Origin of the sequence: Streptomyces sp. NBC_01214 (assembly GCF_026340975.1) — a bacterium.
Taxonomy (GTDB): domain Bacteria; phylum Actinomycetota; class Actinomycetes; order Streptomycetales; family Streptomycetaceae; genus Streptomyces.
Genome location: NZ_JAPEOS010000001.1, coordinates 1,780,059 through 1,834,896, shown reverse-complemented (window position 1 = coordinate 1,834,896; position 54,838 = coordinate 1,780,059). Strand labels below are relative to the sequence as shown.

At 72.2% G+C, this 54,838-nt stretch carries 58 protein-coding genes (2 of these 58 only partly in view); 30 read left to right on the top strand and 28 right to left on the bottom strand.

The window, feature by feature from the left end; translation table 11 throughout:
- Together OG594_RS08615 and OG594_RS08610 are read left to right on the top strand one after the other, a co-directional pair.
- A protein-coding gene (locus OG594_RS08615; RefSeq protein WP_266602728.1) for a DUF4383 domain-containing protein crosses the window boundary here: on the top strand, positions 1–47 show its 3' portion. Its footprint begins 520 nt before the window's first position; the window shows 47 of its 567 coding nt (coding positions 521–567); the start codon falls outside the window, past its left edge; it ends in the stop codon at positions 45–47.
- 48 nt (positions 48–95) lie between these two features.
- Positions 96–308 (top strand): zinc ribbon domain-containing protein, encoded by a 213-nt coding sequence (locus OG594_RS08610; RefSeq protein WP_094744670.1) that lies wholly within the window; start codon positions 96–98, stop codon positions 306–308.
- Between the two features lie 22 nt (positions 309–330).
- Here OG594_RS08610 and OG594_RS08605 read toward each other — a convergent pair whose 3' ends face one another.
- The 4 genes from OG594_RS08605 to OG594_RS08590 form a co-directional block, all read right to left on the bottom strand.
- Entirely contained in the window at positions 331–990 is a 660-nt protein-coding gene (locus tag OG594_RS08605) for an O-methyltransferase (protein ID WP_266596813.1), read from the bottom strand.
- A complete protein-coding gene (locus OG594_RS08600) occupies positions 987–1,817 on the bottom strand; it encodes an HAD family hydrolase (RefSeq protein WP_266596812.1) in 831 nt (276 codons plus the stop codon). The genes OG594_RS08605 and OG594_RS08600 overlap by 4 nt, the downstream gene beginning before the upstream one ends.
- Positions 1,814–4,372 carry a phosphoribosyltransferase gene (locus OG594_RS08595; RefSeq protein WP_266596810.1) on the bottom strand — a complete coding sequence of 853 codons (2,559 nt, stop codon included), beginning with the start codon at positions 4,370–4,372 and terminating at the stop codon, positions 1,814–1,816. Before OG594_RS08595 ends, OG594_RS08600 begins: the two co-directional genes overlap by 4 nt.
- Before the next feature lie 101 nt (positions 4,373–4,473).
- Positions 4,474–5,640 (bottom strand): HpcH/HpaI aldolase/citrate lyase family protein, encoded by a 1,167-nt coding sequence (locus OG594_RS08590; RefSeq protein ID WP_266596808.1) that lies wholly within the window; start codon positions 5,638–5,640, stop codon positions 4,474–4,476.
- Positions 5,641–5,835: 195 nt separating this feature from the next.
- On the opposite strand from OG594_RS08590, the gene OG594_RS08585 reads away from it, so the two are divergent.
- Positions 5,836–6,618 carry a TerD family protein gene (locus OG594_RS08585; protein ID WP_266596806.1) on the top strand — a complete coding sequence of 261 codons (783 nt, stop codon included), beginning with the start codon at positions 5,836–5,838 and terminating at the stop codon, positions 6,616–6,618.
- A gap of 132 nt (positions 6,619–6,750) precedes the next feature.
- On the opposite strand, the gene OG594_RS08580 is transcribed toward OG594_RS08585, so the two are convergent.
- The 6 genes from OG594_RS08580 to OG594_RS08555 form a co-directional block, all read right to left on the bottom strand.
- Positions 6,751–7,491, bottom strand: coding sequence for a Tellurium resistance (locus tag OG594_RS08580; protein ID WP_266596804.1), 741 nt, complete (start codon positions 7,489–7,491; stop codon positions 6,751–6,753).
- Positions 7,492–7,612: 121 nt separating this feature from the next.
- Positions 7,613–8,728 carry a DUF475 domain-containing protein gene (locus tag OG594_RS08575; protein ID WP_266596802.1) on the bottom strand — a complete coding sequence of 372 codons (1,116 nt, stop codon included), beginning with the start codon at positions 8,726–8,728 and terminating at the stop codon, positions 7,613–7,615.
- 25 nt (positions 8,729–8,753) lie between these two features.
- Positions 8,754–9,329, bottom strand: coding sequence for a TerD family protein (locus tag OG594_RS08570; protein WP_266596800.1), 576 nt, complete (start codon positions 9,327–9,329; stop codon positions 8,754–8,756).
- A 236-nt stretch (positions 9,330–9,565) separates the two neighbouring features.
- Positions 9,566–10,141 carry a TerD family protein gene (locus OG594_RS08565; RefSeq protein WP_030009302.1) on the bottom strand — a complete coding sequence of 192 codons (576 nt, stop codon included), beginning with the start codon at positions 10,139–10,141 and terminating at the stop codon, positions 9,566–9,568.
- Positions 10,142–10,306: 165 nt separating this feature from the next.
- Positions 10,307–10,765, bottom strand: a complete 459-nt coding sequence (locus tag OG594_RS08560; protein WP_266596797.1) for a peroxiredoxin — start codon at positions 10,763–10,765, stop codon at positions 10,307–10,309.
- A 161-nt stretch (positions 10,766–10,926) separates the two neighbouring features.
- The gene (locus OG594_RS08555) at positions 10,927–11,355 is read right to left on the bottom strand and encodes a DUF3052 domain-containing protein (RefSeq protein ID WP_266596795.1); all 429 of its coding nucleotides are present in this window, start codon (positions 11,353–11,355) and stop codon (positions 10,927–10,929) included.
- 480 nt (positions 11,356–11,835) lie between these two features.
- Between OG594_RS08555 and aceE the strand changes: the two genes are divergently transcribed.
- Positions 11,836–14,568 carry a pyruvate dehydrogenase (acetyl-transferring), homodimeric type gene (aceE, locus tag OG594_RS08550; RefSeq protein WP_266596793.1) on the top strand — a complete coding sequence of 911 codons (2,733 nt, stop codon included), beginning with the start codon at positions 11,836–11,838 and terminating at the stop codon, positions 14,566–14,568.
- 111 nt (positions 14,569–14,679) lie between these two features.
- Entirely contained in the window at positions 14,680–15,474 is a 795-nt protein-coding gene (locus tag OG594_RS08545) for a potassium channel family protein (RefSeq protein ID WP_266596791.1), read from the top strand.
- Here the strand turns inward: OG594_RS08545 and OG594_RS08540 are convergent.
- On the bottom strand, positions 15,455–15,856 hold the full coding sequence (locus tag OG594_RS08540; RefSeq protein ID WP_266596789.1) for a peptidase inhibitor family I36 protein: 402 nt from the start codon (positions 15,854–15,856) through the stop codon (positions 15,455–15,457). The genes OG594_RS08545 and OG594_RS08540 overlap by 20 nt on opposite strands.
- 386 nt (positions 15,857–16,242) lie before the next feature.
- Between OG594_RS08540 and OG594_RS08535 the strand changes: the two genes are divergently transcribed.
- The 3 genes from OG594_RS08535 (at position 16,243) to OG594_RS08525 (ending at position 19,203) form a co-directional block, all read left to right on the top strand.
- Entirely contained in the window at positions 16,243–16,905 is a 663-nt protein-coding gene (locus OG594_RS08535; protein WP_266596787.1) for a TetR/AcrR family transcriptional regulator, read from the top strand.
- A 231-nt stretch (positions 16,906–17,136) separates the two neighbouring features.
- The gene (locus tag OG594_RS08530) at positions 17,137–18,276 is read left to right on the top strand and encodes an alpha/beta hydrolase (protein ID WP_266602726.1); all 1,140 of its coding nucleotides are present in this window, start codon (positions 17,137–17,139) and stop codon (positions 18,274–18,276) included.
- Between the two features lie 66 nt (positions 18,277–18,342).
- Positions 18,343–19,203, top strand: a complete 861-nt coding sequence (locus OG594_RS08525) for a DUF4429 domain-containing protein (protein WP_266596785.1) — start codon at positions 18,343–18,345, stop codon at positions 19,201–19,203.
- Positions 19,204–19,268: 65 nt separating this feature from the next.
- On the opposite strand, the gene OG594_RS08520 is transcribed toward OG594_RS08525, so the two are convergent.
- Together OG594_RS08520 and OG594_RS08515 are read right to left on the bottom strand one after the other, a co-directional pair.
- Entirely contained in the window at positions 19,269–20,291 is a 1,023-nt protein-coding gene (locus OG594_RS08520; protein WP_266596783.1) for an aldo/keto reductase, read from the bottom strand.
- Positions 20,288–20,686: a MerR family transcriptional regulator gene (locus tag OG594_RS08515; RefSeq protein WP_266596781.1), complete on the bottom strand. Its 399-nt coding sequence runs from the start codon at positions 20,684–20,686 to the stop codon at positions 20,288–20,290. The genes OG594_RS08520 and OG594_RS08515 overlap by 4 nt, the downstream gene beginning before the upstream one ends.
- Positions 20,687–20,764: 78 nt before the next feature.
- On the opposite strand from OG594_RS08515, the gene OG594_RS08510 reads away from it, so the two are divergent.
- The gene (locus tag OG594_RS08510; protein WP_266602724.1) at positions 20,765–21,583 is read left to right on the top strand and encodes a serine hydrolase; all 819 of its coding nucleotides are present in this window, start codon (positions 20,765–20,767) and stop codon (positions 21,581–21,583) included.
- Here OG594_RS08510 and OG594_RS08505 read toward each other — a convergent pair.
- Entirely contained in the window at positions 21,580–22,260 is a 681-nt protein-coding gene (locus tag OG594_RS08505) for a pirin family protein (protein ID WP_266596779.1), read from the bottom strand. The genes OG594_RS08510 and OG594_RS08505 overlap by 4 nt on opposite strands.
- Positions 22,261–22,352: 92 nt before the next feature.
- Between OG594_RS08505 and OG594_RS08500 the strand changes: the two genes are divergently transcribed.
- The 5 genes from OG594_RS08500 to OG594_RS08480 all read left to right on the top strand — a co-directional run bounded on the left by OG594_RS08500 (position 22,353) and on the right by OG594_RS08480 (position 27,264).
- The gene (locus tag OG594_RS08500; RefSeq protein ID WP_266596777.1) at positions 22,353–23,570 is read left to right on the top strand and encodes a CdaR family transcriptional regulator; all 1,218 of its coding nucleotides are present in this window, start codon (positions 22,353–22,355) and stop codon (positions 23,568–23,570) included.
- Positions 23,571–23,653: 83 nt separating this feature from the next.
- Positions 23,654–24,577, top strand: coding sequence for an ACP S-malonyltransferase (locus tag OG594_RS08495; protein WP_323185177.1), 924 nt, complete (start codon positions 23,654–23,656; stop codon positions 24,575–24,577).
- A 19-nt stretch (positions 24,578–24,596) separates the two neighbouring features.
- A complete protein-coding gene (locus OG594_RS08490) occupies positions 24,597–25,601 on the top strand; it encodes a ketoacyl-ACP synthase III (protein WP_030009996.1) in 1,005 nt (334 codons plus the stop codon).
- Between the two features lie 57 nt (positions 25,602–25,658).
- Positions 25,659–25,907 (top strand): acyl carrier protein, encoded by a 249-nt coding sequence (locus OG594_RS08485; protein WP_030009997.1) that lies wholly within the window; start codon positions 25,659–25,661, stop codon positions 25,905–25,907.
- 79 nt (positions 25,908–25,986) lie between these two features.
- Positions 25,987–27,264, top strand: a complete 1,278-nt coding sequence (locus tag OG594_RS08480; protein WP_266596772.1) for a beta-ketoacyl synthase — start codon at positions 25,987–25,989, stop codon at positions 27,262–27,264.
- A 159-nt stretch (positions 27,265–27,423) separates the two neighbouring features.
- Here OG594_RS08480 and OG594_RS08475 read toward each other — a convergent pair whose 3' ends face one another.
- Entirely contained in the window at positions 27,424–27,918 is a 495-nt protein-coding gene (locus tag OG594_RS08475) for a DUF3145 domain-containing protein (protein WP_266596770.1), read from the bottom strand.
- A gap of 249 nt (positions 27,919–28,167) precedes the next feature.
- Between OG594_RS08475 and OG594_RS08470 the strand changes: the two genes are divergently transcribed.
- On the top strand, positions 28,168–29,067 hold the full coding sequence (locus OG594_RS08470; protein ID WP_266596768.1) for an SGNH/GDSL hydrolase family protein: 900 nt from the start codon (positions 28,168–28,170) through the stop codon (positions 29,065–29,067).
- Between the two features lie 87 nt (positions 29,068–29,154).
- On the opposite strand, the gene OG594_RS08465 is transcribed toward OG594_RS08470, so the two are convergent.
- Positions 29,155–31,599: a beta-glucosidase gene (locus OG594_RS08465; RefSeq protein ID WP_266602722.1), complete on the bottom strand. Its 2,445-nt coding sequence runs from the start codon at positions 31,597–31,599 to the stop codon at positions 29,155–29,157.
- A gap of 214 nt (positions 31,600–31,813) precedes the next feature.
- Here OG594_RS08465 and OG594_RS08460 point away from each other — a divergent pair, with 214 nt between their 5' ends.
- Positions 31,814–32,389: a TetR/AcrR family transcriptional regulator gene (locus tag OG594_RS08460; RefSeq protein ID WP_266596766.1), complete on the top strand. Its 576-nt coding sequence runs from the start codon at positions 31,814–31,816 to the stop codon at positions 32,387–32,389.
- 13 nt (positions 32,390–32,402) lie between these two features.
- Here OG594_RS08460 and OG594_RS08455 read toward each other — a convergent pair whose 3' ends face one another.
- Positions 32,403–32,726 (bottom strand): putative quinol monooxygenase, encoded by a 324-nt coding sequence (locus tag OG594_RS08455; protein WP_266596764.1) that lies wholly within the window; start codon positions 32,724–32,726, stop codon positions 32,403–32,405.
- Positions 32,727–32,786: 60 nt separating this feature from the next.
- Positions 32,787–33,587, bottom strand: coding sequence for an NAD(P)-dependent oxidoreductase (locus OG594_RS08450; RefSeq protein WP_266596762.1), 801 nt, complete (start codon positions 33,585–33,587; stop codon positions 32,787–32,789).
- A gap of 58 nt (positions 33,588–33,645) precedes the next feature.
- On the opposite strand from OG594_RS08450, the gene OG594_RS08445 reads away from it, so the two are divergent.
- Genes OG594_RS08445 through OG594_RS08435 form a run of 3 tightly spaced genes read left to right on the top strand, consistent with a single transcriptional unit; the run spans position 33,646 to position 36,005 of the window.
- Positions 33,646–34,545 (top strand): LysR substrate-binding domain-containing protein, encoded by a 900-nt coding sequence (locus tag OG594_RS08445; RefSeq protein WP_323185176.1) that lies wholly within the window; start codon positions 33,646–33,648, stop codon positions 34,543–34,545.
- 4 nt (positions 34,546–34,549) lie between these two features.
- A complete protein-coding gene (locus OG594_RS08440; protein WP_266596758.1) occupies positions 34,550–35,269 on the top strand; it encodes a carbon-nitrogen hydrolase family protein in 720 nt (239 codons plus the stop codon).
- 13 nt (positions 35,270–35,282) lie between these two features.
- Positions 35,283–36,005, top strand: coding sequence for a PaaI family thioesterase (locus tag OG594_RS08435; RefSeq protein WP_266596756.1), 723 nt, complete (start codon positions 35,283–35,285; stop codon positions 36,003–36,005).
- Positions 36,006–36,008: 3 nt separating this feature from the next.
- Here the strand turns inward: OG594_RS08435 and OG594_RS08430 are convergent, their stop codons facing one another.
- Positions 36,009–36,344, bottom strand: coding sequence for a helix-turn-helix domain-containing protein (locus tag OG594_RS08430; RefSeq protein ID WP_266596754.1), 336 nt, complete (start codon positions 36,342–36,344; stop codon positions 36,009–36,011).
- 96 nt (positions 36,345–36,440) lie between these two features.
- Between OG594_RS08430 and OG594_RS08425 the strand changes: the two genes are divergently transcribed.
- Positions 36,441–37,334 carry an NAD(P)-dependent oxidoreductase gene (locus OG594_RS08425; RefSeq protein WP_266596753.1) on the top strand — a complete coding sequence of 298 codons (894 nt, stop codon included), beginning with the start codon at positions 36,441–36,443 and terminating at the stop codon, positions 37,332–37,334.
- A gap of 18 nt (positions 37,335–37,352) precedes the next feature.
- Here the strand turns inward: OG594_RS08425 and OG594_RS08420 are convergent, their stop codons facing one another.
- From OG594_RS08420 to OG594_RS08410, 3 genes are all read right to left on the bottom strand, one after another.
- Complete coding sequence (locus tag OG594_RS08420; RefSeq protein ID WP_266596751.1) at positions 37,353–38,153, bottom strand: EI24 domain-containing protein; 801 nt, start codon at positions 38,151–38,153, stop codon at positions 37,353–37,355.
- 62 nt (positions 38,154–38,215) lie between these two features.
- Positions 38,216–38,638, bottom strand: a complete 423-nt coding sequence (locus tag OG594_RS08415) for an organic hydroperoxide resistance protein (RefSeq protein WP_030011104.1) — start codon at positions 38,636–38,638, stop codon at positions 38,216–38,218.
- Between the two features lie 64 nt (positions 38,639–38,702).
- Positions 38,703–39,725 (bottom strand): NADP-dependent oxidoreductase, encoded by a 1,023-nt coding sequence (locus tag OG594_RS08410; RefSeq protein WP_266596748.1) that lies wholly within the window; start codon positions 39,723–39,725, stop codon positions 38,703–38,705.
- A gap of 94 nt (positions 39,726–39,819) precedes the next feature.
- Between OG594_RS08410 and OG594_RS08405 the strand changes: the two genes are divergently transcribed.
- The gene (locus OG594_RS08405) at positions 39,820–40,242 is read left to right on the top strand and encodes a MarR family winged helix-turn-helix transcriptional regulator (RefSeq protein ID WP_266596746.1); all 423 of its coding nucleotides are present in this window, start codon (positions 39,820–39,822) and stop codon (positions 40,240–40,242) included.
- A gap of 309 nt (positions 40,243–40,551) precedes the next feature.
- Here the strand turns inward: OG594_RS08405 and OG594_RS08400 are convergent, their stop codons facing one another.
- Positions 40,552–41,280 (bottom strand): hypothetical protein, encoded by a 729-nt coding sequence (locus OG594_RS08400; RefSeq protein WP_266596744.1) that lies wholly within the window; start codon positions 41,278–41,280, stop codon positions 40,552–40,554.
- 78 nt (positions 41,281–41,358) lie between these two features.
- On the opposite strand from OG594_RS08400, the gene OG594_RS08395 reads away from it, so the two are divergent.
- Positions 41,359–41,928 (top strand): hypothetical protein, encoded by a 570-nt coding sequence (locus OG594_RS08395; protein ID WP_266596742.1) that lies wholly within the window; start codon positions 41,359–41,361, stop codon positions 41,926–41,928.
- A 9-nt stretch (positions 41,929–41,937) separates the two neighbouring features.
- Here OG594_RS08395 and OG594_RS08390 read toward each other — a convergent pair whose 3' ends face one another.
- A complete protein-coding gene (locus OG594_RS08390) occupies positions 41,938–42,648 on the bottom strand; it encodes a triacylglycerol lipase (RefSeq protein ID WP_266596740.1) in 711 nt (236 codons plus the stop codon).
- A gap of 211 nt (positions 42,649–42,859) precedes the next feature.
- Here OG594_RS08390 and OG594_RS08385 point away from each other — a divergent pair, with 211 nt between their 5' ends.
- From OG594_RS08385 to OG594_RS08375, 3 genes are read left to right on the top strand one after another with little or no spacing between them, the layout of a single operon-like run.
- Positions 42,860–43,897, top strand: a complete 1,038-nt coding sequence (locus tag OG594_RS08385) for a rod shape-determining protein (protein ID WP_030757608.1) — start codon at positions 42,860–42,862, stop codon at positions 43,895–43,897.
- The gene (locus OG594_RS08380; protein WP_266596738.1) at positions 43,894–45,543 is read left to right on the top strand and encodes a GAF domain-containing protein; all 1,650 of its coding nucleotides are present in this window, start codon (positions 43,894–43,896) and stop codon (positions 45,541–45,543) included. Before OG594_RS08385 ends, OG594_RS08380 begins: the two co-directional genes overlap by 4 nt.
- A gap of 47 nt (positions 45,544–45,590) precedes the next feature.
- Complete coding sequence (locus OG594_RS08375; RefSeq protein WP_266596732.1) at positions 45,591–46,133, top strand: GNAT family N-acetyltransferase; 543 nt, start codon at positions 45,591–45,593, stop codon at positions 46,131–46,133.
- A gap of 403 nt (positions 46,134–46,536) precedes the next feature.
- Here OG594_RS08375 and OG594_RS08370 read toward each other — a convergent pair whose 3' ends face one another.
- Positions 46,537–46,977 (bottom strand): Lrp/AsnC family transcriptional regulator, encoded by a 441-nt coding sequence (locus tag OG594_RS08370; protein WP_030012642.1) that lies wholly within the window; start codon positions 46,975–46,977, stop codon positions 46,537–46,539.
- A 69-nt stretch (positions 46,978–47,046) separates the two neighbouring features.
- Here OG594_RS08370 and OG594_RS08365 point away from each other — a divergent pair, with 69 nt between their 5' ends.
- From OG594_RS08365 to OG594_RS08355, 3 genes are all read left to right on the top strand, one after another.
- A complete protein-coding gene (locus tag OG594_RS08365; RefSeq protein ID WP_266596729.1) occupies positions 47,047–47,727 on the top strand; it encodes a LysE family transporter in 681 nt (226 codons plus the stop codon).
- 165 nt (positions 47,728–47,892) lie between these two features.
- A complete protein-coding gene (locus OG594_RS08360; protein WP_266596727.1) occupies positions 47,893–48,441 on the top strand; it encodes a hypothetical protein in 549 nt (182 codons plus the stop codon).
- A 4-nt stretch (positions 48,442–48,445) separates the two neighbouring features.
- Positions 48,446–49,801 carry a carboxyl transferase domain-containing protein gene (locus OG594_RS08355; RefSeq protein ID WP_266596725.1) on the top strand — a complete coding sequence of 452 codons (1,356 nt, stop codon included), beginning with the start codon at positions 48,446–48,448 and terminating at the stop codon, positions 49,799–49,801.
- On the opposite strand, the gene OG594_RS08350 is transcribed toward OG594_RS08355, so the two are convergent.
- Together OG594_RS08350 and OG594_RS08345 are read right to left on the bottom strand one after the other, a co-directional pair.
- Positions 49,798–50,871, bottom strand: a complete 1,074-nt coding sequence (locus tag OG594_RS08350) for an esterase-like activity of phytase family protein (protein WP_266596723.1) — start codon at positions 50,869–50,871, stop codon at positions 49,798–49,800. The genes OG594_RS08355 and OG594_RS08350 overlap by 4 nt on opposite strands.
- Positions 50,872–51,016: 145 nt before the next feature.
- Positions 51,017–51,844 carry an AraC family transcriptional regulator gene (locus OG594_RS08345; protein WP_266596721.1) on the bottom strand — a complete coding sequence of 276 codons (828 nt, stop codon included), beginning with the start codon at positions 51,842–51,844 and terminating at the stop codon, positions 51,017–51,019.
- Positions 51,845–51,892: 48 nt separating this feature from the next.
- Between OG594_RS08345 and OG594_RS08340 the strand changes: the two genes are divergently transcribed.
- On the top strand, positions 51,893–52,255 hold the full coding sequence (locus tag OG594_RS08340; RefSeq protein WP_266596719.1) for a cupin domain-containing protein: 363 nt from the start codon (positions 51,893–51,895) through the stop codon (positions 52,253–52,255).
- A 134-nt stretch (positions 52,256–52,389) separates the two neighbouring features.
- Here the strand turns inward: OG594_RS08340 and OG594_RS08335 are convergent, their stop codons facing one another.
- A complete protein-coding gene (locus tag OG594_RS08335) occupies positions 52,390–53,652 on the bottom strand; it encodes an MFS transporter (RefSeq protein ID WP_266596717.1) in 1,263 nt (420 codons plus the stop codon).
- A 214-nt stretch (positions 53,653–53,866) separates the two neighbouring features.
- Between OG594_RS08335 and OG594_RS08330 the strand changes: the two genes are divergently transcribed.
- Positions 53,867–54,838 carry the 5' portion of a glutamate--cysteine ligase gene (locus tag OG594_RS08330; RefSeq protein ID WP_266596715.1) on the top strand. It continues 186 nt past the right edge of the window, so the window shows 972 of its 1,158 coding nt (coding positions 1–972); it begins with the start codon at positions 53,867–53,869; its stop codon lies beyond the right edge, outside the window.

Below are 54,838 nucleotides of genomic sequence, written 5' to 3'. Positions count from 1 at the left end.
AGGGGCGGGCCCCCGTGACCCCCGTCATGCACGGCCGCTGCCCGTAGCCGCGGCGTACGTAGCGCCCGGGCGCCGGGCGCGCTTAGCCTGTGCGCATGCCTCGATACGATTACCGCTGCCGGACCTGCGACGACACCTTTGAGGTCAGCCGGCCCATGGCCGAGTCCTCCGCGCCCGCCGACTGCCCGGCAGGGCACTCCGACACCGTGAAGCTGTTGTCCGCCGTCGCCGTTGGCGGTACGAGCAGCGCCCCCGCGCCCGCGATGGGCGGCGGGGGCGGCTGCTGCGGTGGCGGCGGCTGCGGCTGATCCCGGGTCCCGGGCAGGAGTCTCAGCGCTTGCGGGACAGGGTCAGGCCGTCCGAGATCGCGAGCAGGACGGATTCCATGCGCGGGTCCGCCGACACGTGGTCGTTGAAGGCGCGGACGCCGGCCGCCGCGCCGGTGGCCGACTCGTCGAGGACCGTGCCGTGGAACAGCGTGTTGTCGGTGACGATCAGGCCGCCCGGACGCAGTCGCGGCACGAGTTCCTCCCAGTAGGAGATCTGGCTCTGCTTGTCCGCGTCCACGTAGGCCATGTCGATGTGCGGTTCGGTCGGCATCGCGCGCAGGGTCTCCAGGGCCGGTGCGATGCGCAGCTCGATGCGGTCCGCGACGCCCGCCTCCTCCCAGGCCTGCCGGCCGTACCGCGTCCACTCCTCGGAGACGTCGCAGGCGATGAGGCGGCCGTCGGCGGGCAGTGCCTGGGCCATCGACAGGGCCGAGAAGCCGGTGAAGGTGCCGACCTCCACGATGTGGCGGGCGCCCGTCAGCCGCACCAGGAAGGCCAGCAGCGGCCCCTGCTCCTCCGCCGACTGCATCCCGGCCACGTCGGGGAACTTGGTGTACGTCGTCGCCACGAGCCCCCGCTGGACCCGGTCCAGCGGGGGGTTGTGGTCGAGCATGTACCGGTAGAGCTCATCCGTGATCTTGGTGCTGTTGCCCTTGGTCATGCGTCCAGTCTGCCCAGTCGGGCCGCCTCCTGGGCGAATGCGCGCACGATTTCCTCGCCCGCGAGGACGCCCGCCGTGGCGAGCGCGGTCACCGTCGGCGCCGTCCAGGCCGCGTCGGCCAGTTCGCCGTGGCCCGGGCGCCAGGCCGCGTCCACCGCCAGCAGCAGGTCCGCGTCGAGCAGCGAGTCGCCGGCGGCGAGGGTGGCGGAGGCTCCGGTCCGGCGGGCGACCTCGTGCATCGCCGCGCTCTTGGTGAGCGGGCGCGGGACCGCGTAGATCTTCCGGCCCTGGAGGGAGACCGTCCAGCCGCGGTCCTCGGCCCACCGGGTCAGGGACTTGAGCCATTCGTCCGGGACCAGGGCCCGCTCGACGACGAGGTACGCGAAGAGGTCCTCCGCCAGGCGCGCCTTGCGCAGCCACGCCGGGTCGGCCGTGGCCAGCAGGTGCTGGTGCACCTCCTCCAGGGGGGCGCACTCCTCGGCCAGGCGCGCCGCGACCTGCCGCCGCCAGTCCCGGTCCGGTACCCCGTCGACGAGTAGCTGCCCGCCGTTGGCGCAGATGGCGTACCGGGCCGGGCGGCCGGGGAAGCGGATGCGCTGGTACTGCTTGCGGGTCCGGGTGGTGGTGGGGACGAAGACCACCGAAGGATCGGCCGTCAGCTCCGCCAGCAGTCCCGCCGCCGTCTCCGTCATGTAGGACAGCGGCTTGCTCTCGTGGACCTCGACGCACAGCAGCCGCGGGGCCACCGGGTCGGGCATGGTCAGGCCGAGGGCGGCCGCCGAGTAGATGAGCGTACGGTCGAGATCACTGGCTACGAGGACAGTCACTTCGAGGCCACAGCCTTTCCGTCGGCGCCGGTGGCGCCGCGCGTGAATCGGGGGTGGATGAGTCCTACGCACGTGTAGGGCAGGCCGTCGACCTCTTCCACCGGGACGCCGCGCTGCTCGGCGAGCAGCCGTACGTGGTCCAGGTCGGCCCCGGCGCCGCGCTGCGCCAGGATCTTCCACGGCACCCGCCGCAGCAGGACGCGGGTGGTCTCGCCGACGCCGGGCTTGACGAGGTTCACGTCGTGGATGCCGTACTCCTCGCTGATCCGCTCGACCGCCGCCCAGCCCTCCCAGGTGGGGGTGCGGTCGGCCGCGAGCAGCTCCTTGACCTCCTCGTCGACGGCGTCGGCCACCGCGTCGAAGTGGGCGGCGACGGTGTCGACGAACGCGACGGAGACATCGGCTCCGGCGAGCTCGCGGTAGAACTTCGCGCCGTGGAAGTCGGCGGGACCGACGAGGTCGGACCTCAGCACCGTACGCGAGATCAGACCGGAGACGGTGGAATTGAGGCAGGCGGAGGGGATCAGGAAGTCCTCCCGGGTGCCGTACGTCGGCACGCAGGAGCCGGGGTCGGCGAGGACGACGATCTCCGGGTTGAAGCCCTCGAACTCGGCGAGGGCTTCGCGCAGCTCGCGGGTGATGGCGCCCTTGCCGGTCCAGCCGTCGACGAAGACGACGTCGGCCGGATCGTGGTGGGCGGCCAGCCAGCGCAGGGCGTTGGCGTCGATGCCGCGGCCGCGCACGATGGAGACGGCGTAGTGCGGCAGGTCCAGGCCGTGGCGGGCGCGGGCCCAGCGGCGCATCAGTACGCCGACGGGGGTGCCGGCGCGGGCCAGGGAGACCAGGACCGGGGACGGGGAGCGCTCGGCGAGGACGGTCTCGGTGACCGTGCCGACGGCCCGGGCGACGCGGACGGCGGAGGCGGCCAGCGCGCTCTGGTACAGCTCCTGGTACTGGGGGGACGGCTGGTACTCGACGGGCAGGGACTCGGCGTAGTGCGCGCCGCCCGCCTGTATCGCCTCCTCGCGCTCCTCCGTCGGCGCCTCCAGCTCGACGTCGGAAAGGTCCTGGAGCAGCCAGCCGACGTCCTCGGGGGCGTACGAGGAGAAGGCCGGTCCGCGCAGGGGCTCGCGCAGGGTCGGGTCGGTCAGCTCGGTCAGCTCGGTCGGGTCGGTGAGCTCGGTCGGGTCGGTCAGCTCGGTCGAGTCAGTCATGATCGGCTTCGGCTCCCGCCGGTCGGGTGTGTAGGACGGGACGACGGCCAGGACGACGTGGCCGGTGTGCGGGGCGAGGGCCGCCAGCAGTCCCGTGTGCAGCTCGGGGGTGTCCCCGGCCGAGTCCACGACGGCGACGACGGCGTCGAAACCGGCACCGTCCGTGCTGTGGACGTTGTAGGCGTAGCGGTCGCCGGGGCCGTCGGCCGGGGCGTCGTGGGCCGGGAAGACCAGCCGGGTGCGGATCGCGTATCCGGGGTCGTCGACGGCGAGCACGGGTGAGCGGGTGGTGGTCGAGAAGCGGACCTCGCGGGCCGCGCCCGCGTCCTCCAGGGCTTTGGCGAGGCGCAGCGGCGCGTACATCAGCTCCTCGTTGCCGAGTACGAGGACCCGCCCGGGGTTCTCGCCCAGCGCGGCGGCGAGCCGGCCCGCGAGCTCGGGCAGGGCCGCCTCCAGGCGGGTGCGGTGGGCCGCGGTGAAGCCGTGGCGGCCGCCGTCGGGGACGCCCGCCGGCCAGTCCAGGTCCACGCGGGTGACCGGCCGCGGGGCGTCCGCCGCGTCGGCGGGGCCGCCCCGGTCCCGCTCGGGCGGGGCGGTCCGCGCCTCGTACTCCTCGACCAGCGCCTGGCCCTTGGCCAGGACGCCGTCCGGGAGGGAGACGGTGCCCGAGGCGAGGGCGATCAGGTCCACGCGCGCGCCCAGCTCGGCGGCGAAGGCGGTGAGCCGGTCGCGGTCGGCCGCCGAACGCATGTCGACGAGGGCGACGACGACGTAGTGCGAGCGGGGGTGGCGGGCGTGCAGGTCGCGGATGGTGTTCAGGACCGTGTTGCCGGTGGAGAACTCGTCGTCGACGAGGACCAGGGGCCCGCTGCCGGCGAGCAGCTGCGGGTCCTCGGGCAGCAAAAGGTGCGAGGTGGCGTGCGAGTGCGCCTCCTCGAAGCCGCCGGCCGCCCGCACGCCCGGCACGGGCCGACGGGTGGAGTGCAGGTAGGGGGCCGGGCCGAGGCCGTCGGCCACGCAGTGGCCGAGGCCGGTGGCGGTCTCGGCGTAGCCGAGGACCACGGCGGCCGCGGCGCCGTCCTCGCCGAGCAGCGCCCGTACGCGTGTGCCGAGGCCGAAACCGGCGGCGTGGACGACGGTCGGGGACTGCGGGACGTGCTTGCCGAGGACCTGCGAGACCAGCAGGTGGGCGCGCTTGGGGTTGCGCCGCAGGGCCAGTCCGAGCAGGTCCGTCAGCCGCGCACCGTCACCGGAGTCCTCCAGGCCCACGCCCAGCCGGTCCGCGACCCAGGTACCCGACCACACCTCTTCGATCGTCTTGCCTTTCCTCGTCATCGTCATTGCCTGTGCCTGTGCCCGGGACTGTGCCTGGGCCTGGGCCTGTGCATGGGCCTGGGCCTGGGCCTGGGCCTGGGCCTGGGCCGGCGTTCGCGCGGGCGCGTTCACACCTGGAGCCCGGCCGTGAGGAGGTCGACGAAGCCGACCTCCTCCTTCGCCACCCCGAAGACCTCGGCGCGCAGCATGGTGCGCTCGGCCCAGGCCCGGTGGGGCTTCACCTCGTTCATCTTGTTCGTGTAGGAGGAACGCATCACGCCACCGCCGCCGCGCTCGGGCCGCAGGATGTCCTGCGCATCGCAGAACTCCTCGTGCGAGACCACTGACAGTGCGTGCACGGGCGTGACGTGGGCGGGGTGGATGCAGGTCTTGCCGAGCAGCCCGTTGGCCCGGTCCAGCTCGATCTCGCGCAGCAGGCCGTCCAGGTCGTGCTCGATCAGGGCGGTGCGCAGTTCCTCCACGCCCTCCTCCAGGAAGGGGCTGCGGCGCAGCTGGGGCTTGAAGAGGCGCTGCTGGCTGCGGAAGTACTCCCAGACGGGCCCGGTCACCGTGAAGCCGGTGCCGTCGGCCCGACTGAGGACGTTGACGACGTCCGCGATGACGCCCGCCACGATCTGGACGTCGTAGGCGGTCATGTCGGGCGTGCGCCGCAGGCCGTAGGCCGAGCAGAAGTCGGTCACGCCGAGCCGCAGCGCCAGGACGCGCTCGCGGTGGCTGTTGACCGTGCGGGAGATGCCGGCGAGGGCCTCGACGCGGGTTTCGAGGTGGAGGAGGCCGGGGGTTTCCAGGACCGGCATGGCGTACAGGCGGGGCAGTCCGCTGACCGCCTCCGCCTCGGCGACGGCTTCGAGGAAGGCGACCCCGCGGTTCTCGTCGAACTTCGGGAGTACGAATCCGGCCAGTCGCCGCACGGAGCCGCCCAGCCGGCGCACCAGGTCGGGTATCTGCTCGGGCGTGCGGACGCGGATGAAGAGCAGCGGGAGCTCCGCGCCGTCGACGTCGAGCTCGCAGAAGTGCCGGACGAGGTTCTCCTCGGCTCCGGCGACATCGCCGTCGCTGATGGAATCCTCCAGGCAGAGGACCATCGAGACGACCCCGCGGCCGGCCTGCTTGCGGATGTCGGCTGCGAGCGTGGGCCGGGTGGCCGGGCTGTAGAGCGTGGCTCCCAGCGCCGCCGCGAGAACGCGGGCGGGCGAGGCTCCGGTGAATTCCGCCGGTTCCTGGTGGAAGAGGTCCTTACGGACGGTGGGCGATATGTGCCCAAAATGACGCATGTGCTATCCCCCGTACTGCCTCGGCGGCCCAACTGGCATGGCCGGTAATAGTACGTACGAACGTGAGTCAAGAGTTCCTCAAGCACATGAAGTTCAGGTAACCCTCTTGCACCATGCCCAGGTCTCGCGTTCGAGACAAGGCCCTACGGGGGGCCGCATTGTCCCTGTCCACCCCGGGAGGGCAGGATGACGTGCATGACGCACGCGATGCAGAAGGGCTCGAACATCCCGGTGACCCCCGTGGCGGTCCGGGCGGTGCTGCGCTGGACCGCCGGCCCCGAGGTGCCGGACGTGGACGCCTCGGCACTGCTCGTCGGCCCGGACGGCCGGGTGCGTTCGGACGAGGACTTCGTCTTCTACAACCAGCCCCGGCACCCCTCGGGCGCCGTCTGGCGACTCGGCAAGAAGCAGATCGGTGACGCGATCACCGACGCCGTGCAGGCGGACCTGCGCACGGTGACGCCGACGGTGGACCGGATCCTGGTGGTCGCCTCCGCCGAGGACGTCCCGTTCCAGCGGGTCCACGACCTGCGGATCCTCCTCTACGACGCCACCGCGACCGGCGGCTCCGAACCGCTGGCCTACTTCGACGTACGGCCCGAGACCGGCGCCGAGACGGCGCTGATCTGCGGGGAGCTGTACCGGCGGGGCGAGGGGTGGAAGTTCCGGGCGCTCGGCGAGGGCTACTCGGACGGACTGGTGGGGCTCGCGACCGACCACGGGATCTCGGTCGACGAGAACGCCGCCGAGTCCGAGGCGGCTCCCGCGGCCGGCCCCGCGACCGGCCCCGCCTCCGAGCCCACCTCCGGGCCCGCCTCCGAGCAGACGGCGATGATGGCCCCGCCCACGCAGGCCCCGCCGCCCGTCCAGCCCGCCTACGGGTACCCGCAGCCGGTGTCCCCGGCCCCGGTGCCGGGTCCGGGCGGCGATCCGTCGTTCCGGCTGCCGGTCCAGGGCCCGCAGTTCATCCGCCGCTGACGCAGCCGACTCCGCCGACACCGCCGACGCCGGGCCCATCCACCCGCCGGCCCGGCAGGCCCGGCACAGGCCCGGCACAGGCCCGGCTCGCACCGAGGGCCCCGAGGACGTTCACCCGTCCCGGGGCCCCGGTCAGTTCTTGGCACTCTTGTAGCCCCGCCCCCACTGGAGCCCCCAGCCGTACAGCCGGTCCAGCTCGGCCTGGAACCCGTACACGAACTTCACCTCGCGCCGCACCACGAGCTCGCCCTTGACCTTCTCCAGGGAGACGACCGCGCAGGACCGGGCCTGCGGGTGCCGCTCGTCCAGCGGGATCTCGATCCGCGGCCCCGTGACGGGGTAGAGGGTCACCATGGCGTGCGTCCGGTCAAAGGCCGGCGTCTGGTCGTAGATGTAGACGAAGACCAGCAGGCGCTTGATCTCGTCGGCGTGGTCGAGGTTGACGTAGAGGGTCTCCCCCGACGCCGAGCCGAACCGGTCGTCCCCGCTGAGCTTGACGTACGGCGGATCGTTGAGGTCGCCCAGCAGGTTTCCCAGCGGCTGCACGGCCCCGCGGGTGCCGTCCGTCAGCTCGTACAGGCAGCCCATGTCGAGGTCGACGTTGACCATGCCCTGGGTGTGCGCCTGCACCATGTCCGGCTTGAACAGCTTGAACGGGTGCCGGAAGAGCTGGCCGCTCTGGCCGGAGCGGCCGCCGATGTCCGAGGTCCGCATGCGCCAGGACAGGTTCACGCGCAGGTTGCCGTGCACGGCCCCCTGTTTGGTAAGCGACACCGTCGCATGTCGTTTGGTCAGCTCGATCGCGTTCGACGAGGCACTGCCCGACTGAAACTGCACGGCCCGGCTGCCCATGATGCCGTCGAAGAAGCCCATCCCCTACCCCCTGATCCCCTGATCCCCTGATCGGCCCGAGCCTACGGAAGCGGGGCGGCCCGCCGGGTCCGTGGACCTGGTGGACCGCCCCGCAATGGAGCGTTCCGCATTACCGCCGCGGTCATGCCTCGGCGGCGGAACCCTCCAGTTCCAGGCGCTTGTTGCGGCGCACCGAGGACCAGAAGGACCATCCGATGAGCAGCACGCCAACGAGACCGGTGATGATCTCGTTGATCTCGTACTGGATGGTGACGAGCAGGATCACGGCGAGCGCGCCGATGGCGTAGTGCGCGCCGTGCTCCAGGTACACGTAGTCGTCGAGGGTGCCCTGGCGGACCAGGTAGACCGTCAGCGAACGCACGTACATGGCACCGATGCCGAGGCCGAGGGCCATCAGCACGATGTCGTTGGTGATGGCGAAGGCGCCGATGACCCCGTCGAAGGAGAAGGAGGCGTCGAGGACCTCGAGGTAGAGGAACATGAAGAAGGCGGCCTTGCCGGCCATGGCGACGGCCGAGACGGGCTTGCCGGACCGCTTGGCCTCTTCCTCGGCCTCGTGCTCGGCTTCCTCCTCTTCCTCCAGCTTGTTCTCGAAGTAGCCGGAGAGACCGCCGACGACCATGTAGGTGATCAGGCCGAGGACGCCGGAGATCAGGACGGTCTGTGCCTTGTCCACGTGGACGCCACCGTGCTGGTGGGCGTTGGCCCCGACCGTCATCGAGGCGATGACCAGGACGATCAGCGCGATGCAGGCGGACAGCATGTCGATCTTGCCGAGCTTGGCGAGCGGGCGCTCCAGCCACGCGAGCCACTTGATGTCACGGTCCTCGAAGATGAAGTCGAGGAAGATCATCAGCAGGAACATGCCACCGAAGGCGGCGATGGACGGGTGGGCGTCCGTCACCAGCTGCTCGTACATCTCCTTGTCGGAGAGGGCGAGGTCGACGGCCTCAATGGGGCCGATCTTGGCGCTGATCGCGACGATCACAACGGGGAAGACCAGGCGCATGCCGAAGACCGCGATGAGGACGCCGATGGTGAGGAAGATCTTCTGCCAGAAGGCGTTCATCTTCTTCAGGATTCCGGCGTTGACCACCGCGTTGTCGAAGGACAGCGAGATCTCGAGGACCGACAGGATCGCGACGATACCGAAGGCCTGCCACCCCCCGTAGAACACCGCTGCGACTAGACCGAGCGCAGTGATTGCGAACGACCAGCCGAAGGTTTTCAGAACCACAGGCACCCCATCGTCTTGTGCGGCTTTACGAAACGTTGACCCCGAAGTCTAGAGCGATGCCTCGGAGCCCCGACGCGTACCCCTGCCCCACCGCACGGAACTTCCATTCGCCCCCGTACCGGTAGACCTCGCCGAAGATCATCGCGGTTTCGCTGGAGGCGTCCTCGGACAGGTCGTAGCGGGCCAGTTCCTGTCCGTCGGCCTGGTTCACGACGCGGATGAAGGCGTTGCTGACCTGGCCGAAGCTCTGCCGGCGGGAGTCCGCGTCGTGGATCGAGACCGGGAAGACGATCTTGTCCACGGCCGCCGGCACCTTGCTGAGGTCGATGATGATCGACTCGTCGTCGCCTTCACCCTCGCCGGTGAGGTTGTCCCCGGTGTGTTCGACGGAGCCGTCGGGGCTCTTCAGGTTGTTGTAGAAGACGAAGTACTCGTCCCCCAGCACCCGGCCGCTGTTGCACAGCAGTGCGCTGGCGTCGAGGTCGAAGTCGGCTCCCGTGGTCGAGCGCGCGTCCCATCCGAGACCGATCAGAACCCTGGTGAGGTTCGGTGCGGCCTTGGAGAGGGAGACATTGCCCCCCTTGGCGAGTGTGACGCCCATGTTGTGGTCCTCCCCGGACGACGGTGTGGCGGTACGGCGATGTGCCGGTGCAGCGGGTGGTGCGGCGTGCGTTGTGGCGGTGCAGCAGGTAGTGCGTCGTGTGTTGTGCCGGTGTAGCTGGTGTAGCCGGTGTAGCCGGTGGTGCGGTGTGACGCCTGCGGGGGTGTCCGCAGGTAAAGCCGGTCCGGCGCCGTACACACAGTGCACGGCGCCGGACGGACGGACTGCTCTCGGGCTCAGACGTTGACGCCGAAGTCCTGCGCGATGCCGCGCAGGCCCGATGCGTAACCCTGGCCGATGGCACGGAACTTCCACTCCGCACCGTTGCGGTACAGCTCGCCGAAGACCATGGCGGTCTCGGTCGAGGCGTCCTCGGAGAGGTCGTAACGCGCGAGCTCGGTGTTGTCGGCCTGGTTCACCACGCGGATGTACGCGTTGCGGACCTGGCCGAAGCTCTGCTGGCGGCTCTCGGCCTCGTAGATCGAGACCGGGAAGACGATCTTGGCGACGTCGGCGGGGACGCCGGCCAGGTTGACCTTGATCGCCTCGTCGTCGCCCTCGCCCTCACCGGTGGTGTTGTCACCGGTGTGCTCCACCGAGCCGTCGGGGCTCTTGAGGTTGTTGAAGAAGACGAAGTTCGCGTCGCTGGTGACCTTGCCCTGGTCGCTGGTCAGGATCGCGCTGGCGTCGAGGTCGAAGTCGACACCGGTGGTGGTGCGAGCATCCCAGCCCAGACCGACGATGACCGCCGTCAGGTTAGGCGCGGCCTTGGTCAGCGAGACGTTGCCGCCCTTGCTGAGGCTGACTCCCACGGGTCCTCCATTGGGTTCTGTGTGTGGGGCGGTGCCCCGTCGTGCAGGGGCCCTCCCGGCCGTGACCGGGGGAGCTACCGGATCAACGTTTCGATCCTAGTGACGGGTTCCCGCCTGTAAGCGGTTTTCGCAGGGAAAATGCGTGTACGGCCCGCTCGGGTGCGCTCAGAGACTGTCGAGTGCCTTGATGTACTCGTTCAGGTCACGCGCGTCGGGCAGTCCGTTGACGACACTCCAGCGCACGACGCCGTCCGTGTCGATGATGAAGGTGCCGCGGACCGCACATCCCTTGTCCTCGTCGAAGACGCCGTAGGCGCGCGAGGTCTGCCCGTGCGGCCAGAAGTCCGACAGCAGCGGGTACTCCAGGCCCTCCTGCTCACCGAAGACCCGCAGGGTGGGCACGGAGTCGTTGGAGACGGCGAGGAGCTGCACGTCGTCGTTCTGGAAGCGCGGGAGCTGGTCGCGCAGCTCGCACAGCTCGCCGGTGCAGACACCGGTGAAGGCGAACGGGTAGAAGAGCAGCACCACTGCCTTCTCGCCCCGGAAGTCGGAGAGCCGCACGGTGGCGCCGTGGTTGTCCTTGAGCTCGAAGTCCGGGGCCTTGTCGCCGACCTCGATCGCCATCTCTCGCATCCCTTCGTTCCCGCATCCCCGCGTTGGGCTGTTCGGGTGAGTCACAGACTAGGTCCTGATCGCGGCAGGGGCACGGAACGCACGCACCCCGCCGACCGGGGTCACCTGGTCGGCGGGGTGCGGTTGCGTGTCCGCTCGGCTGCGGTTGCGGCTCAGCGCTTGGTCTTGGCCGCGGTCTTGGGCGTCACCAGCTTGGTGGCGGCCCACTCCTTGCCGACGCTGACGCTCCTGGTCTGCGACAGGCCGGCCGTTTCGGCGGCCTCGCTGATGTCACTGGCCTCGACGTAGCCGTCACGGCCCGTCTTGGGGGTCAGCAGCAGGATCAGGGCGGCGTCCTCGACCAGCTCGGTGGCATCGACCAGCGCGTCCGTCAGGTCGCCGTCGTCCTCCCGGAACCACAGCAGGACCGCGTCAGCGACGTCGTCGTACTCCTCGTCGACGAGTTCGCCGACGAGTTCCTCGACGAGGTCACGGAATTCCTGATCGACGTCGTCGTCGTAGCCGATCTCCTGGACCACCTGTTCGGACTGGAAGCCCAGCCGGGTGGCCAGGCTCTCCGCGTGGTCCGCGGTCGCGCTCACGGGGTGCCTCCTGCTCATGTTCGGTGAATGTCTTCGGCGGCGCGCGTACGCGCAGCATTGGGCGTAGTCCACACGGGCGCGGCGGATCGCGCAAGTACCCGGCCGTCGAGACCGTCGAAACGGTGACGATTGCGGCCGTCTCGCCGCAACTTTCAGCCTTCCCGTGTGCACCTCTCGTGATTCATCCCACACCATTCCAGCTCATTCGGCATCATCGTCGACGCTTGAGGACTTTCCTACCTGTTTGAGGGACGAACGGTCGTACGAAGCGAGTGCCCGACTTGGGAGCAAGATTGCGGTTTGACCCGACTCGCTACGGATCCCCGCCGGCCCTTCCCTCACCGGTTCCACCTGGTTCCCTGCGGTTTCCAGGGATTACCCGGTGGTAAAGATGAAGATTTCGGCCCAGCGTAAGAGCATGGGAGGCGGCGCCCCCCAGTTACAGCTTCAGCACGACTCCCCCGACAGTGAAGGAACAGCGTGGCTTCCGCACCCGATCGCAATCCGATCATCATTGGCGGCCTCCCGAGTCAGGTCCCGGACTTCGATCCGGAGGAGACGCAGGAGTGGCTCGACTCCCTCGACGCCGCAGTCGACGAGCGGGGCCGCGAACGCGCCCGCTACCTGATGCTGCGGCTGATCGAGCGGGCCCGCGAGAAGCGCGTGGCCGTGCCGGAGATGCGCAGCACGGACTACGTCAACACGATCGCCACCCGGGACGAGCCGTTCTTCCCGGGCAACGAGGAGATCGAGCGCAAGGTCCTCAACGCCACCCGGTGGAACGCGGCCGTCATGGTCTCGCGCGCCCAGCGTCCCGGGATCGGCGTCGGCGGCCACATCGCCACGTTCGCCTCCTCCGCCTCCCTCTACGACGTGGGCTTCAACCACTTCTTCCGGGGCAAGGACGAGGGCGACGGCGGCGACCAGATCTTCTTCCAGGGGCACGCCTCCCCCGGCATCTACGCCCGCGCCTACCTCCTGGACCGGCTCACCGAGCAGCAGCTCGACTCCTTCCGCCAGGAGAAGTCGAAGGCCCCGTACGGCCTTTCGAGCTACCCGCACCCGCGGCTGATGCCGGACTTCTGGGAGTTCCCGACCGTCTCGATGGGCCTGGGTCCGCTCGGTGCGATCTACCAGGCGCGGATGAACCGGTACATGGAGGCGCGCGGCATCGCCGACACCTCCAAGTCCCACGTTTGGGCGTATCTCGGCGACGGCGAGATGGACGAGCCGGAGTCGCTGGGCCAGCTGTCGATCGCGGCCCGTGAGGGTCTGGACAACCTGACCTTCGTCGTCAACTGCAACCTGCAGCGCCTCGACGGCCCGGTGCGCGGCAACGGCAAGATCATCCAGGAGCTGGAGTCGATCTTCCGGGGCGCCGGCTGGAACGTCATCAAGCTGATCTGGGACCGCTCCTGGGACCCGCTGCTGGCCCAGGACCGCGACGGCATCCTCGTCAACAAGATGAACTCCACCCCCGACGGGCAGTTCCAGACGTACGCGACCGAGTCGGGCGCGTACATCCGCGAGCACTTCTTCGGCGGCGACCAGCGGCTGCGGTCGATGGTCGAGAACATGTCCGACCAGCAGATCCAGCACCTGGGCCGCGGCGGTCACGACCACAAGAAGGTCTACGCGGCGTACGCGGCGGCCAAGGCCCACAAGGGCCAGCCGACGGTGATCTTGGCCCAGACGGTCAAGGGCTGGACGCTCGGCCCGAACTTCGAGGGCCGCAACGCGACGCACCAGATGAAGAAGCTGACGGTCGACGACCTCAAGCGCTTCCGCGACCGCCTGCACATCCCGATCACGGACGCGCAGCTGGAGGGCGGGGCCCCGCCGTACTACCACCCGGGCCCGAAGTCCCCCGAGATCCAGTACATGCACGACCAGCGCAGTGCGCTGGGCGGGTACGTGCCGACCCGCGTGGTGCGCGCGAAGCCGTTGCAGCTGCCGGACGACAAGACCTACGCGGCCGCCAAGAAGGGCTCCGGGCAGCAGTCGATCGCCACGACCATGGCCTTCGTCCGCATCCTGAAGGACCTGATGCGGGACAAGGAGATCGGCAAGCGCTTCGTGCTGATCGCGCCCGACGAGTACCGCACCTTCGGCATGGACGCCTTCTTCCCGAGCGCCAAGATCTACAACCCGCTGGGCCAGCAGTACGAGGCGGTCGACCGCGACCTGCTGCTCGCTTACAAGGAGTCCCCGACCGGCCAGATGCTGCACGACGGCATCTCGGAGGCGGGCTGCACGGCCTCGCTGATCGCCGCGGGTTCGGCGTACGCGACGCACGGCGAGCCGCTGATCCCGGTCTACGTCTTCTACTCGATGTTCGGGTTCCAGCGCACGGGTGACCAGTTCTGGCAGATGGCCGACCAGCTCGCGCGCGGTTTCGTGCTCGGCGCGACCGCCGGACGGACCACCCTCACGGGTGAGGGCCTCCAGCACGCCGACGGCCATTCGCAGCTGCTGGCCTCGACGAACCCGGGCTGCGTGGCGTACGACCCGGCCTACGGCTACGAGATCGCGCACATCGTCAAGGACGGTCTGCGGCGGATGTACGGGCCGGAGGCGGAGGACGTCTTCTACTACCTGACCGTCTACAACGAGCCGATCCAGCACCCGGCCGAGCCGGCGGACGTCGACGTGGACGGCATCCTGGGGGGCATCCACCGGGTGTCGCAGGGCACCGAGGGCACGATCGGGGCGCAGCTGATGGCCTCGGGCGTGGCGGTGCCCTGGGCGCTGGAGGCGCAGCGGATCCTGGCGGCCGACTGGGGCGTCCGGGCGGACGTCTGGTCGGCGACCTCTTGGAACGAGCTGCGGCGCGAGGCGGTCGAGGTCGAGGAGCACAACCTGCTCCACCCGGAGGAGGAGCAGCGCGTCCCGTACGTGACGCGGAAGCTGTCGGGTGCGGAGGGGCCGTTCGTGGCGGTCTCGGACTGGATGCGGGCGGTTCCGGACCAGATCTCGCGGTGGGTGCCGGGTGCGTACACCTCGCTGGGCGCGGACGGCTTCGGCTTCGCGGACACCCGTGGTGCCGCGCGGCGCTTCTTCCACATCGACGCGCAGTCGGTGGTCCTGGCGACGCTCACCGAGCTGGCCCGGGCGGGGAAGGTCGACCGCTCGGTGCTGAAGCAGGCGGTGGACCGGTACCAGCTGCTGGACGTGACGGCGGCGGACCCGGGCGCGGCGGGCGGCGACGCGTAGTCGCGGCGCGGTAGCTGCGCGGTAGGCGTGGTGGGCGTGGTGGGCGTGGTGGGCGGGTCCCGGCTCCGGCCGGGACCCGCCCACCTTTACGGGTTCCTTACGATGCTCGGCATGAAGGAACCCTCCCGCCAGCTGGTGTGGGAGCGGCGGAGCCAGACCCCGCTGCTCCTGCTCGCCGTGGCGTTCGCCGTGGCGTACGCCGTGCCCATCGTCGCCCCCGACGCGAGCGCGGAGGTGCACCGGGCCTGCACCCACGTCGAATGGGTGGTGTGGGGCGCCTTCGCCGTCGACTACCTGGTCCGCCTCGCCCTCGCGGCGGACCGCAATCACTTCGTCCGGACCCACTGGCTGGACCTGGCCGCCGTGGTGCTGCCGCTCGTACAGCCGCTGCGCCTGTTGCGGCTGGTCGCCACCTTGCTGCTGGTGGGCCGGCGGGCCCGGATGGCCCCGCAGATCCAGCTGACGACGTACGTGGCCGGCGCCGTCGTGGGGCTGCTCATGTTCGGCTCGCTGGCGGTGCTCAGCGTGGAGCGGGACGCCCCCGACGGGAACATCAAGAACCTGGGCGACGCCGTGTGGTGGTCCTTCACCACGATGACGACGGTCGGCTACGGGGACCATTCGCCGACCACCGGCCTCGGCCGGTTCCTGGCCGTCGGTCTGATGCTGTCCGGGATCGCCCTGCTCGGTGTGGTGACCGCCAACATCGCCGCGTGGTTCATCTCCCGCTTCGAACGCGACGACCGGGCGGACATGCTCCAGCTGGCGGCCATCCGGGAGTTGCAGGACGAGGTGCGGGCGCTGCGCGGCGAGGTCGCCCGGCTGGGCGGCGCGACGGCCGAGGTGGCCGCGGCCGACCCGCCGAACGCCCCGGCGCAGCGGGAAGCTACCTCTCCCACACCTTGAACGCCCGCACCTGGTAGGGCGACTGGGGCAGCCAGACCCCGTCGCCCGGATAGGTCTGGAACTCGCCCGTCTCCGCGCATTCGGCCGACTGGTAGGTGGTCACCGGGCGCCCGGTGCGGTTGGTGAGCGATTGGGCGCTGGTCCCGGCCGGCAGCGCGGTGCAGCTGTTGACGTCCAGGTTGCTGAGCTCGTGGGTCTGGCGCGCTCCCTTGAACTCCGGTTTCGCCCACAGGCACAGCTGTCCGGTCGCGCAGGCCCCGAGGGTCGGCGGGCCCGCGGCGTGCGCCGTGGTGGCCGTACTCGGGAGGAGGGCGGTGAGGACCAGGACGGTCGCGGCGAGGGTGGTCGTGATGGTGGCGCGATTGCTTCGACACGTACGCATGACGGGTCAACTCCTTGTGGACGGCGGGCGCCCGGACCGTTTCCGAAAGCTCCGCCGACACCACGCTGACCTGCGGCGACGGGCGGGCGGAAGAGGTCCGGGGCGGGTCCACCCGGATAGGCGACAGCCGCGGCGGAACCCGTCGGCATGGCCTTCGTACGTACGGAGTTGACGCTTCCAAGAGTCGCGGGGCCGGACCCGCGGCCGCCCGGCCGGGGTGCCGGCCCGGCCGGACCCGCACCCGAACGTGTCGTGCGCGGGCGCTCCCGCGGGCCGGCCGAAGACCGCGGACGGCACGTCGCAAACGGCTTAACGCGGCGGTCGCCACCCCGTCGGTCACCGGTACGCTGACCGCCCACTCGGCGTCAGAAGGGAGCCCCGCGGTGATGACCGACGAGCGGTCGGCGACGGCCGCGCCGGTGACCGGACTGCGCGAACGCAAGAAACGGCGCACCCGGAACGCGCTGATGCGCGCCGCCCTCGTGCTGTTCCTCTCCCAGGGGTACGAGCGCACCACCGTCGACGAGATCACCGACGCCGTGAACGTGTCCCAGCGCACCTTCTTCCGCTACTTCGCCAACAAGGAGGAGGTCGTCTTCGCCCTCCAGGAGCTGGTCGAGTCGCGGTTCGTCGCCGAACTGCACGCCCGGCCGGCCGCCGAGGGCCCCTTCGAGGCCCTGCGGGGAGCGGCGCTCGCCGCCTGGGACACCGTGGAGGTGGCCCTGTCCGAGGTGGTCCCGGTCGACCTCTACATGCGCAGTTACCGACTGATCGAGTCCACCCCGGCCCTGCTCGCCGTGCACCTGCGGCGCTCCACGGAGCTGGAGGAGAGGATCTCCCGACTGATCGGCGCCCGCGAGGGGCTGGACGTGGACGCCGATCCGAGGCCGCGGGTCGCCGTCGCCGCGTTCTGCGGCGTGATGCGCGTCACGGGGCGGCTCTGGGGGCGGGGCGAGGACACCAGTGTGGAATCGATCCGAGAGCTGACGGAGAGCTACCTCGACCGGATCGGCCCCGCGCTGACCTCCAGTTGGCGCGGGTCCGCGTAGCCCGACGGCCCGCTCCGTCCGGTCGGCCGACGCGCCGGCGGGTCCTCCGCCCGGGCCTCACGGGGTCCCACGGTCGGCCGTGAGTCCCGTCACCCGGCACGCCTGCGGCGTAAGACGTCTCATAGGCTGGTCACAGTGAACGTGCCCGGCCTTGCCCACCCCACCGCCCTCGGCGCCGACCCGCGCCCTGCCGCCCTGCGCGCCCTGCTCGCGCTGGCGGTGGTCTTCATCATGCTGGCGACCACCGGCTGGACGGCCGTGCACCGGCCCGAGGAGGTCTCTCCACTGCGGGTCGCCGCCCTCGGCGCCTGGTCCAAGGCACGGATCGACGGTCGCCCGGTGCCCCCGGCGGACGCCCCGGCACGGATGGTGGCCCGTTTCTTCGCCGGCCTCGACGGTGCCCAGCGCGCCCGGCTCGCCGACGGCTACCCGCTCGTCGTGGGCAACCTCGACGGGACGCCCGCGGCCGTCCGGTACCGGGCCAACCTCCAGGGCCTGGAGCAGGCCCGCCGGGTCGAGGAGGCCCGCAGCCGCGACGTCGCGTTGACGCCGGCCGACCGGTCCACGGCCACCCGGCGCTCCCACCGCTTCGCCTCGCTCGCCCTGCCGGGCCGGCAGATCTTCGCCTTCGACCCGACCGGCAACGGCCGCGTGGCCGAGGTCTTCGGTGACCTCGCCGGGGCCGAGCGGGTCTCGGTGATCGTCCCCGGTGTCGACACCGACGTGCTCACCTTCGAGCGCACCCAGCGCCGCCTGACCTCCCCGGTCGGCATGGCCGAGTCCCTGTACAGGGCCCAGCGGGCGGCCGATCCGGACAGCCGGACGGCGGTCATCGCATGGGCCGGCTACACCGCCCCCACCGGCATCGGCGTGGACGCCGCCACGGGCCGCATGGCCGTCGACGGCGCCGTCCTGCTGAAGTCCCTGACCGCGGCCCTGCCCGGGGACGCGAGCGTGGCGCTGTTCTGCCACAGCTACGGATCGGTGGTCTGCGGGGTCGCGGCGCACGAGCTGCCGCGCCGGGTGACCGACGTGGTGGTGGCGGGCAGCCCCGGGATGCGCGCGGAGAACGTCGCCGGGCTGCACACCTCGGCACGGGTCTGGGCGACGCGCGACGAGGGCGACTGGATCGCGGACGTACCGCACCTGGAGGTCGGCGGCCTCGGTCACGGCGCCGATCCGGTCTCTCCGGCGTTCGGCGCGCGGCTGCTGTCCTCGGCCCGGGCCAAGAGCCACACCGGCTATTTCGCGCCAGGTACGGACTCGATGGAGAACTTCGCCAAGATCGGAACCGGCGCGTTCGCTTCCGTTGTCTGCGCGACCGGGAACGATGCGTGCCGACGCGGGATTTCCGGGACAGAGCAGGACTGACGCGCGTAGAGGCGCGGAAATCGGTCCCCGCAACCGGGGGGACGCGCGGGGGCGCCGCCGTTTACGATGTGCCACATGGGTGACGTACTGGCCGGAAACCATGCCGTCTGGGAGTTCGAATCGGACTCGGTGCTCATCCGCTTCGCACGGGGGATCAGAACGCCGAGGCTGCCACGACTCTGGCATGCCCTGGGATCGCGCCGGATCCCCCTCGAAGCGGTGTCCGCCGTGACAGTGACCGTGACCGGCGGCAAGCGGGACACGGTGATCTTGCGTGTCGTCCCGCGGCCGGGCGCCGATCCGCTGATGGAAGCCGCCGCCGGGCAGCTCAAGGAGGCCTGCGACCCCTACCGACTGGTGCTGCCGGGTGACCGGGCGCCGGCCGCCATCGCGTTCGCCGACGCGCTGCGCTCCCGGCTCGGGCCCGATGCCGCCGAGCCGTCCGCGCGCTTCCTCGTCGACGTGCCGCAGCCGCCGGTGAACCTGAAGGCGTACGACGCCCGGGTGGGCTTCGACGGCTCGGCGATCACCTTCCAGTGGTCCCGTACGGGCGCCTCCAGCACCAAGTGGAAGGCGGGCGACCAGCGCTTCCCGCTGGCCGCGCTCACCGGCGTCGAGTGGTGCTCCCCGGAGGGCCCCGGCGGCCACCTGCGGCTGCTGCTGCGGGACGCCACCGGTGACCCCCGCCCGGACCACGACCTGGCGGCGGCCGTCTTCGGCACGGGCTACGGGGCGGTGCACGAGTCCCTGCCGTTCGCCGCGGCCGTCCTGGCCGCCCTGCGCGCCCGGACCCCGGTCGCCTCCGTGCCGCGGGCCCGCTCCGGCGACGACCGGCTGCGCCACCTGAGCGAGCTGCACGCGGCGGGGCTGCTCACGGACGCGGAGTACGCGGCGCTGCGGGACCGGTTCGCCGCCGAGTCGCTCTGAGCGGGGCCGCTGGACGGGCATCTGGACGGGGCATCTGATCGGGCCCCTGATCGGGGCCCGACGGCTCAGACCTCCCGCGCCGCCGAGGTGGAGCTCATGTCCGGGTAGCGGTCCCCGGCGACCTTTGCGGCGATCGGCTCCAGCAGGTCCAGTTCGGCCTGCGTGAGGGTGATCCGGGTCGCCGCGGTGTTCTCCCGCAGCCGTCCCGGCTTGCGGGTGCCCGGGATCGGGACCACGGTCAGCCCGTGCACCTTCGCCCGCTGCTGCACCCAGGCCAGGGCGATCTGCGCCGGGGTCGCGCCGTGCCGCTCGGCGATCTCCCGGACCGGGGCCAGCAGCGCCGCGTTGGTCTTCGCGTTGTCGCCGGTGAACCGCGGCTGGTGGCGCCGGAAGTCGTCCTGCGACAGCTCCGCGGACGCGTCGGCGAAGGACCCGGTCAGGAAGCCCCGGCCGAGCGGGGAGTACGCCGCGAAGGCCACGCCCAGCTCCGCCGCCGCGCCCACCGCGCTGCGCTCCACGTCCCGGCTGAACAGCGACCACTCCGACTGGAGCGCCGCGATCGGGTGCACGGCGTGCGCCTCCCGCAGCTCCGCACCGGTGACCTCGCTGAGGCCGAGGTGGCGCACCTTGCCCTCGCGGACCAGCTCCGCCATGGCGCCGACCGACTCGGCGAACGGCACGGCCGGGTCGCGCCGGTGCATGTAGTACAGGTCGATGACGTCCACGCCGAGCCGGCGCAGGCTGGCCTCCACGGCCGTGCGGACGTAGGCGCGGTCGTTGCGGATGCCCCGGTAGTGCGGGTCGTCGGTGCGCTCTATGGCGAACTTCGTCGCCAGCGTGATCTCGTCCCGGTGCGCGGCCACGAAGGGCGCCAGGAACTCCTCGTTGCGCCCCCGCCCGTAGACGTCCGCGGTGTCGAAGAGGGTGACACCGGCGGCCAGCGCCGCGTCCAGGGTCTCCCGGGCCGCCGCCTCGTCGGTGTCCCCGTAGAACTCGCTCATGCCCATGCAGCCGAGCCCCTGGACGCCGACCAGCGGGCCGCCCTTGCCGAGCTCGACCTGTTCGAGGGTGGTGCCGTGCTCCGTCATTGCTGTGCCTTCCCCGATACCGTTTTCATGGCGTACATATCGATCTTGTAGTCCAGTACGGCGAGCGCGTCGTTAAGCTCCGTGATCCGCGAGCGCACCTCGCGGCGCGTGCGTTCCAGCAGCTCCCGGCGTTCCCCCACCGTGTGCTCGCCCTCGCGGACCAGTTCGGCGTACCGCACCATGTCCGCCACCGACATCCCCGTGGCGCGCAGCTTGCCCACGAAGGCCAGCCAGTCGAGGTCCTTGTCGGTGAAGCGCCGCTGGCCCGAGTGGGAGCGGTCCACGTGCGGCATCAGGCCGATCCGCTCGTACCAGCGCAGGGTGTGCTGGGTCAGACCGGTCCGGGCCTCGACCTCGCTGATCGTGTACCGCGTCTGCGTCAGGCTCTGGCTCATGGCTCCACGCTAAAACCCTTGAGTGCACTCCAAGCAAGTAGGCTCGGCGGCATGGACAGCGTGGAGGACGGGAACGGCATGGAAAGCCTGCGGATCATCGAGACCTGGCCGGTGCCGACCGCCGCTGCGGCCGTCGTGCGGGCCGACGGGAGCCTGGCGGGCTCCCACGGGCCCGTCGACCACCGGTTCGCCCTGGCGTCGGTCACCAAGCCGCTCGCCGCGTACGCCGCCCTCGTCGCGTACGAGGAGGGGGCGATCGAGCTGGACGAGCCGGCCGGGCCCGAGGGGTCGACGGTCCGTCACCTGCTCGCGCACACCAGCGGCCTGGCCTTCGACGAGCACCGGGTGTCGGCCCCGCCCGGGCAGCGCCGGCTGTACTCGAACGCCGGTTTCGAGGAGCTCGGCGACCACATCGCCAAGGCCACCGGCATCCCCTTCGCGGAGTACCTGCACCAGGCGGTCTTCGAGCCGCTGGGCATGGAGCGGACCACGCTGGAGGGCTCGCCCGCCAAGGACGGCGTCTCGACCGTCGCCGACCTGCTGCGGTTCGCCGCCGAGCTGCAGGCGCCGCAGCTGCTGGACGTCCGTACGGTCGCCGAGGCCACCTCCGTCGTCCACCCCGGGCTCAAGGGCGTCCTGCCGGGCTACGGGCACCAGTCCCCCAACGACTGGGGCCTCGGCCTGGAGATCCGCGACCACAAGTCCCCGCACTGGACGGGCGCTTCCTCCTCGCCGCGCACCTTCGGGCACTTCGGTCAGGCCGGTACCTTCCTGTGGGTGGACCCGGACGCGCGCGCCGCGTGCGTGGCCCTGACCGACCGCCCCTTCGGCCCGTGGGCGGTCGAGGCCTGGACCCCGTTCACCGACGCGGTGCTGGCCGAGCTGCGCGCCGGCTAGGGCTGCCCCGTCGCTCGGGCCGGGTCGGGGAACTCCCAGATCAGCAGCTCCCCCGGGGAGCCGGCGACGACTTCCAGGTCCCGCTCGGCGGTGATCCGTACCGAGTCTCCGGGGCCCAGTTCCGCCCCGTCCAGACGCAGGTCCCCGCGCACCACGTGCAGGTACACGCGGTCTGCCGCGGGTACGGCGACGCGCTCGCCCGCGCCGGGCCGCCGGACGTGCAGCACGGCGCCGGCCGCCGGGACCTCGTAGGGCGCGGCGTCGGCGATCCCCCGGACGACCCCGTACGAGGGCTCGCCGCCCGCGTCGAGGGGCGCGAGCCACATCTGCACGAACCGCAGCCGCCCGGTGCCGTCGTTGCGCTCCACGTGCCGCGCCCCGGATCCGGCGCTGAGCCGCTGTACGTCGCCGGGCCGCACCACGCTCTTCTCGCCGGTGCTGTCGTGGTGGGTGAGTTCGCCCTCGATCACCCAGGTCACGATCTCGGTGTGGCTGTGCGGGTGCTCGTCGAAGCCGGCGCCCGGCGCGAGGGTCTCCTCGTTGCAGGCGAGCACCCGTCCGAAGCGCAGATTGTCCGGATCGTAGAAGGAGCCGAAGGAGAAGGCGTGCCGGGTGGTGATCCCGGCGGCCGGGTCCCCGCCCTCGTACCGGTCGGCGCCTGGGCGAACATCAATCATGGACGCCACGGTAGACCCCGCGGCGGGCCGGGGCGCGGGCCACGGGCGGGACCGGACTCCGCACACCCGTCCCGATAAGGCAGTCTTGTCACGTGCCCCAACCCGAACGTGAGCATTCGCCCGCCACCCATTCCGCGCATCCCGTACCGGCCCATCCGCACACCGCGACGCTCCGCCGACTGGAGAAGTCCGCGGGGCGGCTGGCCGCCAACGCGATCGCGCGCATGGACGAGACCCTGCCGTGGTACCGGGCCATGCCGCCCGAGAACCGGTCCTGGATCGGCCTGGTCGCCCAGGCCGGCATCGCCGCGTTCACGGAGTGGTTCAGGCACCCGGAAACCCCGCAGGCCATCTCCACCGATGTCTTCGGGACGGCTCCGCGCGAGCTGACCCGGGCGATCACCTTGCGCCAGACCGTCGAGATGGTCCGCACGACGATCGAGGTCATGGAGGCCGCGATCGAGGAGGTGGCGGCGCCGGGCGACGAGTCGATCCTGCGCGAGGCGCTGCTGGTGTACGCCCGGGAGATCGCCTTCGCGACCGCCCAGGTGTACGCGCAGGCCGCCGAGGCGCGCGGGGCCTGGGACGCCCGGCTGGAGTCCCTGGTGGTCAACGCGGTGCTGTCCGGCGAGGCGGACGAGGGTGCGCTGTCCCGGGCGGCGGCGCTGGGCTGGAACTCCCCGGAGCACGTGTGCGTGGTGCTCGGCACCGCGCCGGAGGGCGACAGCGAGCTGACGGTCGAGGCGATCCGGCGCGCGGCCCGTCACCACAAGCTCCAGGTCCTCACCGGTGTGCTCGGGGACCGACTGGTCGTCATCGCGGGTGGCAGTGACAACCCGATCCAGGTGGCCAAGTCGTTGATCGGACCGTTCGCGGCGGGTCCGGTGGTCGCCGGACCGGTGGTGTCCGACCTGCTGAACGCAACGAAGTCGGCGCAGGCCGCGGCGGCCGGGCTGAAAGCGTGCACGGCCTGGCAGGATGCCCCTCGGCCGGTCCTGGCGGACGATCTCCTGCCGGAACGGGCCATCGCCTCCGATCCCGCCGCCAGGGATCAGCTGGTGGAGGAGATCTACAGACCACTGGAGGAGGCGGGGTCCGCACTGCTGGAGACCCTCAGCGTCTACCTGGAGCAGGCGAGCAGCCTGGAAGGGGCGGCGCGGATGCTGTTCGTGCACCCCAACACGGTGCGCTACCGGCTGCGACGTGTGACCGACGTCACCGGATGGTCTCCTTCCGATGTCCGCTCGGCGTTCACGCTGCGAATCGCCCTGATTCTCGGGCGTCTGGCTGACGGCGACGCCCAGTCCTAGACTTTTGTCGGACATCAACAATTACCCCGACCGTTCTTGGTCCCTGTCCCCACGGGCGGCAGGGACCATCCACAAGAGAGAGTGTGAGGGTGCTCGTACTCGTCGCTCCCGGCCAAGGCGCTCAGACGCCCGGCTTCTTGACTCCCTGGCTCGAACTTCCCGGTGCCGCTGACCGCGTCGCCGCCTGGTCGGACGCCATCGAGCTGGACCTTGCCCACTACGGCACGGACGCAGACGCCGACGCTATCCGCGACACGGCCGTGGCCCAGCCCCTGCTGGTCGCCGCGGGTCTGCTGTCCGCGTCCGCGCTCGGTTCCCCGGCCGCCTTCGGCGCCGTCGCAGGCCACAGCGTCGGTGAGATCACCGCCGCCGCCTACGCCGGCGTGCTGTCCGAGGCCGACGCGCTGTCGTTCGTCCGGACCCGCGGTCTGGGGATGGCCGAGGCCGCCGCCGTCACCGAGACCGGCATGGCCGCGGTCATCGGCGGTGACCGCGACGTGGTCGTCGCACACCTGGAGAAGCTGGGCCTGACGCCCGCCAACATCAACGGCGCGGGTCAGATCGTGGCCGCCGGCACGATGGAGCAGATCGCCGCTCTGGAGGCCGAAAAGCCCGAAGGCTCCCTGAAGGTCGTCGCCCTCAAGGTCGCGGGCGCGTTCCACACGCACCACATGGCCCCCGCGGTCGCCACGCTGGAGAAGGCCGCCGAGGCCCTCACCCCGGCGGACCCGGCGCTGAAGTACGTCTCGAACAAGGACGGCCTCGTCGTCGCCACGGGCGCCGACGTCGTCGCCCGCCTGGTCGGTCAGGTCGCCAACCCGGTCCGCTGGGACCTGTGCATGGAGACGTTCGCCGAGCTGGGCGTCACGGGGATCATCGAGCTCTGCCCCGGTGGCACCCTGACGGGTCTGGCCAAGCGCGCGCTGAAGGGCGTACCGAGCGTGGCTCTGAAGACCCCGGACGATCTCGACAAGGCCGCGGCGCTCATCGCCGAACTGACGGCCTGAGAGAAGGAGCCCACACAGCATGTCCAAGATCAAGCCGGCCAAGGGCTCCCCTTACGCCCGCATCCTCGGTGTCGGCGGCTACCGCCCGACCCGTGTGGTGCCCAACGAGGTCATCCTCGAGACCATCGATTCGTCCGACGAGTGGATCCGATCCCGCTCCGGCATCGCGACCCGGCACTGGGCCTCGCCCCAGGAGACCGTCTCCGCGATGTCGGTGGAGGCCTCGGGGAAGGCGCTGGCCGATGCCGGTGTCGCCCCGGAGCAGATCGGTGCCGTGATCGTCTCGACGGTCTCGCACTTCAAGCAGACCCCGGCCGTCGCGACCGAGATCGCGCACCGGATCGGCGCGGGCAAGCCCGCCGCCTTCGACATCTCCGCCGGCTGTGCCGGATTCGGCTACGGCCTGACCCTGGCCAAGGGTCTGGTGGTGGAAGGTTCCGCGGAGTACGTCCTCGTCATCGGCGTGGAGCGGCTCTCGGACCTGACCGACCTGGAGGACCGCGCGACGGCCTTCCTGTTCGGTGACGGCGCCGGCGCCGTGGTCGTCGGTCCCTCGGACGAGCCGGCCATCGGCCCCACGGTGTGGGGTTCGGAGGGCGACAAGTCCGAGACGATCAAGCAGACCGTGCCGTGGGACGAGTACCTCGGCAAGGACGGCGGCGAAAAGTTTCCGGCCATCACCCAGGAGGGTCAGGCGGTCTTCCGCTGGGCCGTCTTCGAGATGGCCAAGGTGGCCCAGCAGGCGCTCGACGCGGCCGGGATCACCGCGGACGACCTGGACGTCTTCATTCCGCACCAGGCGAACATGCGGATCATCGATTCGATGGTGAAGACTCTGAAGCTGCCGGAGCACGTCACGGTCGCCCGTGACGTGGAGACCACCGGCAACACCTCGGCCGCCTCGATTCCGCTCGCTATGGAGCGGCTCCTGGCGACCGGAGCGGCGAAGAGCGGCGACACCGCGCTCGTCATCGGCTTCGGGGCGGGACTCGTCTACGCCGCGACGGTCGTTACCCTCCCCTAGGGCTGGGATCCACATCCCGCCCTGTTTCACCTCAGTTAGCTAGAGAAGGAGCGCCACATGGCCGCCACGCAGGAAGAGATCGTCGAGGGTCTCGCGGAGATCGTCAACGAGATCGCCGGTATCCCCACCGAGGACGTCGCGATCGAGAAGTCCTTCACCGACGACCTGGACGTCGACTCGCTCTCCATGGTCGAGGTCGTCGTCGCCGCCGAAGAGCGCTTCGACGTCAAGATCCCGGACGAGGACGTCAAGAACCTCAAGACGGTCGGCGACGCCGCTGACTACATCCTGAAGCACCAGGCCTGAGCCTGACGAGCGTTTGTCGCCACCCGGCGGTGGCGCCGTGACAATTCAGCACCCCCTGAGACGTGGAGAAAGAATTCCTGTGAGCCCGACCAATCGCACCGTGGTCGTCACCGGTATCGGCGCAACCACTCCGCTGGGTGGCGACAGCGCTTCGACCTGGGAAGGTCTGCTTGCCGGCCGTTCCGGCGTCAAGCCCCTGGAGGGCGAGCGCTTCGCCGAACTCCCGGTACGCATCGCCGCTCGGGCCGCCGTCGACCCGAACGAGGTCCTCCCCCGGCCGCTGGCCCGCAAGCTGGACCGCTCGGCACAGTTCGCCATCATCGCGGCCCGCGAGGCGTGGGCCGACGCCGGTTACACCACCCCGGCCGGCGAAGAGGCGGAAGAGGGCGCCTTCGTCGCGCCCGAGCGTCTGGGCACCGTGATCGCCTCCGGCATCGGCGGTGTCACCACCCTGCTCGACCAGTACGACGTCCTGAAGGACAAGGGCGTGCGCCGGGTCTCCCCGCACACCGTCCCCATGCTCATGCCGAACGGCCCGTCGGCCAACGTCGGCCTGGAGGTCAACGCCCAGGCGGGCGTGCACACTCCCGTCAGCGCCTGTGCGTCCGGCGCCGAGGCCATCGGCTACGCCGTCGAGATGATCCGTTCCGGCCGCGCCGACGTGGTCGTCGCGGGCGGCACCGAGGCGGCGATCCACCCGCTGCCGATCGCCGCGTTCGCCAACATGATGGCGATGTCCAAGAACAACGAGAACCCCGAGCAGGCCTCCCGTCCGTACGACAAGGCCCGTGACGGCTTCGTACTGGGCGAGGGCGCGGGCGTCATCGTCCTGGAGTCCGCCGAGCACGCCGCTGCGCGCGGCGCCCGGGTCTACTGCGAGGTGCTGGGCCAGGGTCTGTCCGCGGACAGCCACCACATCGCGCAGCCGGAGCCGACCGGCCGCGGTGTCGCGGCCGCGGTGCAGAACCTGCTCGACAACACGGGTCTGGACCCGGCCGAGCTGGTCCACCTGAACGCGCACGCCACGTCGACCCCGCAGGGTGACACGGCCGAGCTGAAGGCCCTGCGCAAGGTGCTGGGCGACGACCTCGACCACATCGCGATCTCCGCGACCAAGTCGATGACGGGTCACCTGCTGGGTGGCGCGGGCGGTATCGAGACGGTCGCGACCGTGCTGGCGCTGTACCACCGGCTGGCCCCGCCGACGATCAACATCGACGACCTCGACGAGGACATCGACGCGGACATCGTCGTCGGCGAGCCGCGCAAGCTGCCGGCCGAGGGCCCGATCTCCGCGATCAACAACTCCTTCGGCTTCGGCGGCCACAACGTGACCCTGGCGTTCCGCACCGTTTAGTGCGCCTAAGCCGGCGCCGCTCTCGCGGATGTGGTCGCCCGCCGCGGGGGTTGCTCACTTGATGGTTGCGGTGTTCGTCGTTTCGAACACCGCAACCACCGCGGCAACGCGTAGAAGGCCCACCCAGGATCCTGGGTGGGCCTTCTGCATCGCCGGCGGTTAGACCACCTGGTGGAGCCAGCGGACCGGGGCGCCCTCGCCCGCGTAGCGGAAGGGCTCCAGTTCGTCGTCCCACGGCTTGCCGAGCAGCTTGGCGATCTCCGCCTCCAGGTCGGTCTCGCCGCGCGCGGACCGGGCCAGGGCGGCGCGCAGCCGGTCCTCGGGGATCAGGATGTCGCCGTGCATGCCGGTGACGGCGTGGAAGATGCCGAGCTCCGGGGTGGAGCTGTAGCGCTCGCCCTCGGCGTTCGGGCACGGTTCCGCGGTCACTTCGAAGCGCAGCAGGTGCCAGCCGCGCAGCGCGGAGGCGAGTTTCGAGGCGGCGCCCGCTTCGGCCTGCCAGGAGAACTCGGCTCTCCAGGTGCCCGGGGAAGCGGGCTGTCTGATCCAGTCGAGGTTCACCCGCACCCCGAGCACGCCCGCAACAGCCCATTCCACGTGCGGGCAGAGCGCGCGCGGTGCGGAATGCACGTACAGAACTCCACGTGTCGTCACCGGGACCTCCAGTATGGGACGAGGTCGGGAATAAACTCCAGAAAACGGACAGTATGTGACGTGATGTAATGTAACGGAAATTTTTTGACATTGCGCTACGAGACCTGCGGCCGAAACGCCACGGGAAAAAGCTACCGTGCGCCAGGGGTCCTGGTGTGACGTACGGTCGCTCCAAGACCCTTAAACAAAGAGCTTTCACTCAGCAGGACCCCCCGAACGACGTGGGGACGACAAGGAGGGCCCCTTCCCATGCGCACCACCGCTCCGCGCCGCCGCGCGCGCCGGACCCTCGCGGGCGCGGGCGCGGCGTTCCTCTTGTTGGCCGGGGCGGCCACCGGGTGCAGCTCGGGCGGGTCGGGCGAGCAGGGCGGCGAACGCGGGGCGCAGGCCGCACCGCGCTGGAACACGGCACCCGCCTCGATCGCGGCCGTGGGCGACTCCATCACGCGTGGTTTCGACGCCTGTTCGGTGCTGGCCGACTGCCCGGAGGTCTCCTGGGCCACCGGGAACGACCCCGCGGTCCGCTCGCTGGCCGCCCGGCTGCTCGGGGACGCCGCGGCGCCGGCGCGCAGCTGGAACTACGCGGTGACCGGCTCGCGGATGGCGGACCTGCCGGCCCAGCTGGCCGGGGCCGCCGCGCACAAGCCCGACCTGGTCACGGTGATGGTGGGCTCGAACGACGCCTGCCGGGCCACGGCTTCGTCGATGACCCCGGTGGCGGAGTTCCGCTCCGGGTTCGAGAAGGCCCTCGCGGACCTGCGGGCCGCGTCCCCCACCTCCCAGGTGTACGTCTCCAGCGTGCCGGACCTGCAGCGGCTGTGGGAGCAGGGCAAGGACCTCCCGATGGTGCGGCAGATCTGGAAGCTGGGGATCTGTCAGTCCATGCTCGCCGATCCGCTGTCGGCGGCCTCGGGGGCGACGGCCCGGCGCGAGCAGGTGCGGGCGCGGGTGGTGGAGTACAACGAGGTGCTGCGCGAGGTCTGCGCGAAGGACGCGCTGTGCCGCTACGACGGCGGCGCCGTGTTCCAGTACCCCTTCGCGGCGGATCAGTTGAGCCGGTGGGACTGGTTCCATCCGGGCAAGGACGGGCAGGCGCGGCTCGCGGAACTGGCGCACCGCCAGGTGACGGCGGCCGAACCGCCGCGTTGACGCTCTGGTGCGGAAAGGGTCCGGGGGCGGAAGTCAGGTCCCGCCCCCGGACCGGTCCTCAGGGGTGAATTCCGGCCATTCGGCGTGTCATGCGAGGTCGAGCGTCGCGGTCAGCCGGGTGTCACCGTGCGAGTGGCTCGCGCGGACCTCGTAGGTCCCGTCGATCCGCCACCAGCCGCGGGCCTGCTCGTCCCAGATCTCGAAGGCCCGGGCGGGCAGCGGGATCTCGGTCTCGACGCTCTCGCCGGGGCCCGCCGCGACGCCCGCGAAGGCGGCCAGCCAACTCGCCGGGCGTTCCACCGTCGTGCTCGGCGCGCCGTCGGACGCAGTGGCGACGGGGGCGAGGTAGACCTGGACGACCTCGCGGCCGGGGCGGGCGCCGGTGTTGGTGAGGCGGACCCGGACCGTGTCGGCGGTGACCTCCAGGGACTCGTACGTCCAGTCGGTGTAGCCGAGTCCGTGCCCGAAGGGGTAGGCCGGACTCACGGCGTGCTTCTCGTAGGCCCTGTAGCCGATGAAGAGCCCCTCGCGGTACTCCAGGCGCCCGTCGGTCGGGACGACCTCGGTAACGGGCGCGTCCGCGAACCGCGCGGGCCAGGTGGTGGGCAGCCGCCCGCCCGGCTCCGCGTCGCCGAGGAGTACGTCGGCCAGCGCGGCCCCGCCCTCCTGCCCGGGGAACCAGGTCAGCAGGACGGCGGCCACGTCCTCGCGCCACGGGAGCTCCACCGGGGAACCCGCGTTGACGACGACCACCGTGTTCGGGTTCACGGCGGCGACGGCGCGCACCAGGTCGTCCTGGCGGCCGGGGAGGGTGAGGTCCTGCCGGTCGAAGCCCTCGGACTCCACGCGCTCGGTGGTGGCGACGACCACGACGGCGGTGTCGGCCCCGCGCGCCGCGGCCACGGCCTCGGCGATCAGCTCGTCGGCGTCGCGCCGCGGGCCGAGGTGGAGCAGCGAGAACATGATCGCCCTGAGCGGCAGCGCGGACACGTCGGGGACCTGGAAGGTCAGGGACACCTCGACGGGCTCGCCCTCGGTGAGGGTGACGCGGGCCCGCTCGTGGGGAGCGCCGAAGAAGGCCTCGAAGGGGTCGGCCTCGTTGCCCATCTCCTGGATGCCGCTCCACAGCCGCTCGCCGCCGACAGCCAGGGTGAAGGCGCCGAGTCCGCGGGTGCCGAAGGCGTGCTCGCCGCTCTCGCGCGGCACGAGCGTGCCGCGGACCTCGATGCTCGCCATGGTCTCGTACGTGGCCCCCGCGGGCAGGTCGTCGCCGATCCACTGGACCTGGCCGGAGGGCAGGGCGCCCTCGCCGATGACGGTCCCGGTGGCGTCGCGGCAGACGGCGTGGAGCTCGAAGCCCTGGCCCGCGGGGGTGAGCTCGTCGGAGGGGTCGGCGCCGATGCTGTAGGTGAGGGAGCCTTCGGGAAGGGCGGCGGTGAGGCCGTCGAGCGGGGAGACGATCCGCTCGGGAAAGACGGTGGCGCTGCCCCCGCCCAGGACGCGGGCGTCGCGGGCGGCGGCGCCGGAGAGGGCGACGGTACGGCCGGCGGACCCCTCGAGCGGCAGCGCCCCCTCGTTGCGGACCAGGACGAAGCCGCGGGCGGCGAGCTCGCGGGCCAGCGCCTGGCCGTCGATCGGGGCCGGGGCGCTCTCCACGGCGGCGGGGGCGCCCTCCAGGACGCCGACGCGGGCGGCGAGGCGCAGGACGTTGCGCACGGCGTCGTCCACGGCGGACTCGGGGACCTCGCCGGCGCGGACGGCCTCGGCGAGGGCGGATCCGTAGACGGTGGTGGGGCCGGGCATGGCCACGTCCATGCCGCCGAGGACGTCGCCGGCGGTGGAGCGGGCGGCCATCCAGTCGGAGACGTTGCAGCCGTCGAAGCCCCATTCGGCGCGCAGGACCTCGTTCACGAGGTACTGGTGCTCGGTCATGGTCGTGCCGTTGACCTGGTTGTAGGCGGTCATGATGCCCCAGGGGTGGGCATTGGCGACGATGGCCTCGAAGGGCGCCAGGTACAGCTCGCGCAGCGGGCGCGGCGCGATGACGCTGTCGACGGTGAACCGGTCGGTTTCGGCGTCGTTGCCGACGAAGTGCTTGACGGTGGTGCCGACGCCGCCGTCCTGGACGCCGTTCACATAGCCGGCGCCGACGGCGCCGGTGAGGTGGGGGTCCTCGGAGTAGCACTCGAAGTGCCGGCCGCCGAGCGGGGACCGGTGCAGGTTGACGGTGGGTGCGAGGAGGACGTGCACGCCCTTGCGGCGGGCCTCCTCGGCGAGGAGCCGGCCGGCGCGGCGGGCGAGCTCCGGGTCCCAGGCGGCGGCGAGCGCGGTCGGGGACGGCAGGGCGATGGACGGGTCGTCAGCGGTCCAGCGCACGCCGCGGACCCCGATGGGCCCGTCGGAGAAGACCAGGGACTCCAGCCCGATCGCGGGGACGGCGGGCAGGGACCACATGTCCTGGCCGGCCAGGAGCCGGGCCTTGGTGTCGAGGTCCAGCTTGCCCAGCGCCGCCTCGACGGCGTCGTTGCGCATCTGATCGCGGGCTTGATCGCGGACCTGATCGCGGACCTGATCGGCATCGGTCACGGCCGTGCCTCCTCATTGAGTGCGGTTGCTCGGTGCGGTGCCCCCATCGTGGACCTGATACCTGTTGAACGGTAGGGTTCGTAATCTGTTCGTGATATTTGGATGCCGTACGGTCCTGTGGGCAGGGCTCAGCGCATGAACGGGAAGGGGTGCCGGGTCGATGGTCAGGGCGAGGAGCGAGGAACGCCGGGGGGAGATCGTCCGCGCGGCCGTCGAGGTGATCGCGGAGCGCGGCTACCGGGGCGCGTCCCTGGCCGCCGTCGCCGAACGCGTGGGTCTGACCCAGCAGGGGCTGCTGCACTACTTCCCGACCAAGGAGGCCCTGCTGGTCGCGGTGCTGGAGGAACGAGACCGCTGGGACACGGGCGGCGGCTCGCGCTCCGCCGCCGACGCCTGGCGCCTGGACCTGCTGGACTCGCTGGTCGAGTACAACGCCATGCGCCCGGGCATCGTGCAGACCTTCTCGGCGCTGCTGGGCGAGAGCGTCACCGACGGGCACCCGGCCCGGGAGTTCTTCACCGAGCGCTACGCGCAGGTCCGCTCGGAGATGGCGGCGGTGCTGCGCGCCGAGTTCGGTGACCGCCTGCCCTCGGGCCTCACCCCGGAGCAGGTGGCACCGCTGCTGACGGCGGTCATGGACGGTCTCCAGTACCAGTGGCTGCTGGCCCCCGAGTCGGTGGACATGCCCGCCGCCTTCCGCGCCTTCCTGACCCTGCTGAGGGGGCCGGAAGCATAGGCCTCAGGGGTGTCTAGTCGACCTGGAGCTCGCCCATGCGGCTCCAGCCGGTCGCACCCCCGATGGTGGTGCTGACGATCTCGGGCGTACGGGTCACCATCGGCCGCATGGTCTCCAGCGCAGCGCTGAAGTGCTCGGAGGTGACGTGCGCTTCGGCAGCGTCGTCCTGGAAGGCCTCGACCAGCACGTAGGTGTTCGGCTCCTCCAGGCTGCGCGACCACTCGAACCACAGGTTCCCGGGTTCGGCGCGGGTGGCGCGGGTGAAGGGCGCGACCTTGTCGGGCCACGCGTCGACGTATTCGGGCTTGACGGGGAATTTCACCACAATGAAGATCACACCGGCATTTTATGCAGGTTGATCCGCACCGCGGGCGAACTCCCCCCGGCGCCGGCCGGGTCAGGGGCGCAGGGCGGAGAGGTCCCGGGCCGCGAGGTCCGGGCGGGACGTCAGCGCGGCGTGGACCGACTCCAGGATCGGCAGCGGCGCGTGGGCCGTGGCCAGGGCCACGTCCTTCGCGGCCAGGGAGACCGGGAAGTGCGAGGCGTCGGCGTACGCCCGGGCCACCGCGCCCGCCAGCGGTCCGCGGGCCAGCTGCGTGCGGACCAGTTCCTGCGGCAGGCCCAGGGCCCCGCCCAACTTCAGCGCCTCGACCACCAGGGCCACCCCGCCGACCGCCGCGTTGATCAGCACCAGCTTCAGCGCCGCGCCGGAGCCCGCCGGGCCGCACGCGGTGACCTCGCCGAGGGCGTCGAGGACCGCCCGGACCGGGCCGGGCAGCGGGTCGCCGCCCGCCAGCACCCACAACTCCCCCGTCGCCGCCCGGTCGACGCTCCCCATCACGGGCGCGTCGGTCAGCGTCACCCCCTCCGGCAGCCGCCCGGCGAGCTCCCGCACCGCCTCCGGCCCGACCGTCGAGGTGTCGATCCAGTGGACGCCGGGCCGCAGGGCGGGCAGCGCGCTCTCCGCGACGGCGCGCAGGGCCGCCGGCCCGGCCAGCATCGTGATGACGAGGTCCGCGTCGCGGACGGCCGCGGCGGGCGTCGCGGCGACCGTCGCGCCGGCCGCCACCAGTGCGTCCGCCTTGCCCGGCGTGCGGTTCCACACCGTCAGCCCGTGCCCCCGGGCCAGCAGGTGACGGGCCATCGGGGCGCCCATGTGGCCGAGGCCGAGGAACGCGATCTTCTGTGCTGTGTCCATGCCCATGACGCTAGGTCGGGCTCATTCATGCGACAAGCGAATGTCTAGCATGACTGCCATGCCCACTTCGCACAGCCTGTACGAGGTCTTCCTGAGCGTGGCCCGCCTGACCTCCTTCACCGCCGCCGCCCGCTCTCTCGGCTACACCCAGTCCGCCGTGTCCCGGCAGATCCAGACCCTGGAGGACGAGTGGGGCACCCCGCTCTTCGACCGCCTCCCCCGCGGGGTCCGCCTGACCGAGGCCGGGCACCTCCTGCTCCCGCACGCCGAGGCCGTCGGCGAGCGGCTGCGCACCGCCCGCGCCGAACTCGACGCGCTGCGCGCCCTCGGCGCCGGACGGCTGCGGATCGGCGCCTTCTCCACCGCCGACGCCGCCCTGCTGCCCCGTGCGCTGGCCGCCTTCCGCAGCCGCCACCCCGCCGTGGCCGTCGTCCGCGCCGAGGGCCCCTCCGCCAAGCACCTGGCCCTGCTCGCCGCCGGGGACCTCGACCTCGCCGTCGTCGCCGACACCTCCGCGCAGCCGCCCCGCGGCTGCACCGCGCACCACCTGCTCGACGAGCGGATGTACGTGGCCCTGCCGAGCGGCCACCGGCTCGCCGGGCGCACCGACGTACGGCTGGCCGAACTGGCCGACGAGGAGTGGATCGCGGCCGACACCCGGCCCGAGGAGACCCTCATGCACTCCGCGCTGGCCGGCGGCTTCCGCCCGCGCACCGGTTTCGTCGCCGCCGACTGGATCGCCAAGCAGGGCTTCGTCGCGGCCGGGCTCGGCGTCACCCTGGTCCCGGCGCTCGCCGCCTCCTCGGCACGGGCCGACCTCGCGCTCGTCCCCCTGCACCCGGACGACACCCCGCGCCGCCGGGTCTACGCCGCCACCCCGCGCGGGATCTCCCCCTCCCCCGCCGCCCTCGCCTTCCTGGCCCTGCTGAAGGAGGTCGCGGCCGGGCTGACATCCTGACCGGGTGAAGATCGCCGCAGCACAGCTGACCTGCATCCCCGCCGATGTCCGGGCCAACGTCGCGCGGGCCGCGGACCTCGCCGCCGCGGCCCGCGAACAGGGTGCCGCGCTGGTGGTGTTCCCCGAGCTCGCGCTCACCGGCTACGAGCTCGCCGCACTGGCCGCCGACCCGGGCCTGTGGACGGCCGCCGACGACCCCCGGCTGGATCCGCTGCGCGCCGCCGGGATCGCCACCGCGGTCAACGTCGCCCTGCCCACCGGCGGCCCGCGCCCCGCGATCGCGACGCTGGTCCACGACGCGGACGGCGCGCACGTGACGACGTACGCGAAGCAGCACCTCTACCGGCACGAGCAGGACGTCTTCGAACCCGGCCGGGGCGACGGGCGCTTCGAACTCGGCGGGATCCGCTTCTGTCTGGGCATCTGCTTCGACAACCACTTCCCCGAACTGCCCGGCCGGGGCGCCGCCGACGGCTGCCGGGTCCACCTGGCGAGCTCCCTGTACGGGACGGGCGACGGGATCCACGAGCGCGCCACCGTCCACCCCGGGATCGCGCGCGAGCACGACCTGTACGTGGTCCTCGCCAACCACGTCGGCCCGGCCGGCCCGTGGACCGGCTGCGGCCGCTCGGCCGTGTGGGCCCCGGGCGGCGCCCTGCTGGCCGAGGCCGACGACCGTACGCCCTCGGTGGTGACGGCCTCGGTCGCGACGGCCCCGGTGTGATGGGGTGGGCGCCATGAGCGACTTCGAGACGATCACGGTTCCGGAACGCCTCCACGGATATCCGGGAGTGGCCTTCGGCGGCTACGTGGCGGGCGTACTGGCCGCCCGGGCCGCCGCCGAGGACGTACGGGTGGACTTCAGGCGGCCCGTGCCGACCGGGGCGCCGGTGCGGCTCGCGGCGACCGCGGACGGCGGCTGCGAGCTGACGGACGGCGAGCTGCTGCTGGCCGTGGCGACCCCGGTGGGGGCGCCCGGCGCGCACTGCCCCGAAGCCCCGTCCTGGGACCGGGCCGTGGCTGCGGCCGAAGCCTTCCGGGCGGACCCGCCGGACGGCCAGGCCGACTGCTTCGGCTGCGGCCTGGACCGCACGCCCGCCACCGGGCTGCGCCTGCACTGCGGTACGGTGCCGGGCCGCGAGCTGGTCGCCGCGGCCTGGACGCCCGCACCCGAACTCGGGGGCGCGGACGGCCTGCTGCCGCCCGAGCTGGTGTGGGGAGCGCTGGACTGCCCCGGGAACGCGGCCGGGCGGCTGCTCGACGGCCGCCCGGCCGGTGCGGTCACCGCCGCGCTCGGCGCCCGGCTGCTGCGGCCGGTGCCGGTGGGCGAAGGGCTGGTCTCGTACGCCTGGATGCTGTCGTCCTCGGGCCGCAAGTACACCGTGGGCACGGCCCTGGCCACGGCCGACGGGGAACTCTGCGCGGTCGCCGAGGCGCTGTGGGTCCAGCCGCGGGCGTGATCCTCACGCGGTGTCGGCCAGCAGGTGCTTGCCGCCCCACGCCCCCAGGGGTTCCAGGGCCGCGTTCAGGTCCTCGCCCAGCGGGGTCAGGGAGTACTCGACGCGCGGCGGGACCTCCTCGTACACCTCGCGGTGCACGATGCCGTCGGCCTCCAGCTCGCGCAGCTGGGCGGCGAGCACCTTCTCGGAGACACCCGGGACGAGCCTGCGCAGTTCACCGAACCGATGGGGCCGCTGATCCAGCACCCACAGGAGCGACACCTTCCACTTCCCGTCGATCACGGACATCGCCGCCGCGATCCCGCATTGATCAGCACCGGGCCTTCGTGTCACCGCCATCGCGCACCCTCCCCACCTGTTCGCTCACTTCTGGGTAACCACCCACTCCGAAGTGCGTACTTGAGCGTCCTGCCGCCTGCCAACAGGCTAAACGTCATGACTGACACCCACACCACACCTCAGCATTCCCTCACCCTCCTCGGCCTCGGCGACATGGGCACCGCCCTCGCCCGCACCTGGCTCGCCGCCGGGCACTCCCTGACCGTCTGGAACCGCACCCCCGCCAAGGCCGGGGCGCTGGCCGCCGATGGGGCCTCCGTCGCCGCGACCGCGGCCGACGCGGTCGCCGCGAGCGCGCTGGTCGTGGTCTGCCTGCTGGACGACGCCAGCGTCGGCGCCACCCTGGACGGCATCGACCTGACCGGCAAGGACCTCGTCAACCTCACCACCGGCACTCCGGCCGAGGCGCGCGCCCGCGCCGCCTGGGCCCAGCAGCGCGGCGCCCGCTACCTGGACGGCGGGATCATGGCCACGCCGACGATGATCGGCGTCCCCGAGGCCGGCGGGTACGTCTTCTACAGCGGCTCCCGCGCGCTCTTCGACAGCCGCCGGGCGGTCCTGGACGTACCGACCGGGTCCCGCTTCGTCGGCGAGGACCCCGGGCACGCGGCCCTGCACGACGTGGCGCTGCTCAGCGCGATGTGGGGGATGTTCGCCGGCATCTCGCACGCCTACGCACTGATCGACGGCGAGGACATCGCCCCGAAGGACCTGGCTCCGCTGCTGTCCGAGTGGCTCGGCGCAATGGGCTTCTTCGTCGGCAACGCCGCCGAGCGGCTGACCTCTCGGGACTTCACTTCGGGCGTGGTGTCCAACCTGGCCATGCAGATCACGGGCACCGGCACCATGCTGCGCACCGCCGAGGAACAGGGCGTCAGCACCGAGCTGGTCACCCCGTACGTGGACCTGCTGCGGCGCCGGCTGGCCGCGGATCCGGCCGCGCACGGCGGGGAGGACACGACGGGGGCCATCCTGCTGCTGAAGCGGTAGGCGGCCGCAGGGCTGCGGCTACGAGTACGCGGGCGGCGGCGGTCCGAAACCCGCGGGGGTGGTTTCGGCGGCCGGAGCCTCGTCGCTGCGCATGAGGTCGCGGGCCATCAGCGTGGCCCCGGCCACCGCGCCCGGCATCAGGAACACCGCGACCAGCGGCACCAGGAACGCCAGCACCAGCGGCACCCCGAAGCCCAGCACCAGCATCCGCCGCGAGCGCATCAGCTCCAGCCGGTCGCGCAGCTCCACCTTGCGCCGCTGGAGGGCCACGGCGGTGAGCTCCTGGGTCAGGAAGTATCCGGAGACGCAGAAGCCGAGCACCGGGACCACCGTCTGGCCGATCACGGGGATGAAACCGAGGGCGAAGAGCAGGATCCCGTACAGCAGCACCCGCGCGAGCACCTTCACGCTGTCCCGGGCCGAGACCCACAGCTCCAGCCAGAGCGGGAGCCCCGACTGCGGCACCTCGCCGCCCTCGCTGCGGTCGACCTGCTCCGAGAGGGACTCGTAGAACGGCTGGCCGATCAACAGGGTCACGGCGGTGAAGGTGATCACCGCGAGGAACAGCCCGAGGCCGAAGAACAGGGTGGTCAGGAAGCCCCGGAAGAGCGAGAGCCAGGGCGAGGACCAGTCGTCGGCGAAGGGGGTGGCCCAGGCGATCAGGTCGTCGGCTCCGTAGCCGAGCCCGATCAGGGCGCCGGCGTAGAGGACGAGCGCCACGAGCCCGGGCAGCAGCCCGAAGCCCAGCCACCGGCCGTGACGGAACACCCATCGCTGTCCGGCCAGCAGATACCGGAAACCCCCCGCAAGATCACGCATGGGGCCAGTTTACGGCGAAGGCCGCACCCGGTCGGGGTGCGGCCTTCGCTACGAGCGCCGGATCAGACGGCGAGCTCGACGGTGATGTTGCCGCGGGTGGCCTTGGAGTACGGGCAGACCTCGTGGGCCTTCTCGATGAGGTCCTTGGCGGTGGCGGCGTCCACGTTCGGGATCACGGCGGAGATCTTGACGATCAGGCCGAAGCCCTCGTCGTTCTTGCCGATGCCGACCTCGGCGGTGACCGTGGAGCCGGAGATGTCGGCGTTCACGTTCTTGGCGACGACGCCCAGGGCGCCCTGGAAGCAGGCGCTGTAGCCGGCGGCGAACAGCTGCTCCGGGTTGGTACCGGCGCCGCTGCCACCGAGCTCCTTCGGCGGGTTCACGACGACGTCGAGCTGGCCGTCGTTGGTGGCGACGCGACCGTCGCGGCCGTTCTCGGCGGTGGCGACAGCGGTGTAGGCGACGTCGGACTGCTGGATGGACATAAAGGAAGATCCTCCTGGTAATCGCCGTGAGTCGCGCCCACGATCACGACGGTGTGCAGTGAGCCTAACCGGTGAAGGAAACGATCATCTTTCCGGTGTTCTCGCCGCGCAGCATGCCGAGGAAGGCGGAGGTGGCGTTCTCGACGCCCTCGACGACGGTCTCGTCGTAGCGCAGCTCGCCGGAACGCAGCCATCCGGCGACGTCCTGGACGAACTGCTGCTGCAGGCCGTTGTGGTCGTTGACGAGGATGCCCTGCAGGCGCAGGCGCTTGCCGATGACCTGCATCAGGTTCCGCGGACCGGGGGCGGCCTCGGTGTCGTTGTAGCCGGCGATCGCGCCGCACAGGGTGGCCCGGCCGTGCACCTTCATCGAGGAGATGGCGGCCTCCAGGTGGTCGCCGCCGACGTTGTCGAAGTAGACGTCGATGCCCTCGGGGGCGGCAACCGGCAGCTGCTCGGCGACGGGGCCGTTCTTGTAGTTGAAGGCGGCGTCGAAGCCGTACTTCTCCGTGAGCAGCGTCACCTTCTCGTCCGAGCCGGCCGAGCCGATCACCCGGGACGCGCCCTTGATCTTGGCGAACTGGCCGACGAGGCTGCCGACCGCACCGGCGGCGCCGGAGACGAAGACGGAGTCGCCCTCCTTGAAGGAGGCGACCTCGAAGAGTCCGGCGTAGGCGGTCAGGCCCGGCATGCCGAGGACGCCGAGGTAGGCGGAGAGCGGGGCGAGCGAGGCGTCCACCTTGACGGCGTGCGCGGCGTCGAGGTCCGCGTACTCGCGCCAGCCCAGCATGTGCAGGACGTGGTCGCCCACGGCGAAGCCCTCTGCGGAGGAGGCGACGATCTCGCCGACCGCGCCGCCCTGCATCGGCTCGTCGAGCTGGAAGGGCGGGATGTACGACTTCACGTCGTTCATCCTGCCGCGCATGTAGGGGTCCACGGACATGTGCAGGTTGCGCACGAGGATCCGGCCGGCGGCGGGCTCGGCGGACACGGGCACCTCGCGCAGGGCGAAGTCCTCGGCGACGGGCCAGCCCTGCGGGCGACGGACGAGGTGCCACTCGCGGCTGACGGCGGGGATCTGAGACATGCGGCGCTCCTGGTCAGAACGAATTGCTTCACTAGGTGAAACAACCATGCGCCTAGATATTTCATGTTGTCAAGTAAATGGGTACGCTGGTTCCATGCCCAGTCGTCGCGTAGACCCAGTGACCATCGAAGTCGTCGAGCTCATCGCCGACGTCGTGGCCCGCTATCACACGGAGTACGAGCACGCGGCCGCCAGCCACCAGCTCACCGGCGCCCAGGCCAAGGTGCTGAACATGCTCTCCCTGGAGCCCCTGCCGATGCGGCGCATCGCACTGAAGCTGCGGTGCGAGCCCTCGAACGTGACCGGCATCGTCGACCGCCTGGAGACCCGCGGCCTGGTCGAGCGCCGCCCGGACCCGGCGGACCGCCGGGTGAAGCTGGCCGCTCCCACCGAGGAGGGCACGCTGACCGCGGAGCGGCTGCGCGAATCGCTGGACTTCGCCCGCGAACCGCTGGCCGGGCTGTCCGCGGAGGAACGGACGGTCCTGCGGGACCTCCTCAGGCGCATGCTGGCCTGACGGCGCGACCGGCCCGGGCACCGACCGGCCCGGGACGCCCCTGGCCGGCCCGGGCCGACCCGACCGACCAGCCGAAAGAACCTTCCGGACGCGCGTCCGGAGTCGGCAGTACGTTCGACCGCCTGCGCGGGCGGCCGCCGCCACCCTGGGGATCTGCCCCGACCTGCTCGTCGTCGCCGCGGCCGCACTCGCCGTCCCCTTCGTCCGCAGGCTGACGGCCATGCAGAACGCCATGGCCGCCCGGGGCCCGTACGCCCCCTTCCGGCCCGCACACGAAGGTGCCCCGGCGGGGGCGGGGATCTAGGCCCCCTAGAACCAGCCGCAGAAGATCCAGCAGTCCTTGGTCGGCGAGGGCGTCGGCGTCGGGGACGGTGGGGGTGACGGTGCCTGCGTTCCCGTGGAGCCGCTCGGCGAGGGCTTCCCCGACGCGGTTCCTCCTACGGACCGTCCTGGACCGGGAGTACGGGAGGCCTGGCCCGACGTCGGGGGCGCGGGGGCGGACGAGGCCGGACCCGGCTGCGCGATGCTCCCGGAAGGCGCCGCGGTACCGGCCTTCTTCGCACCCGCGACGGCGGCCCTCGTCGTGGCCTTCCCGGGCCCCGTGGGCGCGCCGGCCGTCGGAGCGTCGGGCAGCGGGGCGGGTTCCTGTGGTCCGTCGTCGGTCAGCACCACGGTCTCGGCCCGGTCGGTGCGCTCCCCGTCGGTGGCCATGCGGGCCACCGCCATGGAACCCGCGACCGCGATCAGCAGGCCGAGCGAGAGCGACAGCACGGTCCGGCGGCGGCGCCGGTGCGTGACCCGGCGACGGGCACCGGCGCGCCGCTCGTTCGGCGCGGACAGCACGACGAGCGAGTCGGCGACCTCGGCCGGTGCGGGCGGCGGTCCGGGGACGGGCGCCTCGGCGGCGGGCGCGGCGGCCGGATCGGCAGCCGGCACGGCGGCGGGGGCGGCAGGTATCAGGTACTCGGCGGGGGTTCCGCATCCGGCGCACGCCAGTGCGCCGTTGAGGTGCCTCCGGCAGGCGTGGCAATAGTTCATGGCGCCCGCAGGCTACGTGGTCTGCGGCAACATCCGGATCCCGAGAACGTAAGGATCCTGTGTGGAATCGTTGCTTCCATGACATCTTTCGGGCCGACCGGATTCCAGTTGGTGCTCTTGCGGCGGATGGCCGACTTCCAGCCGGACCTTGCCGACGAGGCCCGCCGCCGGCTGGGCGCCTCGCTCGCGGACCAGCGGGAGGCGAACAAACGCTGGCAGGCGATGGTCCGGTCACCACGCTCCCGCGGGGCCCTGACCCGGTACCGCTCGGTGCTCGGTCCGCCGGAGTCCGCCGAGCACCGCACGATCGGCGACCTGGAGTGCGAGGCCCTGCTGTGGCCGCTGCCGCTCTGGCCGGACCTGCGCTTCGAGGTGCTGGCCGCGCCGGACGGGGCCGTGTGGAACGAGTGGCTCGTACGGGCCCCGGGCGCGCGGGGGCCCGTACTGGAATCGGCGGACGACCTGCGGCCCTGGTCGACGACGGTGGACGAGGTCGCGCGGGCCTTCGCGCCGGTCCGACCGATGGAGGGCACCGCGCCGACCCGCTGGCGCCTGGCCTTCGCCGCGCGGGGGCGGCCCTGCGTGGCGGAGTTCACCTACGGCCTGCTCCAGCGGTTCGCCGTGGACGAGGGGGAAGGCGCCTCCTGAAGGCACCGCCTAGGAGGAGAGGAAGGCGCGGACGCCGGCCGACGTGGCGTCGTCGCCGAGCAGGTCGTTGTGCCCCAGGCAGCCGACCGGGGTGTTGGCGGCTCCGGTCAGCGGGACGCTGTCGTCCGGGTTGACGACCTCGTCGCAGTTCGACCAGAAGGTCGCGTACTTCACCGCGCCCGGGGTCTCGTCCCCGCCGTTCAGGTTCTTCACCACGTACGACCCGGGGGTCATGTCCCGGCACGCCTGGTCCCACAGCGCGCAGGCCCAAGCGGTGGAGGTGCCGCGGTTGGGGCCGGCCAGCGAGACCCAGTGATCCACGGTGGCCGCGCCGCCGCCGAACTTCACGTACCAGCGGCTGACCAGCGAGCCGAAGGAGTGCGCGACGACGTCGACCCGGGCGGCTCCGGTCTCCCGGCGGACCTGGTCGACGTAGGCGCCGAGTCGCCCGGCGAGGACCTCGTTGACGGACTGGTGGGTGTCGTAGCCGAAGGAGAAGAGCTCCGCGTCGGTGTACCCGGCGGCGCGCAGGTCCGCGCGCAGGGCTCCCCAGACGCCCGGATCCGCGTTGTAGCCGTGCACGAGGACCACCGGACGGCGGGTGGCGGCCTGGGCCGGGGAGGCCGCCGGCAGCGCGAGGCACAGTGAGGCGAGCGCCAGGAGCGCCAGGAGTGCCGGGAGCGCCGGAAGCGCCTGCTGTCTCTGTCGGCCCGTCAGCATCGGCTCCCCTTTACCTTGTTACGCGCGAGTAGCGCGTGCGGTGCGCGCATGGTGCTGCCTGTCGGTACAGAAATCCACCCCCATGCAGCCGCGACACACCCCCGGCCGGAGCAGCTCAACGGGCCATGAGGGCGAATTGCCCCCGATGATATGAAAAGTGACCGACATTTCCGTCGGTCCTCTTGCGTCAGCGCTCTCGGGAGGATCTGCCGTGACCGTCAGTCTTGAGCAGTTGCGCCGCTGCCACGTCGCCGTCGACCTGGGGGCGGCGAGGACCCGCGTGTACGTCAAGGGCGCCGGCCTCGTGGTCGACGAACCCAGCGTCGCCGCGGTCAACACGCGCACCGGCGCCCTCATCGCCGTCGGCTCCTTCGCCGAACGGATGACCGGCCGCACACCCGACTACATCCGGGTCGTGCGCCCCGTCTCCGGCGGCACCGTCGTCGACATCGAGATGGCCCAGCGGATGCTGCGCCACCTCCTCGGCGAGAAGCTGCGGCGCGCCCTGCGCCGCAAGCCCCGCCTGCGGGCCGCCGCCTGCACCCCGCACGACGCGGACCCGCTCGCCCAGCGGGCCACCGTGGAGACCCTCGTCGGGCTCGGCGCCCGGCGCGTCGAACTGGTCGACACCCTGATCGCGGCGGCCGTCGGCTGCGGACTCCCCGTGGAGCAGCCGACCGCGACGATGATCATGGTGTGCGGGGCCGCGGCCACCCAGGTGGCCGTCCTCTCCCTCGGATCCATCGTCACCGCCCAACGGATCCCGGTCGGCGGCGAGGCCATCGACCACGCGGTCGTCCAGCACCTGCGCCACGCGCACGAGCTGATGCTGCCCAGCCAGGCCGTCCGGCCGCTGCAACTGGCCCTCCACGGCAACGGCCTCACCGTCGGCGGGCCGGCCTCCACCCTGATCCACGGCCGCGACGTGGCCACCGGCCTCGCCCGCTCCGTGCAGGTGGACACCGCAGCCGTACGGGACGCCATCTACACCCCGCTGACCGCCGTCCTCGACGGCATCGGCAAGGTGCTGCGGGACTGCCCGCCGGACCTGGTGGCCGATCTGACGGACCGGGGGATCATGATGGTGGGCGGCAGCGCCCTGCTGCCGGGCCTGGACCAGATGTTGCGGGACGCCACCGGAATGCCCGTCGCCATCGCGGAACGGCCGGACGTGTGCGCCGTACTCGGTCTCGGCGCGATGCTCGAAGGGAAGATCGCCCCCATGGTCCTCAACCCGCTGGCCGAATGAGGCCCCAGGAACCGAAACGGCCCGAGGGACCTGAGGGACCCGAGGGACCCGAGGAGTCCTACGAGCCCACTGAGCCCAACGAGTCCTACGAGCCCGAGGAGCCGAACGAGGAAGCGGCCAGGCTTCCGGTGTTGCTGGAAGCCGTCCTCAACGTCGGGTCCGAGCTGGAGCTGCACGCCACCCTCCAGCACATCGTGGACTCCGCGACCGAACTGTGCGCGGCCCGGTACGGAGCGCTCGGGGTCGTCGACCCCGAGCGCGTCCTGCTGACCGACCTGTTCACCGCGGGGCTCACCGAGGAGGAGCGGGCCGCGATCCCGCACCTGCCGGACGCGCGCTCCGGCGTGCTCGGAGCCCTCGTCAGCGACCCGCGCCCGCTGCTCCTGGACGACGTCACCCGGGACCCGCGGGCCGCCGGGTTCCCGCCGGGCCACCCGCCCATGCACAGCCTCCTGGGCGTCCCGATCCGGGTGCACACGGAGGTCTTCGGCAACCTGTACCTCGCCGAGAAGCGGGGCGGCGGCCCCTTCACGGACGAGGACCTCGCCCTGCTGCGCGTCCTGGCCTCGCAGGCGGGCATAGCGATCGGCAACGCCCGGCTCTACGAGACCGCGCGCCGCCGGGAGCGCTGGATCGACGGCGCCGCCGCCGTGACCACGACCCTGCTCGCCGGACGCCCGGCGGCCGACGCCCTGAGGTGCGTGGCCGAACGGGCCCGGCTGCTGGCGGACGCCGCGGCCGGGGTGGTGCTCCAGCCGACCCCCGAGGGCGGCATGGAGATCGTGGCCGCCTCCACGCAGGGGGACGCAGGGGACCTGGTGGGGACGGCGATCGCCCCCGGTTCGCCGGTGCTCGTACAACTCCTCGGCGGCGAGCCCGTCTTCATCGACGACTCGGCGACGGATCCCCGGATGACCACGCACGTGCGGGAGCGGTTCGGGCCGAGCATGATGCTCCCGCTACAGAGCGGCGGCCAGCTGATCGGCACCCTGGCCCTGCCCCGCGCCCGGGGCGGCCCCGCGTACGACGCGGTGGACCGGCTGCTCGCCTCGCAGTTCGCCTCCCAGGCCGCGCTGGCCCTCGTACTCGCGAACGCCCAGCACGACCGGGAGCAGCTGGCGGTGTACGAGGACCGCGACCGGATTGCACGGGACCTGCACGACCTGGTGGTCCAACGGCTCTTCGCCACCGAAATGATGCTGGAGAGCACCCGGCGGCGGGCCGCGAACGCCCCGTCCGGGGACACGGTGGGCGACGAGCTCGGCCGGGCCGTGGACGAGCTCGACTCCACCATCCAGGAGGTCCGGACGGCCATCTTCGCCCTCCAGCAGCCGCCGACGGACGCCCCGACGACCTTCCGGGGGCGGGTGCTGCGCGAGACGGGCGGGGCAGCGGCCGTGCTCGGCTTCCAACCGTCGGTGCACTTCGCGGGCGCGGTCGACGCCCTGCTGCCGGATGCGGTGGCGAACGACCTGCTCGGGGCCCTGCGCGGCGCCCTGGCCGCGGCGCACCGGCGCGGCGAGATCACCTTCATCGACGTGCAGGTGGAAGCGGACCCGTCCCGGGTCCGCCTGACGGTGGCGGACGACGGCCGTACGGAGTCGGGCGCGCGGGGTACGACGGTGACGTGGGAGTCGGCGCTGTGACGGCTGGTCACGGACGTCCGCTCCGCGGGCCGTGCTTCCATGCTCCGATGAACGACGAGAGTGCTCCCGCAGCCGGCGAACCCGCGGTCCGGCACGTCCGGCGTCGGACGGACGCCGACCTCGGTGCGTGCGTCCAGGTGCTCGCCGAGGTCCACGAGGAGGACGGCTACCCGGTGAACTGGCCGGAGCACCCCGGCGGCTGGCTGTCCGGGCCGGCGCTGCTCGCGGCCTGGGTGGCGGAGCTGGACGGGCGGATCGTCGGTCACGTCGCCCTGTCCCGCAGTGCGGCGGACGATGCGGCGCCCGCGCTGTGGAGCAGCCGCGGGGGCGCGAGCCGGGCGGCCGCCGTGGTCGGCCGCCTGTTCGTCGCTCCGGCGGCCCGGGGCCACGGGATCGGTGCGCTCCTGATGGCCCGGGCCACCCGGGAGGCGCGGGAGCGCGATCTGCATCCCGTGCTCGACGTCGTGGCCTCCGACGCCTCGGCGGTGGCCCTCTACGAGCGTCTGGGCTGGGAGTTGCTGGCCACGGTCGAGCAGCGGTGGAGCCCGGAGCGGACGGTGACCGTGCACTGCTACGCGGCCGCCGGGTGACCTGACGTCCCTTCCCCGGCAAGACGGCCCGGGCCGTCCCTTTCGTTGGGCCCGAGCCCGCGGCGTCCGGTGCCACGGGGTCTCCCCAGACCCGCAGGGCCGAGGGGAATCAGGGCGCCCCGACAACCTGGGGGTCCCCGGAGGGAGTCTGGGGGACCAGGTGCGGTGCCGGGCGTCACGGGCCAGACGGGACATTGCCGACAGGGCTTGGACCGTCCCTTTCGGATCTTGCTGGATGAGCGCCCGGGTCGTCCGGTGCGGTGCATCTCCCCCAGCTGCTGCTGGGAGGGGCCCCGGGTGGAGGGGCGCTCTCGTACTGGACGTACTCGAGTGCCCCGACAGCGCGGCGAGGTGCCGTGCCGGGTGGGTTGGGCCGGGCCTGGCAAGATCCGGAAGGGACGGCCTAGTACTGGCCCGGTCGGGTGGCCGCGCGCAGGGCGATCCGGGTGTTGGACTGGGCCACTCCCGCCTCCCGTTTCATGCGGCGGAGCAGCCCGTCGAGGGCGGCGGGGTCGGCGGCCCGGGCGCGTACGAGGTAGTCGTGCTCGCCGGTCACGTGCACGACCTCGGTGATCCCGGAGAGCTTGGCGACCTGCCGCTCGAACTCCTCGTTGGTGGTGTCCTGGCGCAGGGTGACGTCGATGAAGACGACGAGCCCGCCGGCGGTGTCGGCCGCCGGGTCCACGATCGTGGTGAACCCGCGGATCACCCCTTCGCGACGCATCCGTCGGACCCGGTCGGCAGTGGCGTTGGCGCTGAGGCCGACGCGGACTCCCAGGTCCCGGTACGAGATCCGCGCATCCTGCTGCAGGATGCCGAGGATTTCCCTGTCGAGGCGGTCCATACCGCGATTCTCGCAGCCGGGCCCGGTATGCGCGCTCGTCCTCCGAAGGCCGGGCCCGACGCTCGCCCCATGAGCGAACTGATGACACCGACGCTGGCGGGCGCGGCCGCGGGCCTGGGCGTGGCGATGCCCATGGGGGCGATGAGCGTGCTGCTCCTGCAAGAGGCGATGCGCGACCGCCGCACGGCCGTGGCGGCGGCCGCGGGAATCGCGGCGGTCGACCTCGGCTACGCGGCCCTCGCCACCGCCCTGGGGCCCTGGGTGGCCTCCCACATCTCGCCGGTCGAGGCCTGGGTCCGGCTGGCCTCGGCGGTGATCCTGCTGGTCATCGCGGCGCGCGGCCTCTACGGGGCCTCCCCCGCCCGAACCTCGGACCCGGCCCCGGACCCGGCCTCGGACCCGGACTCCGCCGCGGCGTCCGTCCCCGTATCCGCCCCGCCGCCGGCTCGGCCCGTCAAGGCCTTCGCCCGGTACGTCGGCCTCACCGCCCTCAACCCCACCACCGCCCTCTACTTCGCCGCCCTCACCACCGCCCAGGGCGCCGCCCTGGGCACCGGAGCGGCCGGCGCCGCCTTCCTCCTCGGTGTCGGCGCCGCCTCCCTCCTCTGGCAGCAGGCGCTCGTGACGCTCGGCTCCCTCGCCGGCACCCGCGTCCCGGACGGGGCCCGCATCTGGACCTTCCGCCTCGGCTACGGCCTGGTCGCCGCCTACGCCCTCAAGATCGCTTTCCCCCTGCCGACCCTCGGGTGAGGTGCCGAGGAGGGTCGGGGAGCGGTCGGGGACGGCTCGGGGCGGCCTCGGGGTGATGCCGGATACGGGTCGCCACCCCGGCCGAAATGATCAGTACATGACCCATCAGCCGCTGAGCCACCGCCGTGCGACCCTCACCCGGGCCGCCTTCGTCTCCGCCCCCCTGTGCATGCTGGCCTACGGCGTCGTCCGGCTCAGCGACCCCGACCACGGCCCGGGCCCCGCCTGGCCACGGGCCACGTCCTCCTGCTGGCCGGGGTACTGCAGTTCGCCCTGATCCTCCCGGCCCTGCACCGGCTGACCGGGCCCGCCCGCGGGGCCGGCCGCCTCGGCGCCGGCGCCGCCACCCTGCTCGGGCTGACCGGCACCCTGGCGGTCGTCGCCCAGGCCTCCATCGACCTCGTCGTCGGCTTCCGCGCCGCCGACCGCCCGGAGATGGCGCGGCTCTTCGAAGAGGTCCAGAGCCGTCCCGGGGTGCTCCCCGCCGTCTACACCGTCGGCCCGGCGCTCTTCTACGTCGGCCTCCTCTGGCTCCTGGTCCACCTCGCCGTCCAGCGCCGCGTCAGCCCCTGGCGCCCCGTCATGGTCGTGCTGGGCACGGCCACCACCGCCTCCAGCCTCGACCTGCTGCCGCTCGGCGCCCTCTTCTTCACCGCGGCCCTCCTCCCCCGCTCCCTCCCCCTGACCGCCGCGCGGGTGCAGCGCCTAGGGTGACCCCGTGACGACCCGCCTCTCGGCCCGCGCGGCCATCGCCTCCGTGACCGACCCCGGCAGCTTCACCGAACTCCCGTCGCCCCGGCGGGAGTCGCCCGCCGACGGCCCCCTGGAGTGGACCGGCTACGACGACTCCCGCGCCCGCGCCGCCGAACGCACCGGCGAACAGGAGTCCGTGGTCACCGGCACCGCCCGGGTCGGTGGTCGCGAAGCCACCGTCATCTCCTTCGAGTTCGGCTTCCTCGGCGGCTCGCTGGGGCAGCGCACCGGGGACCGGCTCGAAGCCGCGTACTCCCACGCCCGCGAGCACCGGCTCCCCCTCGTCTCGCTCATCGCCACCGGCGGCTCCCGGATGCAGGAGGGCATGCTCGCCCTCACCCAGCTCCAACGCGTGGCCCGCCAGTGCGTCCTGACCCGGGCCGCGGGGCTCCCGCAGCTCGCCGTCCTGCGCGATCCGACCACGGGCGGCGGCTGGGCCACCCTGGGGGCCGGGGCCGATGTGGTCCTCGCGCTCCCCGGGGCCCAGGTCGGCTTCGCCGGGTCCCGGGTGCGTCCGGCGGACGCGGATCCGGCGGCCTACGGCGCCGAAGGGCAGTACGCCGCCGGTCACGTGGACGCCGTGGTGCCCGCCGCCGAGCTACCGGGAACCCTCGCCGACTGGCTCCGCGTACTGGCCGCGCCCCGCCCCACGGGGCCGGCCGAGCCGCCGGCCGCGCTGGCGGACGCAAGCCCGCCGCGGACCGGATGGGACGCCGTCCTACAGGCCCGGCACCCCGACCGGCCGCGCGCCGCCGCGTACCTGGACGCGTACTTCGAGCTGCGCCTGCCCCTCTCGGGGGACCGGGCGGGCGGCACCGACCCCGGCATGCTGTGCGGGTTCGGGCTGCGCGAGGGCCGGGCCGTCGCCTACGCCGCCCAGTGCGGCACCGCCACCCGCCCGGCGGGCTACCGTACGGCCGCCCGCGTCATCCGCCTCGCGGACCGGCTCGGCATCCCGGTGCTCACCCTGGTGGACACCCCGGGCGCGGCCAACGACGCCGCCGCCGAACACGCGGGCGCGGGCGCGGCCATCGCGGACACCTTCGCGGCGGTGGCCGCGGCCACCGTCCCCGTCACCACCCTGCTGATCGGCGAGGGCGGCTCGGGCGGCGCCCTCGCGCTGGCCGCGCCGGGGAACACCTGGGTCACCCCGGACAGCTACTTCTCGGTGATCGCCCCGGAACTGGCGGCGGCCATCCTCAAGCGGCCCCCTTCGGCCGCGCCCGCCACGGCGGACCAACTCCGCGTCCGCCCCCAGGACCTGGTCGCCCTGGGGGTCGCCCGCGGCATCGTCGGCCCGGCCCGGCCCCGGTCGGGCTAGCGCCGGCGCTGCGGCAGCCGGACGTCCACCCGGTACAGCCGCGTCACCTGCTGGGCGAGCTCGTTGTCGTCGCTGGCCAGCAGCAGCCGTACGCGCCCGGTCCCGTCGTGGTCCGTGACCACCATGCCCTCGATGTTGTCCACGAGCGGGTGGTTCTGCGGCAGCTTCGACGGCGCCCCCAGCGTCGGGCAGTCGTCGAAGTCCCCGATCGCCGTCTTGCGCGCGACCCGCAGGCCCGCGCCCTCCGTCAGGGCCTCCACTCCGGAGGTGTCCGTGGCGCCCAGGGGATCGGCGACGTACAGCCGTACGGTGATCGCGAACTCCCGGGTGAAGCCCCGCTCCAGCACGATCAGCCGGCCGTCGCGCGTCGGCGCGAGCTCCACCAGCCCGTGCCCGGGATCCACCGGGTAGGCGTACTGCCGGCCGAGGACGAACTCGCCCTTCCCGCGCCGCTCCCAGGTCTGGATCCGCTGGAGGGTCCGGCCCTGCGCGTCCTTGCCGTCACCGGCCAGCGCCCCCTCGACGCCCGCCACCAGGGTGCGTCCGCCGGGCAGCAGGGTCAGCGACTCGAAGGTCTGGTTCGCGGTCGCCCGCCCCTGCGGCGCGAGCCGGAAGGCGTCCGGGACCGGCAGCGCGCCCAGCACCTCACCGGTCCGGCCGTAGCGCCGGATCGCGGGCGCGAACTCGTCCGTGACCAGGTACGAGCCGTCCCCGTCGACGACGATCCCCTCGGAGTCCAGCGACTGCCCGCCGCCGTCCGTCAGCGGCAGCCGCTTGGTGGCCGTGGCCTTCGGGGCGTCCCCGCGCCCCACCTTCAACGAGTACAGCGCCGACTTGTCGGAGACGGCGGCGATCGTGCCGTCCCGGTCGACGGCGAGACCGGAGATGCCTCCGACCGGGCGCCCGTCGACCGTGGTCTTGTCGAGCGCGTCGGAGAAGCCCGCGACGGAGAGGTGGGGCGAGCAGGACCGGTTCCCCTTCGGGGCCCCGGTCGCCGCGGCGGGCGGGGCGAGCATTCCGGCGAGTGCGGCGGTGGCTGCGGCAGTGGTGGCGAGCGTGCGAAGGCGCATGACGGCCTTCCTCCTGGTTCAGCGGGTGGGGGTGGTGCGGGTGCGGGCTGTGCGGAACCACGCGGACTGCCGAACTGTCATATGTCGAATCGAAAGAAAGGGGAAGGTCCTGAAACAGGAAGGCAACGAACCGGCCAACTCCCCTTCACGACCGGCCGGATCGGGCGAACCTCGCCGGGCTGATCCCGACGTGCCGTCCGAAGTGCCGCGTCAGGTGCGCCTGGTCGTAGAACCCCGCCGCCACCGCCGCCTCGGCCGGCCGCACTCCCGCCAGCAGCAACCGCCGCGCGAGCGCCACCCGCCGCGCGGTCAGGTACGCGTGCGGCGGTAGTCCGTACGCCGCCTTGAAGCTCCGGATCAGGTGCGTGGGGTGCAGGTGCCCGAGCTCGACCGCGGCCTCCTCCAGGGTGATCCCCTCGGCCACCCGTGCGTCGAGCAGCTCGCGCAGCCGTACGGCGACCCGCGAGCCCGGCACCGGCCCCGGACCCGGCTCCGGCCCTTCGGCCGCGCGCCCCGCCAGCCGACGGTGCAGCCGCTCCCGCACGAAGGCCAGCCGCGACTGCGCCTCGAAGGGGTCCCGTTCCGCGAGCGCCAGGTGCAACCGGTGCACGCGCTCGCGGAGCGCGGGGTCGGTCAGCAGCGGGGCGTCGACGGCGGCCCCGGTCAGCCGCTCCGGGAGCACCGAGGTGTCCAGGTACAGCACGCGCTTGCGGAAACCGGCCTCGGTCACGGTCCGCCCGTCGTGGCTCACCCCCGGCGGCAGCAGGACCACCGCCTCCGACACCCCGAGGCCGTGCCGTTCCCCGTCGAGGGCGAAGTCCACCCGCCCGCCGTCGAGGATCATCAGCGCCCAGGTGTCGTGCACGTGGGCCGGGTACGCGTGCTCGGTGAAGCGGGCGTGGAAGACCTCGGCGATGCCGGGCACCGACGGCTGCCAGGCGGACACGGTGCTGGGCGGACGTATCGCGGCCATGTCAGGAACGTACAAGACCGCCCGCGGACGGGCCGACAGGCTGTCCGCATGACGACACACAAGGTCAACATCGCCGAGAAGCTGGCCGGTTTCACCGAGCAGTGGGCCCCGCGGCGCCTCGCCCGCGTCAACGACTACGAGATCAAGGCAGCCCGGCTCCAAGGGGAGTTCATCTGGCACGCCCACGAGGACACCGACGAACTCTTCCTGGTGGTCGGGGGCACCCTGACGATCCGCCTGCGCGACGGGGACGTGGTCCTGGGCCCCGGCGAGATGTACGTGGTCCCGCGGGGCGTCGAACACTGCCCGGCGGCGGCGGAGGAGGCGCAGATCCTGCTCTTCGAACCGGCCGGCACCGTCAACACCGGTTCCGAGGGCGGCGACCGCACCCGGGAGCCGGTGGACGCGTAGCCCGGCCGGTCGTGCCGGAGCCGGCACGGGTCGGCACGCACGTCGACACCCACGTGGCACACACGTCGGCACGCACATCAGCACGCACGTCGGCACCCGCCAGCGGACACCATCCGGCCCGGCGGTCCCAGCGGTCAGGCCTGGGGGGACCGGGCGTCGTACCGGGCGAAGTTGCGCCACCGCAGCGCGAGCAGCCCCAGCACCAGTACGCAGGCCAGCCCGCCGCCCGTGACGGCCACGGTCGGGGAGATCAGATCGGCGGTGGTCCCGGCGAGGAAGTCGCCGAGCCGGGGCCCGCCCGCGACGACGATGATGAAGACGCCCTGCAAGCGGCCCCGCATGTCGTCGGGGGTGGCGGCCTGGAGCATGGTCGTGCGGAACACCATCGAGGCGGTGTCCGCGTACCCGGCCAGGGCCAGGAAGAACATGCCGAGCCACAGGTTCCGGGTGAGCCCGAACGCCGCGACGGCGAGCCCCCAACCGGCGACGGCCAGCAGGATCGCCAGCCCGTGCCGGCGGATGCGGCCCTGCCAGCCGGAGAACAGCCCGCCGAGCAGCGCCCCGGCGGCCAGCGCGGCGACCAGCAGGCCGACGGTACCGGGGCCGCCGCCGTACCAGAGCGCGGCGATGGCCGGGAACAGCGCCTTGGGCTGGGCGAGCACCATGGCGGCCAGGTCGGAGAAGAAGGTCATCCGGATGTTCGGCCGGGTGCCGAGGAAGCGCAGTCCGTCGAGCACGGAGGCTCTTCCCCGGGCACCCTCGGCCCGGTCGGGCTTCATCGACGGCAACTTCCACATCGCGTAGAGCGCGGCGCTGAAGGTGACGACGTCGATCAGGTAGGCGGTCCCGTAGCCCGCGACGGTGACGATGACCCCGCCGAGGGCCGGGCCGACCATCGACCCGAAGGTCATGGTCATCGAGTTCAGGGCGTTGGCAGCGGGCAGCTGCTCGACCGGGAGCAGCCTCGGGATCATGGCGGACCGCGCCGGTCCGGTGAGCGCCCCGCAGACCGCCTGGAGCGCGACGACGGCGTACAGGAACCAGACGCGGTGGAAGTCGAGCAGCGCGGCGGCGGCGAGCACGACCGACAGCGCGGCGGAGCCCATCGAGCTGTAGAGGCCGAGGGTGCGGCGGTCGACGGTGTCGGCGATCGCGCCGCCGTAGAGGCCGAAGACGACGAGCGGGACGAGCGAGAAGAGGCCGACGAGCCCGACGGAGAAGCTGGACCCGGTGATGTCGTAGACCTGGAGCGAGATCGCGAGGGTGGTCATCGCCTGGCCGACCCACGAGATGGTGCCGCCGAACCACAGCCGCCGGTAGTCCGCGGATGCGCTCAGCGGGGTGAGGTCGGCGAATATGCGCTGCCAGAGCTGAGGCGGGGCGGTCGTCGGGGTCACAGCGGATGATAACCACTGGCCGTCCGCCGCCCTCCTGGAATTTCGGCCCCTTCACACACCGGCAACAGTCGCCACACCCTGCTCCGGACTCCCGGACCGGGCGGAGCATTACCGGTAACTCGCCACTATCACCGGACATTTGACCGAATCGACGTGCGCTCCTCACCTCGGGTTCAGCTCATGATGAAAAGACTCGTATGTCCAGGGAGGCGTAGTGATCGAACCTGGCAACAGCACCACGAGCACCGGCACGACGCAGAACACGGTGCGCCCCACCGTCCCCCTCACCGTCGGCGTCGAGGAGGAGTTCCTGCTCGTCGACGCCCGCAGCTTCCGGGTGGTTCCCGCCGCCCCGCTGGTCCTGGCGACGGCCGGCGGGCTGCCCGGCGAACTCCACCCCGAGGGCACCCGCTACCAGGTGGAGATATCCACCCCGATAGCCCACTCGGCGGCCTCGCTGCGCGCCGAGCTCGCCGCCCTGCGGCGCACCGTCGGCCGGGCCGCCCGCGCCCACGGCTGCCGGCTACTGGCCGCCCCCTCGCCGGTCGTCGCCGTGGAGGGGCCGCTGCACCTGACCGACGACGAGCCGCGCCAGCGCGAGCAGCACCGCCGCTTCGGCGCGCTCACCGACACGCTGGTCAGCTGCGGCCGCCACATCCACATCGGCACGCTCGACGTGGACACGGCGGTGGCCGTGTCCAACCGGATCAGACCCTGGCTGCCCACGCTGATCGCGCTGGCCGCCAACTCGCCGTTCTGGGGCGGCCGTGACACCGGTCATGCCAGCTGGCGGGCGATGGCCTGGTCCGGCTGGCCCTCGGCGGGCCTGCCCCCGCACTTCACGTCCACGGCGCACTTCCGGCGCTCGGTGCAGTCCCTGCTCGGCTCCGGGGCGGCCCTGGACACCAAGATGGTCTACTGGGACCTCCGCCCCTCCGGACACTGGCCGACGCTCGAGATCCGGGCGCCCGACATGTCCCCGGACATCGACTCGGCCGTCCTCCAGGCCGAACTGGCCCGCGCGCTGGTCTCCACGGCGCTGCGCGAGATCGCGGAGCGCCGGCCCGAACCGGCCGTACGGGACGACGTACTGCGCCTCGCGCGCTGGCGGGCGGCCCACGACGGCCTGGAGGGCTTCGGCCTCGACCCGTACACGGGGACGGAACTCCCCGCGGCGGACCTCGCG

Bases quoted from the DNA above. Each gene is read 5' to 3' on its own strand.
- OG594_RS08610 (WP_094744670.1), top strand. From the start codon at position 96: ATGCCTCGATACGATTACCGCTGCCGGACCTGCGACGACACCTTTGAG.
- OG594_RS08605 (WP_266596813.1), bottom strand. From the start codon at position 990: ATGACCAAGGGCAACAGCACCAAGATCACGGATGAGCTCTACCGGTAC.
- OG594_RS08595 (WP_266596810.1), bottom strand. From the start codon at position 4,372: ATGACGATGACGAGGAAAGGCAAGACGATCGAAGAGGTGTGGTCGGGT.
- OG594_RS08590 (WP_266596808.1), bottom strand. From the start codon at position 5,640: ATGCGTCATTTTGGGCACATATCGCCCACCGTCCGTAAGGACCTCTTC.
- OG594_RS08585 (WP_266596806.1), top strand. From the start codon at position 5,836: ATGACGCACGCGATGCAGAAGGGCTCGAACATCCCGGTGACCCCCGTG.
- OG594_RS08580 (WP_266596804.1), bottom strand. From the start codon at position 7,491: ATGGGCTTCTTCGACGGCATCATGGGCAGCCGGGCCGTGCAGTTTCAG.
- OG594_RS08570 (WP_266596800.1), bottom strand. From the start codon at position 9,329: ATGGGCGTCACACTCGCCAAGGGGGGCAATGTCTCCCTCTCCAAGGCC.
- OG594_RS08560 (WP_266596797.1), bottom strand. From the start codon at position 10,765: ATGGCGATCGAGGTCGGCGACAAGGCCCCGGACTTCGAGCTCAAGGAC.
- OG594_RS08545 (WP_266596791.1), top strand. From the start codon at position 14,680: ATGAAGGAACCCTCCCGCCAGCTGGTGTGGGAGCGGCGGAGCCAGACC.
- OG594_RS08540 (WP_266596789.1), bottom strand. From the start codon at position 15,856: ATGCGTACGTGTCGAAGCAATCGCGCCACCATCACGACCACCCTCGCC.
- OG594_RS08535 (WP_266596787.1), top strand. From the start codon at position 16,243: ATGACCGACGAGCGGTCGGCGACGGCCGCGCCGGTGACCGGACTGCGC.
- OG594_RS08530 (WP_266602726.1), top strand. From the start codon at position 17,137: ATGCTGGCGACCACCGGCTGGACGGCCGTGCACCGGCCCGAGGAGGTC.
- OG594_RS08525 (WP_266596785.1), top strand. From the start codon at position 18,343: ATGTGCCACATGGGTGACGTACTGGCCGGAAACCATGCCGTCTGGGAG.
- OG594_RS08520 (WP_266596783.1), bottom strand. From the start codon at position 20,291: ATGACGGAGCACGGCACCACCCTCGAACAGGTCGAGCTCGGCAAGGGC.
- OG594_RS08515 (WP_266596781.1), bottom strand. From the start codon at position 20,686: ATGAGCCAGAGCCTGACGCAGACGCGGTACACGATCAGCGAGGTCGAG.
- OG594_RS08510 (WP_266602724.1), top strand. From the start codon at position 20,765: ATGGAAAGCCTGCGGATCATCGAGACCTGGCCGGTGCCGACCGCCGCT.
- OG594_RS08505 (WP_266596779.1), bottom strand. From the start codon at position 22,260: ATGATTGATGTTCGCCCAGGCGCCGACCGGTACGAGGGCGGGGACCCG.
- OG594_RS08490 (WP_030009996.1), top strand. From the start codon at position 24,597: ATGTCCAAGATCAAGCCGGCCAAGGGCTCCCCTTACGCCCGCATCCTC.
- OG594_RS08485 (WP_030009997.1), top strand. From the start codon at position 25,659: ATGGCCGCCACGCAGGAAGAGATCGTCGAGGGTCTCGCGGAGATCGTC.
- OG594_RS08470 (WP_266596768.1), top strand. From the start codon at position 28,168: ATGCGCACCACCGCTCCGCGCCGCCGCGCGCGCCGGACCCTCGCGGGC.
- OG594_RS08465 (WP_266602722.1), bottom strand. From the start codon at position 31,599: ATGCGCAACGACGCCGTCGAGGCGGCGCTGGGCAAGCTGGACCTCGAC.
- OG594_RS08460 (WP_266596766.1), top strand. From the start codon at position 31,814: ATGGTCAGGGCGAGGAGCGAGGAACGCCGGGGGGAGATCGTCCGCGCG.
- OG594_RS08450 (WP_266596762.1), bottom strand. From the start codon at position 33,587: ATGGACACAGCACAGAAGATCGCGTTCCTCGGCCTCGGCCACATGGGC.
- OG594_RS08445 (WP_323185176.1), top strand. From the start codon at position 33,646: ATGCCCACTTCGCACAGCCTGTACGAGGTCTTCCTGAGCGTGGCCCGC.
- OG594_RS08435 (WP_266596756.1), top strand. From the start codon at position 35,283: ATGAGCGACTTCGAGACGATCACGGTTCCGGAACGCCTCCACGGATAT.
- OG594_RS08430 (WP_266596754.1), bottom strand. From the start codon at position 36,344: ATGGCGGTGACACGAAGGCCCGGTGCTGATCAATGCGGGATCGCGGCG.
- OG594_RS08425 (WP_266596753.1), top strand. From the start codon at position 36,441: ATGACTGACACCCACACCACACCTCAGCATTCCCTCACCCTCCTCGGC.
- OG594_RS08420 (WP_266596751.1), bottom strand. From the start codon at position 38,153: ATGCGTGATCTTGCGGGGGGTTTCCGGTATCTGCTGGCCGGACAGCGA.
- OG594_RS08415 (WP_030011104.1), bottom strand. From the start codon at position 38,638: ATGTCCATCCAGCAGTCCGACGTCGCCTACACCGCTGTCGCCACCGCC.
- OG594_RS08410 (WP_266596748.1), bottom strand. From the start codon at position 39,725: ATGTCTCAGATCCCCGCCGTCAGCCGCGAGTGGCACCTCGTCCGTCGC.
- OG594_RS08405 (WP_266596746.1), top strand. From the start codon at position 39,820: ATGCCCAGTCGTCGCGTAGACCCAGTGACCATCGAAGTCGTCGAGCTC.
- OG594_RS08400 (WP_266596744.1), bottom strand. From the start codon at position 41,280: ATGAACTATTGCCACGCCTGCCGGAGGCACCTCAACGGCGCACTGGCG.
- OG594_RS08395 (WP_266596742.1), top strand. From the start codon at position 41,359: ATGACATCTTTCGGGCCGACCGGATTCCAGTTGGTGCTCTTGCGGCGG.
- OG594_RS08390 (WP_266596740.1), bottom strand. From the start codon at position 42,648: ATGCTGACGGGCCGACAGAGACAGCAGGCGCTTCCGGCGCTCCCGGCA.
- OG594_RS08380 (WP_266596738.1), top strand. From the start codon at position 43,894: ATGAGGCCCCAGGAACCGAAACGGCCCGAGGGACCTGAGGGACCCGAG.
- OG594_RS08375 (WP_266596732.1), top strand. From the start codon at position 45,591: ATGAACGACGAGAGTGCTCCCGCAGCCGGCGAACCCGCGGTCCGGCAC.
- OG594_RS08370 (WP_030012642.1), bottom strand. From the start codon at position 46,977: ATGGACCGCCTCGACAGGGAAATCCTCGGCATCCTGCAGCAGGATGCG.
- OG594_RS08365 (WP_266596729.1), top strand. From the start codon at position 47,047: ATGAGCGAACTGATGACACCGACGCTGGCGGGCGCGGCCGCGGGCCTG.
- OG594_RS08350 (WP_266596723.1), bottom strand. From the start codon at position 50,871: ATGCGCCTTCGCACGCTCGCCACCACTGCCGCAGCCACCGCCGCACTC.
- OG594_RS08345 (WP_266596721.1), bottom strand. From the start codon at position 51,844: ATGGCCGCGATACGTCCGCCCAGCACCGTGTCCGCCTGGCAGCCGTCG.
- OG594_RS08340 (WP_266596719.1), top strand. From the start codon at position 51,893: ATGACGACACACAAGGTCAACATCGCCGAGAAGCTGGCCGGTTTCACC.